A 56,228-nucleotide genomic window follows, 5' to 3' on the forward strand; every position below is an offset into this window, starting at 1 on the left:
GCTGCAGGAAACTGGAATAGATTGCGACCACCGGATGATAGCCGCCAATGGCCAGCCCTGCGCCAAAGGTAACGGCGTGCTGTTCGGCGATCGCAACGTCGAAGAACTGCTGCGGGTATTCGCGGGAGAAGCGCACCATCCCGGAGCCCTCGCGCATCGCCGGGGTGATCCCCATCAGCTTTTCATCATTGAGCGCTGTTTCACACAGCCAATCGCCGAAAATCTTGGAGTAGGTCGGCAGGGTTCCGCTGCTTTTGGGCAGGGTTCCAGAGGCCGGGTCGAACTTGGGTACCGCGTGCCAGCTGATGGGATCCTTTTCCGCCGGGGCGTAGCCCTTGCCCTTTTTGGTCATGATATGCAGCAGCTGCGGGCCCTTCAGGCCGCGCATGTTCTTCAGGGTGGCGACCAGCGCCTGCACATCATGGCCATCCACCGGGCCGATATAGTTAAAGCCCAGCTCCTCGAACAGGGTGCCCGGCACAACCATGCCTTTGAGATGCTCTTCGGTACGCTTGACCAGTTCTTTGATCGGCGGTAGCCCGGAAAGGACTTTCTTGCCGCCTTCGCGCAGGCTGGCGTACAGCTTGCCGGAGAGCAGCTGGGCCAGGTGGTTGTTCAGGGCGCCGACGTTTTCGGAGATCGACATTTCATTGTCGTTCAGCACCACCAGCATATCGGCCTTGATATCGCCGGCGTGATTCATGGCCTCAAAGGCCATCCCCGCGGTCATGGCGCCATCGCCGATGACGCAGACGGTACGGCGGCCCAGCCCTTCGCGCTCGGCGGCGACGGCCATGCCCAGCCCGGCGCTGATGGAGGTCGACGAGTGGCCGACGCTCAGCACGTCATATTCGCTCTCGTCCCGCCAGGGGAACGGATGCAGCCCGCCCTTCTGGCGGATGGTGGCGATGCGGTCGCGCCGCCCGGTCAGGATCTTGTGCGGGTAGGCCTGATGACCGACGTCCCAGATCAGCGAGTCGAACGGCGTGTTATAGACATAGTGCAGTGCCACGGTCAGCTCGACGGCCCCCAGGCCGGAGGCGAAGTGCCCGCTGGAGCGGCTGACGCTGTTCAGCAGATACTGGCGCAGCTCATCGCACAGCGTCGGCAAACTCTCTTTGGGCAACAGGCGCAGATCGTCGGGATCCTGCACCAGCGCCAGCGTTGGGTATTTGGCAATATCAAAACTCATTAGCGGCTCATGTCTGCGTATTCGTGTGACAACGCCCGTCGTGCGCACAGGCCGACGGAAATTGTTATTATGGCGTTAATTATCGCGCTCAACGATAAAACTGGCTAAGGATTTTAGCGCCTGCGTATCCAGGTTGTGGCATTGTTCAAGCTCTGCCAGCGCCTGCAGCGCCTCGTCCAGCAGCATCGCAGCCTTCTGCCGCGCCTGATCCAGGCCGAGCAGGGCTGGATAGGTGCTCTTGTCCAGCTGCTGATCCGCCCCCTGGCGCTTGCCGGTTTTGCTGCTGTCGCCCACCACATCCAAAATGTCATCCTGTACCTGGAACGCCAGACCGATGGCGGCGGCGTAGCGGTCAAGGGCCGGCAGGGCGCTCCGTCCGGCATCACCGCCGGCCAGGGCTCCCATGCGCACCGCACAGCGGATCAGCGCCCCGGTTTTATGGCGATGGATCTGTTCCAGCGCCGCCAGCGCCACGTGTCGCCCTTCTGCCTCCAGATCGAGCGCCTGACCACCGCACATGCCGGCGACGCCGCTGGCGTGGGCCAGCTCGCTCAGCATCTGTAGCCGGTCGCGATCGGCTACGCCGGGCATCGGGCCATCGGCCAGAATGGAAAAGGCCAGGGTCTGCAGCGCGTCGCCGGCCAGTATGGCATGGGCCTCGCCAAACTTGATATGGCAGGTCGGCTGGCCGCGGCGCAGATCGTCATCGTCCATCGCGGGTAGATCGTCGTGCAGCAGCGAGTAGGCGTGAATGCACTCAACGGCGGCGGCCGGTGCGTCCAGCGCCGTCGGCGAGCAGCCAAACAGGCCTCCGGTGGCGTACACCAGATAGGGGCGCAGGCGCTTGCCGCCCAGCAGGGTGCCGTAGCGCATGGCGCCCACCAGCGGTCCGTCGGCAAAGGGCAGGGTATCCAGCGCCTGGATCAGCGCCGCATCCGCCCGCTGGCGGCAGGTTTTCATCTGTTGTTCAAAAGACGCCATGGCTTACTCTTGTTCCGCATTGAAAGGCGATAGCGGGGCATCCTGATCGTCGCTGAGCAGGATTTTAACGCGCTGTTCTGCCTGCTGCAGGGTCTGCTGTCCCTGGCGGGCCAGGCGGACGCCGCGCTCGAACTCGCTGAGCGCCTCCTCCAGCGGCAGATCGCCGGACTCGAGGCGTACCACTATCTGTTCCAGTTCGCTAAGTGCCTGTTCAAATGCCGGTGCGGCGGGTGCTTTCTTGGCCATATTCTCTTTACTTGGTTGCTGGCAAAACGGCGGACGGGTCCGTGGCTCGGCAAGATTCTGCATCTGCCGGCGTACATGTTCGCACCGTTTTGGCTAACTTAGTGGTATACTGCGCGCCCTGTGCTCGGCACGGCGCTGCATTCTACAGAAAGCGCGCCCGTGCAGTGTAAGCCCTTTTAACGCATATCTCGACGACTATTAGCCACGACCGCCATGAAGTTTATCATTAAATTATTCCCGGAAATCACCATCAAAAGCCAGTCCGTACGCCTGCGCTTTATTAAAATCCTGACCGGGAATATCCGCAACGTGTTGAAACCGTTGGTTGAAGATGTGGCGGTAACGCGCCATTGGGATCATATCGAAGTTCGGGCCAAAGAGGAAAGCCGCCGCGACCTGGTTCGCGATGCCTTAACCCGGATCCCGGGTATTCATCACATTTTAGAGGTGGAGGATCATCCCTACACCGACATGCACGACATCTTTGAGCAGACGCTGGCGATGTACCGCGAACAGCTAGAAGAGAAAACCTTCTGCGTACGCGTGAAGCGGCGTGGTAAGCACGAATTCACCTCGATTGAGGTGGAGCGCTATGTCGGCGGCGGCCTGAATCAGAATATCCCCAGCGCCCGGGTTCGTCTGAATCACCCCGAGGTGACGGTTAACCTGGAGATTGAAGACGATCGCCTGCTACTGGTGCGCGGTCGCTTTGAGGGCCAAGGGGGCTACCCCATCGGTACCCAGGAGGATGTTCTGTCGCTGATCTCCGGCGGCTTTGACTCCGGGGTTTCCAGCTACATGCTGATGCGCCGCGGCTGCCGGGTGCACTACTGCTTCTTCAACCTGGGCGGCTCGGCGCATGAAATCGGCGTAAAACAGGTGGCGCACTACCTATGGAACCGGTTCGGCAGCTCACACCGGGTGCGCTTTGTCGCCATCGACTTTGCACCGGTGGTCGGCGAGATCCTGGAGAAGGTGGACGACGGCCAGATGGGCGTGGTGCTGAAGCGCATGATGGTGCGCGCCGCGTCTCGGGTCGCCGAGCGCTACGGCATTCAGGCGCTGGTGACCGGGGAGGCGCTGGGACAAGTCTCCAGCCAGACCCTGACCAACCTGCGTCTGATCGACGGCGTGAGCGATACGCTGGTACTGCGCCCGCTGATCGCCCACGACAAAGAGCATATCATCCGCTTGGCGCGCCAGATCGGTACCGAGGACTTCGCCAAGACCATGCCGGAGTTCTGCGGGGTGATCTCCAAGAGCCCGACCGTGAAGGCGGTGAAGGCGAAGATCGAGGCGGAGGAGACCCACTTCGATTTCGCGATCCTGGAGCGGGTGGTCGATGAGGCGCAGACGCTGGATATCCGCGATATCGCGCGTCAGACCGAGGCCGAGGTGGTGGAGGTCGAGACCATCGCGTCGCTGGAGCAGGGCGATGTGGTGCTGGATATCCGCGCGCCGGATGAGCAGGAGGCGAAGCCGTTGCAGCTGGCGGACAGCGAGGTGGTATGCCTGCCGTTTTATAAGCTGGCCAACGCCTTCGGCGATCTGGATCAGCGCCGCCGCTATGTGCTGTACTGCGATCGCGGGGTGATGAGCCGTCTGCAGGCGCTGTATCTGAAAGAGCAGGGCTACGACAACGTACGCGTTTACCGGCCTTAAGCGCTTCTCTCCTCTATGTTGCCGTCCAGCCTCGCTTGCAGGCTGAGCGGCAACGTCAACCCATACGCCTCCAGCAGCGTCTCATCACGCAGGATCTGCGCCGTCGCGCCTTGGGCTGCAATACGTCCACTGCAGAGCACCAGCGTTCGTTGGGTCGTCTGTAGGGCCAAATCGAGATCGTGGGTGGCGAGCAGCAGGGCGCTATTCAGGCTATTCAAATGATGGATCAAGGTACGACGTGCCTGCGGATCGAGCGCCGCGCTGGGCTCATCCAACAGGAGTAGAGCTGGATCCGCGATCAATAATGTGGCTAGCGCCGCGCGTTGCTGTTCGCCGCCCGACAGGTGATGGGGCGGCCGATCGAGTAGCGGCAGAAGGCCGAAGGTGGTGGCGATCTGTTGGATCCGCTGTTGATGTGCCACCTCACTCAGCGGACTGTCACCGATCGACAGCGCTAATTCCTCACGCAGCGATGGCAGAATCAACTGACACTCTTGGCGCTGGAACAACAGGCCTAGGCGTTGCCCCGCGCGCCGGGGCTGGCCGATGCAGGAGATCCCCTCCACCTTGATACTTCCTGCTCTAGGGGTCAAGCAGCCGCACAGGTGTAGCAACAGTGACGACTTGCCGCTGCCGTTGGCACCAATCAGGGCGACCTTTTCTCCATGGTGAATAGTCAGGTTGACATTACGTAGCACCGGTAATGCTTGATAGGCGACGGTGAGGTGTTCAACCTGGAGCAAGATAGACACGTTCTCCTCCTATGAATAACAGCAGTGTCAAGAGGATCAGGGCGAGCGTCATGCTGTCGCGCCGGCGCCAATGCAGATGTCGGCGGATGTCGTAGCGCGGCATTGCGGGTTTGCAGCACAGGGCGAGGCGAACATCCTCTGCATGGCGAGTGGCGTAGACCAGTACGGAGCCGAGCATACAGGCGTAGATCCACATCCTGGTGCGTAACGTTAGACGCTGACGCGCCGGCGCGCGCAGCTGCAAGGCTTGCAGGCTGGCACGTAGATAGCGCGCTAAGGTGCTGAGGTGGCGGAAGGTGAGTAGCAGCAGCGAGACGGTGTTGGCCGGTACGCGCATCCCCTGCAATGCGGCACCTAATGTTGTGGTATCGAGCCCGGCACAAAAGAAGAGTAGGAATGCCAGTGATACGTTGGATTTGAGGGTCAACAGCCATGCGAGTGTGATGCCTGGATGTAATGGTACCGCTAGTCCTGGGGGCCAGCTAGCGCCTGCGACGCTAAAGGGTAGGGTGAGCCAGAGAAATAGCATCAAGATATTTAAAGGAATAAAGGCACGATAGGCGCCCCGCGGCAGTGGGGTGAGCAGCAGAGCGAGTGCGGCCAGGGCACCCCAAACGGCGACGAATTGTGGGGTGAGGCTCTGTACTACGCCAGCGCTGACTAACAGCGCGCCACCGAGCCGGCAACGTGGATCCCAGCCATAGCGTGGCTTGGCCGAGAGCGTGGATCGAGGGGCGTTAAAAGAGAACATTAGCGGAGGCTACCGGTGAGCAGTTCGGGAGCGACCCGCTTCAGGAACAGAAAGGCAAACAGGGTGATCCCTCCCTCCAGCAGCGCCAGCGGTAGATTGGCGATGAACAGTAGCGTGGCCGTTGAGGCAAGGGTGGCGTGGCTCCAGGTGAGTGCCAGATAGATGAGTACGGCAGCGATGACGATGGGTAAGGCACCGCAGAGAAAGGCGATGCCAGACGCCAGCCGGCCGGGGCGTCGCAACCCAGGAGTCAGTGGCAGGCAGCCCAGTAGCGCTGCGCCGCCCATGACGCTGGCATTGACCCCGAGCGACAAGAGGCCACCGAATTGAAAGAGTATCGCCTGTAGTGCCAGGGCGATGAAGATGGCGGGAAAAGCGCTCCAGCCGAGGATGATCCCCATAACGCCGAGCAGAGTGAAGTGTATCGAGCTGGCCCCCAGAGGGATGCGTACCAACGAGGCCAGAAAGAAAGCGCTGCTCAGGACGGCGATACGCGGTAGCTGTTGCGTAGAGGTGTGCCGCAGCGCCAGCATTGCCAGTAGCGCGCTACACCCCCAGCCGGAAAAGATCACCGGTAGCGTTAAGATCCCTTCACTGATGTGCATGTGTGTTTTTCCGCCCATGGTGACGCGTCATATAGCCGACGGCGGCGTAGATATTAATGAGTAAGCTAACGCCGAGTAGCGCGCGTAACGGCATGGAGAAGCGGGAGAAGAGGCCGCCATTTAGCGGTTGGGGCTCCGCTTTGACCGCCTGTTGTGTCACTTTAAGGGGGTGATTGAGCGCATGTCCCATACCGTCGCGCATCTCCAGACGCCATTCACCACTCTGGTTGGGGACGAAGGCGAAGCGCCCCAGGCGATCGGTACGTCCGTTCTGATATTCGGTGGTGGCATTATCGGGTGCATAGAGTTTGATCTGGGCGAAGGGGGCGGCGTCACCGGTGGAATAGCCGAACTGTACCACTTGCGCCTGATCGCTGCTCAGATCGCGCACTAGCACGCTATGTGCACCAACCGGCGCGACCAGCGCCCCCAATAGGGGGAGTAACATCCAGATTGCGATAGAACGCATGATAATTTACCTCCTCTGCCCTGTTGCCGGTCATAACTCCGCTGGAGAACGTCACGTCGTTAATTCAACTGATGGTAATTTTTATTCTGCGATAGGAAAGACCAGAGTTGCCCGTAAATCATGTTTATTAATATCTGATTGGGATTGTGACTGCGTTATCCCGGCATGTAACAACCATAGCCCGGGTTGTGTAATGGTAAATTCGGCGATCCCTTGTGAATCACTTTGTTGATTGGCTAGATATGTCTTATATTCTTGGGAATAACCATCGTAAGTAATGTTGATAGTGCTCTGTAGTGGTTGGCCATCTAATAATGATTGAACTTTTACTTTTCCGTTTCCTTTAATGTCGGCAGGATTGGTGAGTAGGATTAACTCCAGTTTCTGTCCTAATACCTGCTGGTAAGTGGTATCTCCAGGGGTGGGGTTGAGTAGGGTCTTGGCGAACTTTTCATAGCGGTTAACGCTGATGACTTTTTTCCCCTGTGCTTCTAGGGTGGCACGATCGCCGGGTAACATACCTTCGGTAGTTTCACACCAGATCTGCGGTAGGCGGTGGCCAACCAGCAGCGCACTTCCTGCTTGTGGCAAGATGACTTGGGCATCAAGGGTATTGTGCTGTGGCTGTTCATGCAGAGGAAGAGGAGTACTCACTCCACCTTGATACAAGGCGAGGGTGACATCGCTAAGATTCTCCATTTCTTCATTCACCATAAATATATGGGAGGAGATTGCCTCGATGCGGACAGACTCACCGGCGCTCAGTTGGCTCTTCTCTGGCTTAATCAGAAACTCGTGAGCGGAGGCTGTATTCAGAATCAATAGCAGTCCTAAGGGAATAAGTAAGTGCATGGGTTTAGCTAGCATAGTAACCTCCCTTACGTCTTGTTGAGTTTAATAAATCATAGAGATGAATTTACTGGAAATAAATTGTGAAGAATAACCCGAACCTTTTAATGTAATTTTTCAGTGCGCGCAAGTACCCCTATCGAGAGAAGTCAACATAGAGAGCGGAGTAAATATAAATGTGTGATCGGTCAGGGCGTATGATGAATTAACAAAAAACGCATACATAGACGGGGAGTATATTTTCCTCGCTTCTGTCCATTTTTCCTAGGGTATTGAGTGCAGCCTCTGCAGCTCCCCGAACTGGCGGGGAGCGTCTGTACGGTTAGCGTTGGTAGTCGTGGATGCCGGCGGCGGTGACCAGCTGCGCCGCGATGGCGGCCGCTTTCTCTCTGCCCAGCAGAATGTCGATGATCTTCAGCGCAAAATCGATACTGGTGCCCGGTCCCTGGCTGGTCAGCAGGCGTACCCGCTCGTCATAGTAGGCCCGCTTATCCATCCATTTCTCTGCGGGGATCTGGGACTTCATGCCCGGATAACCGGTCATATTGGCGATGGGAAACAGGTTGTGGTGCTGTAGGATCAGCGCTGGGGCAGCGCAGATGGCGGCGATAAGACGCCCCTCCAGGTGCATCTGGCGGATCTTCTCGATCACCAGATCGCTATCGCGCAGGCACTCGGCACCGGCCAGTCCACCGGGCAGAATCAGGGCATCGAAGGGTTCATCGGCCACCTGGACCAGCGTGGTATCCGCCAGCAGGCGTACGCCGCGCGAGCAGACGATCTCCCGGTTGCCGTCCGGCGCCGCGCTGGCGCTGACGACCCGGATACCGGCGCGCACCAGCAGATCGATGGTGGTGACCGCTTCGGTCTCTTCACTGCCAGGTGCCAGACACACCAAGGCCGATACGCTCATAGGTTTGTTCCTTCCGTTTAATTAAATCAAAAAGCTGACGGTTTTCCGGCAGTGCCAGACCGTGGCTGCGGCCACAGCGGATCAGGTAGCCGGTGATGTAGTCGATCTCGGTATGGCGTTGGGCCTGAACGTCCTGCAGCATCGAGGAGTGGTTGTCGTGGGTCAGGGACATGCCTTAATGTAAATGGCTGGGCTCGCAACCGTGCAGATGGGAGAATTTGCGCCGGAAGGGATCCGTTTGGGAAACGGAAAATATTGTACGTTAAGGTTGATTTTTAAACAGGAAAGTTTTTGAACACGGCACCTGTTACAGGTGCCGCAAGGCGGGTTATGTTGAAGGGGGAGAGCTAGCTTGTGTCTTGGACTGCGCGGAATCCAGTTGGCGATAAGCCAGAACTGCTGAATATAGTGCGAGTAGACAGCAACAGAAGGCAAACATGAATATTGCCGGGTAACCAAAGATCGAAACAATCATCCCGCCTATCAAACCTGATATGAGGATACCAATGTCGAAACAAGATTCATAAGTGCTGAGAGCGAGTCCAATATTTTCATCAGGCATACTCTTTATGGCTGGTAATGCTAACAGTGGGTATACCATGGATAATCCGAAGCCTGTTAAGAAAGAACCCAGCATTGCTACCCAGGGAGTAAATGCCATACTGATTAGAAACAACCCCGTAGCCTCGACACAAAGAGAAAAGATGGTCATTCCAAGCCCGGAACTATCAGCTTTCCATCCCAGCGTAAGTCTTGAAAGAACGTAGCCCACGCCAAAAAGTGAGATGGCAATTGCAGCTTGTTCTCCCCAGTTGTTTTGCATAAATAGCAGGACTAGGAAGCCAGTGATAGATGCATATCCGATGTTAGCCAGAGAGAAACCGGATCCTGCTTTCCATACACGTTTGATGGCGTAGCCAAGAGAGACATGATTTGCTGTCGGAGAGACGGCGACCGGCTTAACTAACATGACAACAATAAAACCAAGAAGAGGTAATAAAGTCATAATTAGCGCAGATATATTCAGACCTGAATGACTATAAGACCAAGTGCCTACGAAATTGCCTATGGCAAGTCCCAGGAACATGGCGATACCTACCCAGGACATGATCTTGCCTGCATGAGATTTTCCTACTAGTCCGATTGGCCAAGTTCCACTACAAGTAAAAATAAGACTTTCACCAATCCCCATAAAGACACGGGAAAGCAGAATTACGCTATACGCTGCTTGGGAAGGAGGAAGTAAAATGAATGTCAGCCAGCAAATCAGCCCCGCCGAAACCGTTAATGAGAGACCCAGCGTCATACCTTTTCTCGGGCCATGGTTATCGGAATAGCGTCCAGCAAAAGCGCGAGAAAAGAGAGTGGCGATAGATTCTGTAGCAATAACTAAACCAACATAGAATGCTGAATAACCAGCAATTTTGTTGACATATAGCGGAAGAATGGCCAGCGATAACCCTAGACTAATTATAGCAAGAAAAAGAATGCTGGCCACCAATGTTGCGGCAATTAAGTTATTCTGGATTTTGTACATTCATGTAATCCTTATATATTATCTTATTTCCGGATATCATTAAGTTTCCATCCAAAAAAGATAGAATTGCACGATAAATCATCTTTTGCTCAACCTCAATGATAGCCTGGCGTAGGTCATTTTCTGTCATACCATTGTAGATCCTGACGGGTTCTTGATCTATAATAGGTCCTGCATCCACTTCCTCATTAATAAAATGCAAAGTAGCCCCGGTAATGCGTAGTCCCATATCTAGAGATTTTTGTTGAGCCTTATCTCCTGGTAGCGCAGGAAGTAAAGAAGGGTGTGTATTCATGGTGATTGAACCAAATTCCATAGCAAATTCCCTCGTAAAAATTCGCCTAAAACCTCCAAGAATAACTAAATCTATCTGGTTAGCACGTAAGATGCCTGCAATATGCTCATCAAATGCACTGCGTGAACTGAAATCTTTATGATTTACCATATTCACCTTACGCCCCAAAAAAAGAGGGTTAGAAGATGAGGTAAACTCTATATTATTTGTTATAATAACACTCAGTTCCGCAGTTATTCGACTTTTGTCCACGGCATTGATAACAGACTGAATCAAACTACCTCGTCCTGAAAATAGAAATGCTACTTTTTTCATAATTTAACTCGCTCTCTTAGAGTTTTGAATCTCGCATCATTTTCTATAGTGCTGTTCTTGGCAAATTGTCCATCGATAATAATTTCATTACCATCGATTAACACGTAGGAAGGATTTTCATTGTTTAATAACTTGAGCAACGAAACAGGAGTGTTAATGTAGTCAGTATCAATTTTTGATTTTTCAAAAAAAATTAAATCAGCTTTGTAATTACTTTTTATTTTTCCAACATTATCCAGCCCCAGTGTTTTTGCTCCACCTTCGGTTAGAAAATGAAGCGCTTTTGTTGCTGTTATTTTTTTATTAAAATCAGCGTCTCCATGGTGATATAATGCAAACATCGCATCAAATGTAAGGTTGTTGCCTGGATTTACCATTGCAGCGTCGGTTCCTAATCCGATATTCAGGTTATTCATCAGTTCAGCAAGTGGTAGCGTACCTGCGCCAACAAAACTATTACTAACGGGACAATGAATTATATTGGACTGGGCTTCTTTAAGCAGACTGATATCTTTCTCTGAAAGATGGCAGCAATGTACAAGAGTTGTGCTTTGATCAAGTATATTCAAGTCAGCTAACCGTTGAATACCGCTCTTTCCATACTTATGAATATGAAGTTCGACCTGAATTTTCCCTTCATGAACATGTAGGATGAATCTAGTATTATTCTTTTTCGCTATTTGATGCAACTCTAGAAGAAGTTGATCATCTGCTGACAACTCGGATGCCGTGGCTGGAGTAATGGAAATTAATAAATCCTGATATAACGAGAGAGCTGAATCAAACTTATCAAGTGCAGTCTCTACAGAACTATTTTGAGGACTATGCCCTTTTCCAACCCAAGTATTACTCTGGCAAAAATTCACTACACAACGGCATCCTATAAATTTAGCAGCCTTAATATCATCATCTGCACGACTTGTGAACAAGCCGAAAGTTGTTACGCCCTTTTGGATCCCAGAAGTAAGAGCCTTTAGCGCAGCAATATATTGACCTTCTGGAGTTTCTATTTTGTTATTTCTGTGAACAGAATCCAGAACTATATCAATTGGTGATGCATCAAGAATGCTACCATAAATTTCTTTACTGGGGTGAATGTGGGCGTTAACAAGGCCTGGAAACGCAATAAGGTGCTCTGACTCAATGACAGTAACATCGTTACTTACTGAAATGTTTTTTCCTGTTTCGATGATTATCCCGTCCACAATATAGATATCACCACTTATGAGTAACATGGTGACAGAATCGAGATATTTTATTCCTTTGAAAAGAGTCTTCCGTTTCACAAATTAACTCCTGCTGATGGTATAGAATTGCACCCAATAGCTATATTAACTAAATTTGGCGCCTATATTTATAAATTCATTGAATTTTGTTTTGCAATCATAGAACCCAGCGCACATCGCAGTGCAGTATTAAATTCATCTGAGCGAGTATACATCCCGTCACTAAGGACTCCGTTGGTTCCCAGTCGCTCCAGATCTTCCCGTGATACTGATACAAACTTTTCCAGTACTAAATCAGAAAGTTTCATGTTGCGTGATAGGCCATTGGCAACGTCATCTGGCAGCATGATTTTTCCGCTGCAACCATAAAACATTTTTCCGCTTGCAACATGTTTCAACACGGCCCAACCATACAGAAATGTTCCAAATGGGGTCGTTTCCGTGAGTCCCTCAAGAGCGATGATTAAATCAACCTCACGACCAAATCCAGCTTGAAAATTTTCGATACGCCTATGGCAACCAACCAATGCTTCTTCGTCTGAATCTGGTGTTTCACTCACATCGGAGGATACGGTATAACATCCTAACGAGAAATTACTAAACGCCAAACTGCATATTTCTTTGGTTGCTTTTATTTTTGCACTGTTTTCAGAGCATAAAGCAATAACAGGGTATTTATTCTGCATGTGACCTCACCCATTTAATAACAGATGTATTATTCTTTTCATTTAAAATATCAGAAAGCGTATCTTTTGCTGAGTCAATCAATGGCATTCTTTCCTGGTATTTATCTACTATCTTATTTTCGATTACCTCATGAGCTTTTTGCAGGGTTTTGTTGTATATCTGAGTGAAGGTTGTTTTCATTACAGTTGTACCTAAGTCTAGATCCGTCATTCCACTCTGACATAAATCTTTCCACATCAACTCATGTATAAAGGAAAAAAATCCCATGTCATAAGGTAGCCCAGTAATAACATCGGTGCTTCGGGATGTGGTTTCACAGTGAAGGGTATTGTTTTTTATATAGAACTGTATGCCAATGGTACAGGGGAAATCTTTTGTATCAGATTTATGGTAGCTCTGATTTATATTTATAATGGCTCGGCGGGTATCTCTGTTGGCCATGAGAACATGTTTAACCCAGTTATATTGGTTTCCATGATCTTGCACCGGCTCATAAAATAAATAATATCCATAGTTTGAATTTACATTACCATTCTCATCGGTCAGGCTCATCCAGAATTTTGATGCTTTCGCCAGCCCATCTTCAGCTTTCAAACTTCCCTGAAAGTACGCGACAAACTCTCTAGCCAGATACCTGATAGCCCCAAGTCTGGCGGTATGAAGTCTATTCATTGGTTGCTTTAATAAATAGTTTACACCGTATGCCTGCTGCGCATCACCAGCACGTGAAGAAATTAATTCTCCTTTTGAAAGAATATGATATATGCCACTTTTGACAAGTTCATCTACGGAATCTGCTGCAATTGTATGGAATTGATTACCAGAGATTATAGAATTACTTTTCATGATGCATCCTTTACCAAGAAAACACATGTTACTCGTTCAGAATAACGTCTATCTTTTTGTTGTCCATATCTTTTTAATTAAAATTTTAAGTATTGAAGTCTCTTTACTTAATTAATAACCTCATCAAATAGTAAAATAAAATATATTGACCTGAGATATATTTAGTATTGCCGGCTCCTTATTGTCTATACAGGGGTCAGTTTGGATATCGAAAATTATTGTACGCTAAGATTAATATTTTATATTTTCTTTGCCAACAAGAATAATGACCTGGAATTACTCATGGACGCAGCCTAATGGTGGACCATGGAAATGAAACTGGAGCACTTTAAGAAAGCCAGAAAAATCATAGCTCTTGTATAGATCAGTCACTCCGCTTCTGATTGATTTTCTCGATATAGTGCCTGAATTCGATATATCTGTGAGAGGCTGTAGTCCGTGGCATCTGCTGTTTCACTGATACTCAGGTTCTTCATCTGTGGTAGTACAGGATCTTTCTGATGTCGCTTCTGATCGGCCTGTTTACCCCGATATTTTCCCAATGTATGCGCCCGTTCAATTCCCTGTTTCTGCGGCTGGCGGTGGCTCAGCCAGTTTTTATGTGGCATTGCGGCCATCAGGTCGATAAGCATGTTATTGATGGCGGTTATCAACGGCATGGGTGATCGGGTCGGCCTGCGAAGGGGTTTTATCTGAAAGTGCCTGCCATGAGGTGGGGAAATCCAAGCTGACAATCCGCAGTTCATGTTGTTCTATCCGCTTTTTCAGCGTCATCCAGTCGCTGTTGCTGAGACGGATCAGGCGGTCTATCTGCTTGACCAGCAAAATATCATTGTGGTGACTGTCTATCAGTAAGGACTTCATTTGGTAAACGGAGCCCTTACTGATGGGGGAAGTAAATATTTGTGATCGCCTAGAGAGTATGATGAATTTATAAAAACTGCATACATGGTTAAGGCTTATATTTTTGCCAGATGGATTCTATTTTAGGTGGGGTATTGCCCCGCGACGCAGCGGCTCCCCGTGTGGTGGAGAGCCTGGAGGGCGGGTTAGTGGTAGTCGTGGATGCCGGCGGCGGTGACCAGCTGCGCCGCCACCGCGGCCGCTTTCTCTCTGCCCAGCAGAATATCGATGATCTTCAGCGCAAAATCGATACTGGTGCCCGGTCCCTGGCTGGTCAGCAGGCGTACCCGCTCGTCATAGTAGGCCCGCTTATCCATCCATTTCTCTGCGGGGATCTGGGATTTCATGCCCGGATAACCGGTCATATTGGCGATGGGAAACAGGTTGTGGTGCTGTAGGATCAGCGCTGGGGCAGCGCAGATGGCGGCGATAAGACGCCCCTCCAGGTGCATCTGGCGGATCTTCTCGATCACCAGATCGCTATCGCGCAGGCACTCGGCACCGGCCAGTCCACCGGGCAGGATCAGGGCATCGAAGGGCTCATCGGCCACCTGGACCATCGTGGTATCCGCCAGCAGGCGTACGCCGCGCGAGCAGACGATCTCCCGGTTGCCGTCCGGCGCCGCGCTGGCGCTGACGACCCGGATACCGGCGCGCACCAGCAGATCGATGGTGGTGACCGCTTCGGTCTCTTCACTGCCAGGTGCCAGACACACCAAGGCCGATACGCTCATAGGTTTGTTCCTTCCGTTTAATTAAATCAAAAAGCTGACGGTTTTCCGGCAGCGCCAGACCGTGGCTGCGGCCACAGCGGATCAGGTAGCCGGTGATGTAGTCGATCTCGGTATGGCGTTGGGCCTGAACGTCCTGCAGCATCGAGGAGTGGTTATCGGCGGTCAGGTTAATCACCTGCATCACATAGCTGTGCAGGGTCTCCTGGGTGGTGCGATAGCCCTCGGCCTCCATCACCTCGGCGATCTCAGCGATCAGGGCGTGAATGTGATCCTGATGGTGGGCCAGCGCGCCGTTATGGCAGCCATAGAGCACGCTGAGCGGATTAATCACGCAGTTTATCGCCAGCTTATTCCACAGCGCGGGCTGAATATTGTCGTGCCAGGCCACGTCGGGTAGGGCCCGGTGCAGAGTGTCGGCCAGCGCGCTGCAGGATTGCCCCGCCTCATTGAGCGGGCCGATATGGGTGATTCCCCCGGCGACGTGCCAGACGGTATGTCCATCGCGGCGTGCGGCGTGCGTCGTGCTTCCCTGCAGCAGGGGCTGGCGGGGGGGCGCCCGCAGTTCACCGAGCGCCCCCATGCCGTTGTGCAGCAGCAGCAGGGTACAGTGCGGGGAGAGTCGGGGCAGCAGCGGCGGTAGGGCGTTGGCGATTTGCCAGGCTTTCAGGGTCACCAGTAGCAGATCGCTGTGCGCCAGCAGCTCGGGGTCATTGGCCGGAAGCTGGCGCTGGTAGGTTAGCCCCTGCGGCGTGATCAGGTGGACGCTGCAGTCCGGCTGGGGAAGCCGTAGCCAGCCCTGAACCTGGTGTCCGCGCCGCGCCAGTGCTGACAGCCACAGTTTGCCCAGAGCGCCACAGCCCAGAACGGTTATCTTCATTACACCTCCACGGCATTTCCGTGCGCGCCGAAAACGCATGTTACCCCGTACAGTATAAACTTTTATGCCGGCCGGTGTCCCGTCGCCGTGAGCGGCGGCGGCCCGGCGATCTTGCATCATGGCGCTGAGCCGTTATCATGCACGGCATTATAGCGAGAGGAGAAGTAGCATGCCGTCATTCGATATCGTATCCGAAGTGGATCTGCAGGAAGTCCGCAACGCCGTAGAAAACGCCACGCGTGAGCTGGCGTCACGCTGGGATTTTCGTAATGTGGAGGCCAGCATTGAGCTGAATGAAAAGAATGAAACCATCAAGCTCACCACCATCTCTGACTTTCAGGTGAAGCAGCTGATCGATATTCTACGCGAGAAGCTGGTCAAGCGCGGCATTGAGGCCGGTGCGCTGGAGATCCCGGAGGAGTGTGAGCACAGCGGTAAGCTTTACAGCGTAGAGGCGAAGCTGCAGAAGGGCATCGACAGCGCCATGGCGAAGAAGCTGGTGAAGCTGATTAAAGACAGCAAGCTGAAGGTGCAGACGCAGATTCAGGGCGAACAGCTGCGCGTCACCGGTAAGTCACGCGACGATCTACAGGGGGCGATGGCGCTGGTGCGCGGCGCCGATCTGGGCCAGCCGTTCCAGTTTAACAACTTCCGCGACTGATCCCGGCGGGGCAGGCTCTGGCCTGCCCCCGGGGGTTACTCTCCCGGTTCTGCGGCGCGCTGCAGGAACGTTTCCAGCGCCTCGCGGCTGGTCACCTGGCTGTCGATCTTGATGTAGGCGGTATGCTCATCGGCGATCAGCATGACGTCGTTCACCCCCGGCTGCTGGCGCAGCTGGCTGGCCAGCGCGGCCCCGGCCGTCAGCGCCGGCGGCAGCACGATACGCAGGCTGCTGACGTAGGGCGGCTCCTTCATGGTCAGACTGATCACAAACCATATCACCGCCAGCACCGCACAGCCGGTAAAGATGGCTTCGGCCCCGCCGCGGGCGTAGACGATCCCGCCGAGAATACCGCCGATGGCGACGCCGATAAACTGGCAGGTGGAGTAGATCCCCATCGCCGTTCCCTTGTAGCCCGGCGGCGACTCCTTGCTGATCAGCGAAGGCAGCAGCGCTTCCATCATGTTAAAGGCGAAGAAAAATAGCTGAATACCCAGAATAATGCCCCACAGATGTAGCCCGGCGTACCACAGCACCACCTCGGCGGCGATCATCAGCACGATGCACAGCTGAAAAACCTGCTTCATCCGCCGCTGTTTTTCCGCGTAGACGATAAAAGGCACCATGGTGATAAAGGCGATCAGCATGGTGCACAGATAGACTTTCCACTGCTCATCGCGCGCCAGCCCCGCCTGCTCCATCAGCGGCGGCAGCGCGATAAAGCTGGACATCAGCACAATGTGTACGCACATGATGCCGGCGTTGAGGCGCAGCAGGGCCGGACGTATCAGCACGCTGCCGAAGGCGCCGCGGACCATGCTGGCGTCGCGGTTGAGCAGGTGGCTGGTCGGCGTGGGGATCAGGTACAGGGTAATGGCGATGCCGAGCAGCGCCAGCAGGGTGATCAGGCCGAACAGCCCAGAAAGGCCCAGCGCGTGGGTAATCAGCGGCCCGGCGACCATTGCGATGGCAAAGGTGACGCCAAAGCTGACCCCGATGAAGGCCATGGCCTTGGTTCTGTTTTGCTCGCGGGTCAGATCGGAGAGCAGCGCCATCAGCGCCGCGGCGATGGCGCCGGCGCCCTGCAGCGCGCGCCCGAGGATGACGCCCCAGATGGAATCGGTCATAGCGGCGACGGCGCTGCCGCAGGCAAAGATCAGCAGCCCGGCGACGATCAGCGGCTTACGGCCTATCCGATCGGAAATGATGCCAAAGGGGATCTGGAATAGCGCCTGGGTGATACCATAGATCCCGATGGCCAGGCCTATCAGGGTCTCGCTGGCGCCGCTGAGGGACATACCATAGGTTGTGAGCACCGGCAGCACCATAAACATACCCAGCATACGCAGGGAGAAGACGGTGCCCAATCCCCAGGTGGCCTTACGCTCGTCTGACGTCATGCGAAAGTCATTCATTACAACCTCAAGTCGGTATGGGGATTTTCCCGTGGTTTAGCACCGCGGTGCGGGCAGGGATTGGGCGCGGTAGTCGAGCCAGGCTCCCCACAGGATGCCTGAGACGCACAGGGTGAGCCCCAGCGTAAACAGCGGTTCAGACGGGATGCGCAGCGCGGGATCGTACAGGTATTGCGCCAGCAGGAGCAGCAGCCAGACGCCGATCAGCAGGACGCCGGAGAGCAGCAGGCGCAGCGCACGACGGTAGGCCAGTGGAGAGGCGTGGCGCGGACGAAAGCGCCCGGTCTCCTGGGCGTACTCCAGGGTGCGGCGGCACAGCAGCAGCAGCGCCAGCCCCGGCAGGGCGGCGATGACGGAGAACAGGTAGAACAGCGGCCAGCCGTGCAGCTCAACGAACCAGCCGGCGATGGGGCCGACGTAGACCCGCCCGACGGCGGAGAGCGCGGAGAGCAGGGCGAACTGGGTCGCGGAGAAGGCCCGGTTGCACAGGGTCATCAGCAGGGCGACAAACGCCGCGGTGCCCATGCCGCCGCACAGATTCTCCAGGAAGATGGCGCCGCCCATGGTCAGCAGGCTCTTATCCGTGACGGCCAGCAGCCAGTAGCCGAAGTTGGAGACCCCCTGCAGAATACCGAACAGCATCAGGGCGCGGAACAGCGACAGGCGCTGCATCAACATCCCACCCCACAGGGCGCCGACGATGGTGGCCAAGAGTCCCAGGGTCTTGTTGACCAATCCGACCTCGCCGGCGTCGAAGCCGACGCCGCGGATCAGAAAGGTGGTGCTCAGGCTGCCAGCGAAGGCGTCGCCCATTTTGTACATCACGATCAGCAGCAGGATCAGCCAGGCGTTGTCGCGCAGGAAAAAGTCGCGCAGCGGCGCCAGCACCGCCTGCTCCAGCGTGCGCGGCGGCGGGACATCGGCCTGCGGCTCCGGCGCCATCAGGGTGGCGGCGATGCCGATCAGCATCAGGGCCGCCATCAGCCAGTAGGTGGCCTGCCAGCCCAGATAGCGATCGGCCAGCCACAGCGCTAGCCCCCCGGATACCAGCATCGCCAGACGGTAGCCGAACACGGAGATGGCCGCCCCCGCGCCGCGCTCCTCCGCGCTGAGCAGATCGGTTTTGTAGGCGTCGAAGACAATATCCTGTGACGCGGAGCAGAATGCGACCGTGACCGCCAGCGCGGCCAGCCACCACAGGTGCCGCTCCGGATTGAGCAGGCCCATGCTGAAGATGGCGATCAGCAGCAGTACCTGGCTCAGCAACAGCCAGCCCCGGCGTCGCCCAAGCAGCGGCGGCGTGTAGCGATCCATCAACGGCGACCAGAGAAATTTAAAGACGTAGGCCTGGCCGACCAGAGAGAAGAAACCGATGGTTTTCAGGTCGACGCCGGCGACGGTCATCCACGCCTGCAGGGTGCCGGAGGTCAAGGCCAGCGGCAGTCCCGATGCGAAGCCGAGCAGCAATAAAACGGCGCTGCGGCGTTGGGTGAAAATGGCTAAATAGGCTGTTGGCATAGTCGGTATTTGCCGGTGCGCCACGGCGCACCGGTGTCAGGGGTTAACGGGCGTTGGCTTTGATAAAGTCGCTGATGCTGCTGTCCTGGGCCATATTGCTGACAATGTCGCTCAACGCATTGTTGACGGCGTTGGCGATCTTGCCATTGCTGGCGGTAAAGGCGCCCTGTTCGTTATAGCTGGCGCGGTAGGTCTTCACCAGTTTACTGCCGTTGCGCGCGGTGGCGATGATGGAGACATCGGCGTGGGTGGTGATGCTGTAGCGCAGGTTGCCTTCGCTGACGTCGGCATACAGACGGTTAACCACGATCTGCAGATCCACGGCGCCGTTCGCCCCGATCATATAGCCGCGGGCGGTCATCTGCTTCTCCAGGATCTCCTGCAGCAGGAAGCGCAGATCGCGCTGTGCCGTCAGGGTGACCAGCTGGCCGTCGCGGTTTACCTTGGCTAGCGCTTTGTCCTGACGCATGTCGGCGCCATTGATGCTGATAGTGATCCCCTGCAGCGTCGGATCCTGCTGCGGCAGCGCCATCTGCGGATTGATATTCAGGGTGGTGCTGTGGCTGGCACAGCCGGCCAGGGCGATGAGCGCCAGCAGAGGAATAAAGAATTTTTTTAGCATCGTCATTGTGATAGCCATTGTCTGGTGTTGAGTGATAACAGGCATAGTGTCCACTGTGCCGGGCACAGATTTTCATATCATATCATTGCCCCTGCAGAGGCGGGAGGCCTGCGACGGGGGATTTTCGCGGCGCGGCGTGGCGAGCGCCGGTCGTAGCGAAGATATCGTTTTTACCGCATTGATTATAAGGATTTATTTAGGGTTGAAAGCAGATTATACGTAACGTTAAATTACAGGCGGGAGTGCATAGAATGGTAAAAAGCGGCTACGCTTTAGGGTAGGAGGCGGGAAAGGTATACCGTTTAGCCCCGCGAAGGGCGGGTATATCGGATGCAGGTACTGCGCCTGTCGCCGCGATGTGCTCCCGACGCGTTAGCGTGTCATGTACCACTGCCGTTGCCGGATAAGGGGATGTCGTATGATGAGAGAGCAGATAGAAGCCAAACTGCGGGCGGCCTTTGAGCCGGTCTATCTGGATGTTGTGGACGAGAGCTACCGGCATAATGTTCCGGCCGGCTCGGAGACCCACTTTAAGGTGGTGATGGTCAGCGATCGCTTCCAGGGCGAGCGTTTCCTGTCGCGCCACCGTGCGATTTATGGCGCGCTGGCGGACGAGATGGCCGATGGGGTACACGCCCTGGCGCTGCATACCTATACCCGTAAAGAGTGGGCGGGGTTACAGGATACGGTGCTGGCCTCCCCGGTGTGCCGCGGCGTGGGCAGCGGCAGCGCACGTCTGGCCTGAGGGACGCACTCTCTGCCGGGCGGGGGGATGGCATCGGCGAGCGCACGAAGAAGAAGATGGCCTGCGGGCCATCTTTTTTATACCCTGTGTCGAGTCGGACGGGATAGCCCGGTGCGAAAATGTGAGGCGCCGCGTGACTTAATCCCGGCGGTTCTCGACTCCCAGTGCGCGCATCGCTATAATGTCGCGTCTATTTTTCCGGAATGGTATTCGGGACGCTTCTGAAAACAGGGAATGCGGTATACACCCGATGCGCTTCGGGTTGCATTGGCGCGGCGACGCAGTGGACTCTCTGAAACCTACTGAGGTAGGTGGCCGGGAGGGCGCGGGGAAGCCAGCGGCGATACGGCTTGAAAAGCGACGGGGTTACGTCTTGCGTCATCCCGCTTCAGAGTAAGTTGCGGCTCTCAGGCATGATGCAGAGAACGGCTTCTGGCGTTGACCGAGCACTGTGATTTTTTGAGGTATAAGATGCAAGTTTCTGTTGAAACCACCGAAGGCCTGGGTCGTCGCGTAAATATTACTGTTACTGCTGATAGCATCGAAAAAGCAGTAGAGAGCGAACTGCGTAATGTTGCCAAGAAGGCACGCATTGACGGTTTCCGTAAGGGTAAAGTGCCGATGAACATCGTCGCTCAGCGTTATGGCGCATCTGTACGTCAGGACGTGCTGGGCGATCTGATGCAGCGTAATTTCGTCGACGCGATCATCAAAGAAAAACTGAACCCGGTCGGTGCGCCGAAGTATGTACCGGGCGAATACAAACTGGGTGACGACTTTGCCTATGCGGTAGAGTTCGAGGTTTACCCGGAGATCGAACTGAAGGGTCTGGACACCATCGTGGTTGAGAAACCGCAGGTTGATGTCAACGACGCTGACGTAGATGCGATGATCGAAACCCTGCGTAAGCAGCAGGCTTCCTGGGTCGCCAAAGAGGGCGAAGTGGGCGCGGAAGATCGTGCGACCATCGACTTCACCGGTTCTATCGACGGCGAAGCCTTCGAAGGCGGCAAGGCGACTGACTTTGTCCTGGCCATGGGCCAGGGCCGCATGATCCCGGGCTTCGAAGACGGTATTCTGGGTCACAAAGCCGGCGAAGAATTCGCTATCGATGTTACCTTCCCGGAAGACTATCACGCTGAAAACCTGAAGGGTAAAGCGGCTAAGTTCGACATCGTGCTGAAGAAAGTCGAAGAGCGCGAGCTGCCGGAGATGACCGCTGAGTTCATCAAGCGCTTTGGCGTTGCCGATGGTTCTCTGGATGGCCTGAAGGCCGAAGTGCGCAAGAACATGACCCGTGAGCTGAAAAACGCCGTGCGTAACCGCATCAAGGCGCAGGTTCTGGACGGTCTGGTTCAGGCGAACGAAATCGACGTTCCGGCTGCGCTGGTCGACGGCGAAATCGACGTGCTGCGCCGCCAGGCTGCACAGCGCTTCGGCGGTAACGAGCAGCAGGCGATGGAGCTGCCGCGCGAACTGTTCGAAGAGCAGGCGAAGCGTCGCGTTATCGTGGGTCTGCTGCTGGGCGAAGTGATCAGCAAGAACGAGCTGAAAGCCGATGATGCCCGCGTTAATGCGCTGATCGAAGAGATGGCTTCCGCCTATGAAGATCCGCAGGAAGTGATCGAGTTCTACAGCAAGAACAAAGAGCTGATGAACAACATGCGCAACATGGCGCTGGAAGAGCAGGCGGTTGAAGCCCTGCTGTCCCAGGCTAAAGTCAGCGAAAAAGCGACCACCTTCAACGAACTGATGAACCAGCCGCAGGCGTAAGCCCCAGGCCATTAGGTTCGTGAGTATGAAAACCTTCGTCCCCGGGCGAAGGTTTTTTTTTATGCGGCGGCTTTATTTTATCTCATCCGCCCCCAGATCGTTTACATACTGTCTGCCTGATGTGCAGGGACGGCAGGGGAGAGCTGGATTGCGCATAGTCAATCCGGCCTATCTCAAGTAGAATCAAAACGTACCACTGCTGAAGAGATTTCTATAGGAGACGGTTAATGTCATACAGTGACCAGCGTGAGTTAGCACCGCACATGGCGTTGGTGCCCATGGTTGTTGAGCAGACTTCGCGCGGCGAGCGTTCATACGATATTTTTTCCCGTCTGCTCAAAGAACGCATTATCTTTCTGACAGGGCAGGTCGAGGACCATATGGCCAACCTGATCGTGGCCCAGATGCTGTTCCTGGAAGCAGAAAACCCGGAAAAAGACATCCACTTATATATCAACTCACCGGGTGGGGTGATCACCGCCGGGATGTCCATCTATGACACCATGCAGTTTATTAAACCGGATGTCAGCACCATCTGTATGGGACAGGCCTGTTCAATGGGCTCATTCCTGTTGGCGGCCGGCGCGCAGGGCAAACGTTTCTGCCTGCCCAACTCTCGGGTGATGATCCATCAGCCGCTGGGCGGCTTCCAGGGGCAGGCGACCGATATTGAGATCCATGCTAAAGAGATCCTCAGCATCAAGGCGCGCATGAATACCCTGATGGCCAAGCACTCCGGACAGCCGATTGAGGTTATTGAGCGCGACACCGAGCGCGATCGTTTCATGTCTGCACAGGACGCGGTGGAGTACGGTCTGGTTGACGCCGTACTGACCCAGCGCGTCTGATTTGTGCGGCGAACCGACCCTCATGCTGCCTGTCTGGCCATTCGCCGATATACTATAGTGATGCAAAGCGCCCACGGGCGCTTTCGTTCGGATATCGCTGTGAACCGCGCGGACCCTACATGCATTGATGGGACGTACGCCCGCCGTTGGCGGGACAGCTATTAAATGAAAGAGGTTTACTGATGACAGATAAGCGCAAAGACAGTTCAGGCAAGCTGCTGTACTGCTCTTTTTGCGGCAAAAGCCAGCATGAAGTTCGTAAGCTGATCGCCGGGCCGTCAGTGTATATCTGCGACGAATGTGTCGATTTGTGCAATGACATTATTCGCGAAGAGATTAAAGACGTAACGCCGCACCGTGAGCGCAGCGCGCTGCCGACGCCCCATGAGATCCGTCATCATCTGGATGACTATGTCATCGGTCAGGAGCAGGCGAAGAAGGTGTTGGCGGTGGCGGTATACAACCACTACAAGCGCCTGCGCAACGGCGACTCCAGCAACGGCGTCGAGCTGGGCAAGAGCAACATCCTGCTGATTGGCCCGACGGGCAGCGGCAAGACCCTGCTGGCGGAAACGCTGGCACGTCTGCTGGATGTGCCGTTCACGATGGCCGATGCCACGACGCTGACGGAAGCCGGCTATGTCGGTGAAGACGTTGAGAACATCATTCAGAAGCTGCTGCAGAAGTGTGATTACGATGTACAGAAGGCCCAGCGTGGCATCGTGTATATCGATGAGATCGATAAGATCTCCCGTAAGTCAGACAACCCGTCGATCACCCGCGACGTGTCCGGCGAAGGGGTACAGCAGGCGCTGCTGAAGCTGATCGAAGGTACGGTCGCCGCGGTACCGCCCCAGGGCGGGCGCAAGCACCCGCAGCAGGAGTTCCTGCAGGTAGATACCTCCAAGATTCTGTTTATCTGCGGCGGTGCCTTTGCCGGCCTGGATAAAGTGATCGGTCAGCGCGTGAATACCGGCACCGGCATCGGCTTTGGTGCCAAGGTAAAAGGGAAGGCGGACAAGGCCAGCGAAAGCGAGCTGCTGGGACAGGTAGAGCCAGAGGACCTGATCAAGTTTGGCCTGATCCCGGAGTTTATCGGCCGTCTGCCGGTGGTCGCCACTCTGAAAGAGCTGGATGAAGCGGCGCTGATCCAGATCCTGAAAGAGCCGAAAAACGCTCTGACCAAGCAGTATCAGGCGCTGTTCGGTCTGGAGGGGGTCGAGCTGGAGTTCCGTGACGAGGCCCTGACCGCTATCGCCAAGAAGGCCATGGCGCGTAAGACCGGTGCGCGCGGGCTGCGCTCTATCGTTGAGGGGACGCTGCTCGACACGATGTACGATCTGCCCTCCATGGAGAACGTGGAGAAAGTGGTAGTTGATGAGAACGTTATCGATGGCCAGAGCAAGCCGATGCTGATCTATGGTCAGCCAGAGGCGCAGGCCTCCGGCGAGTAACTCACCGTTGCCGCCGTCGCGCCTAGGCCGCCGACGGCGCGACGGGAGACGGGGTAAAATGGGGGATAGCATCCCCCATTTTTTTTCCGCGGGCCACAGCGTTGAATCCCGCAAATGTATCCCCATATACTCAGATAATCCTCTGGCGAAGCAGCCATTGTCCGTTGTGCGGCGCTGTTTCTCCATAACCTGGCGGAAGCTAAACAAAGAGAGAGCTCTATGAATCCTGAGCGTTCCGAACGCATAGAAATCCCCGTATTGCCGCTGCGCGATGTGGTGGTTTATCCGCACATGGTGATTCCGTTGTTTGTAGGCCGGGAAAAATCGATCCGGTGCCTGGAAGCCGCAATGGATCACGACAAGAAGATCCTGCTGGTGGCGCAGAAAGAGGCCTCGACCGATGAGCCGGGGATCAACGATCTGTTTACGGTCGGTACGGTCGCCTCCATCCTGCAGATGCTGAAGCTGCCCGATGGCACGGTAAAAGTGCTGGTGGAAGGGATCCAGCGCGCGCGCATTACCACGCTGTCTGACGGCGGCGAACACTTTGCAGCCCAGGCCGAGTACCTGGATACGCCGGAGATGGATGAGCGCGAACAGGAGATTCTGGTCCGCACCGCCATCAATCAGTTTGAAGGCTATATCAAGCTGAACAAAAAAATTCCGCCGGAGGTGCTGACGTCGCTGAACAGCATCGACGACGCCGCCCGTCTGGCCGATACCATTGCCGCCCATATGCCGCTGAAGCTGAACGATAAGCAGACGGTGCTGGAGATGTCCGACGTGGCGGAGCGTCTGGAATACCTGATGGCGATGATGGAGTCCGAGATCGATCTGCTGCAGGTGGAGAAACGCATCCGTAACCGGGTGAAGAAGCAGATGGAGAAGAGCCAGCGCGAGTACTATCTGAACGAGCAGATGAAGGCGATTCAGAAAGAGCTCGGCGAAATGGATGACGCGCCGGATGAGTTTGAGGCCCTGAAGCGCAAGATCGAAGCCGCCAAGATGCCGAAAGAGGCGCGCGAGAAGGCGGAGTCCGAGCTGCAGAAGCTGAAGATGATGTCACCGATGTCGGCGGAAGCGACCGTGGTGCGCAGCTATATCGACTGGATTGTGCAGGTTCCGTGGCACGCTCGCAGCAAAGTGAAAAAAGATCTGCGCAAAGCGCAGGAGACGCTCGACGCCGACCACTATGGTCTGGAGCGGGTCAAGGATCGCATCCTGGAATACCTGGCGGTACAGAGCCGGGTCAGCAAAATTAAAGGGCCGATCCTGTGCCTGGTGGGACCGCCGGGGGTGGGTAAAACCTCGCTGGGGCAGTCTATCGCCCGGGCGACCGGACGCCAGTATGTGCGCATGGCGCTGGGTGGGGTGCGCGACGAGGCGGAGATCCGCGGTCACCGTCGGACCTACATCGGCTCCATGCCGGGTAAACTGATCCAGAAGATGGCCAAGGTGGGGGTTCGTAACCCGCTGTTCCTGTTAGATGAAATCGATAAGATGTCCTCTGACATGCGCGGCGATCCGGCCTCGGCGCTGCTGGAGGTCCTGGATCCGGAGCAGAACGTCGCCTTTAACGATCACTATCTGGAAGTGGACTACGATCTGTCCGATGTGATGTTCGTCGCCACCTCTAACTCCATGAATATTCCGGCGCCGCTGCTGGATCGCATGGAGGTGATTCGCCTGTCCGGCTATACCGAGGACGAGAAGCTTAACATTGCCCGTCAGCACCTGCTGCCGAAGCAGATTGAGCGTAATGCGCTGAAGAAAGGCGAGCTAACGGTGGACGATAGCGCCATCGTCGGGATCATTCGCTATTACACCCGCGAAGCCGGGGTGCGTGCGCTGGAGCGTGAAATCTCCAAGCTGTGCCGTAAGGCAGTGAAGCAGCTGCTGCTGGATAAGTCGCTGCGCCATATTGAGATCAACGGCGATAACCTGAAGGATTATCTGGGCGTTCAGCGCTTCGACTATGGCCGCGCCGACAGCGAAAACCGCGTGGGCCAGGTCACCGGCCTGGCCTGGACCGAGGTCGGCGGCGATCTGCTGACCATTGAAACCGCCTGTGTCCCGGGTAAGGGGAAACTGACCTATACCGGTTCGCTGGGTGAGGTAATGCAGGAGTCGATTCAGGCAGCGCTGACCGTGGTGCGCGCGCGCGCCGACAAGCTGGGGATCAACCCGGACTTCTACGAGAAGCGCGATATCCACGTGCACGTACCGGAGGGGGCGACCCCGAAAGATGGCCCGAGCGCCGGTATTGCCATGTGTACGGCGCTGGTCTCCTGTCTGACCGGTAATCCGGTGCGCGCCGACGTGGCGATGACCGGGGAGATCACGCTGCGTGGCCAGGTGCTGCCGATCGGTGGGCTGAAGGAGAAGCTGCTGGCGGCCCACCGCGGTGGGATCAAGACCGTGCTGATCCCGGACGACAACAAGCGCGATCTGGAGGAGATGCCGGAGAACGTTTTACGCGATCTCGACATTCATCCGGTGAAGTGGATCGACGAGGTTTTGGCTCTGGCGCTGCAGAATTCCCCGTTTGGGATGGACGTGGTGACGGCGAAATAGTGATATATCGCAAAATACGTTGATAAAACATCGGCTGGCAGCGCACTTCGGGCTTGCCAGCCTTTTTTTGTCCGGCTAACGTAGAGCCCTGTCGGCCGTAGCAAGCGCCCGTGAAGCGCCTTGCCGGACAGCGACAGGCCTGATATAACAGCTGCGCAGCCGTACGGTAGGGAGAACGGTTTCCTGTACGGCGAGATTTCTAAAGGGGATGATAGAGTGAATAAGTCACAACTGATCGACAAGATTGCTGAGGGTGCAGATATTTCCAAAGCGGCAGCCGGTCGCGCGCTGGATGCGTTCATTGCATCCGTGACCGAAAGCCTGCAGGAAGGTGACGCCGTCGCGCTGGTCGGTTTTGGTACTTTTGACGTCCGCGAACGTGCTGCCCGTACTGGCCGTAATCCGCAGACGGGCAAGGAGATTGATATTCCTGCCGCGAAAGTTCCGGGTTTCCGCGCGGGCAAAGCGCTGAAAGACGCCGTCAACTAAGCCTATGGCGCGCTGCGCCGGGCGTCGGTGGGCGATGATTTCCATAAATCGCAAACAATCGACTGACGCCATGGCATAGCTAAGGTAAAATACAAGGCGCATCATGCTGATGCGCTTTTTTTATGGCGGGCAACTGCCTTCCCTGGACGCGGCGGTGCGATCGTCCGCCGGGGCAGCCTGAAGCCGTTAATCTATATCGTGTGCTGTGCGTATACGGGCTATGGCCTGGAACAAAGCGGAGTCACAACGTATTACCAACAATCACAGCGGAGTGTTGCCACACTATGATGGACAATTTACGCGCGGCCGCCAATCACGTCGTGCTCAAGGTTATCCTGGCTCTGATCATCATCTCGTTTGTGCTGACCGGGGTAGGTAATTATCTGATCGGCGGCTCCGGCGACTACGCGGCCAAGGTGGATGGCCAAGAGATCGGTCGGGCCCAGCTCGAACAGGCGGTGCAGAATGAGCGTAGCCGCCTGCAGCAGCAGCTGGGCGATCAGTTCTCCGTGCTGGCAGGAAACGAAGGGTATATGAAAGAGCTGCGTAAGCAGGTGCTTTCTCGCATGATCGATGATGTGCTGCTCGATCAGTATGCCAAAAAGCTTAATCTGGCGATCAGCGATGCGCAGGTAAAAGAAGCGATCCGCGCGATGCCCTATTTCCAGACTGACAATCACTTTGATAACGCTAAGTATCTGGATATGGTGGCGCGTCTGGGCCTGAGCCCGGACACCTACGCGCAGCTGATGCGTCAGCAGCTGGTGACCCAGCAGCTGATCCAGGGTTTCACCGCCACCGGCTTTACCCTGCCGGTGGAGGTCGACGCCCTGGCGGCGCTAACCATGCAGCAGCGTCAGGTCAGCCTGGCAACCATCGATATCAGCAAGCTGATGCCGCAGCAGCAGGTCAGCGACGCGGAGCTGCAGGGCTATTATCAGCAGCATCAGAGCAGCTTTATCGCCCCAGAGGCGGTCAAGGTTCGCTATATCGAAATGGATGCCGCGGCCATCAACGACAAGATGACGGTCAGCGATGCGGAGATTGGCGCCTATTACGATCAGCATAAAGGCAGCTTTAGCCAGCCGGCGCGCAGTGACTACAGCGTTATCCAGGTGAAGACCGAGGCGGAGGCGAAGGCCATCGCCGCTCAACTGGCCAACGGCGCTGACTTCGCGACCCTGGCCAAGGAGAAGTCTACCGATATTATCTCCCGTAAAAACGGCGGTGAGCTGGGTTGGCTGGATCCGGAAACCACGCCAGATGAGATCCGCGCGGCTAAGCTGAGCCATAAAGGCGATGTCTCTGCGCCGATCGCCTCCAGCGTGGGCTACCTGATCGTGCGTCTCAACGATATGCAGCCCGCGGTGGTGAAGCCGCTGTCTGAGGTGCGTGCAGAGATCGCCGACAAAGTGAAGCAGCAGAAGGCGCTGGATGCCTTCTATGCGCTGCAGCAGAAGGTGAGCGATGCGGCGAGCAACGACAATGATTCGCTGGCCGGGGCCGAAGACGCCGCCGGGGTGAAAGCGACGGAGACCGGCTGGTTTGCCCGCGATAGCGTACCGCAGGCGCTTGATTTTAAACCGGTGGTTCAGGCTATCTTCGACGGCTCCCTGTTTGGGGAAAACGGCACGCCGGGCAGTAACTCTGACGTGATCAGCGTCGAGGGCGATCGCGCCTTTGTACTGCGCGTCAGCGAGCACAAGCCGGAGGCGGTTAAACCGTTTGCAGAGGTACGCGATCAGGTGACGGAGCTGCTGAAGCGTCAGAAGGCGATTGCCCAGGCGCGCAGCGAGGGTGAGAAGCTGCTGGCCGCGCTGCAGGCAGGCAAGGGCGAGGCAGCGCTGAAGGCTGCCGGCCTGAACTTTGGCGCCGAGCAGACGCTGACCCGCGCTTCTGAGGATCGTCAGCTGACGGATACAGTCTTCGCCATGCCGCATCCGCAGACCGATAAGCCGGTGTACGGGCTGTCGACGGACCGTCATGACAACATTGAGCTGATTCGTCTGAACGCCGTGACGGCGGGCCATCTGTCGGCGGAGCAAATGAAGGCATTCGCCTCTCAGATGCTCACCGGTGAGACAGGGATCACCTTCGATGCCCTGATGGATAACCTGCGCGCCAACGCCAAGATCAAGCTGGGCGCGGCGGCAGATGTGCAGTAATTCCCATCGACGTAGGTAAGATGATGTAACAACAAAAGGCCGCATTCGCGGCCTTTTGCATATTGCACGCTCCGCCTTTGCCGGATCCCTCGCCGAGGGGCATCGTAAGGGTCGATATCCTCATCCCTAAGGAGCCCTGCCATGAATCCGTTAACTTTGCTGTTATCCTCCCCGCTCTGGATCGCGTTACTCTTTTTCCCCGCGGCGCCGCAGGCGGCCACGGCGCCGGCCGCTGCACCGCCCGCGGGCCCCGTCACGCACAGCGGCGGGGGCGCAGCGCGCGCCGAGCGTGGACAGGTGAATATCAATCAGGCGTCGGCGCAGGCGCTGTCTGAGGGGCTCAGCGGCATCGGCCTGGAGAAGGCCCGGGCGATCGTCGCCTTTCGTGAACAGCACGGCGCGTTTTCCCGTCTGGAGCAGCTGCTGCAGGTGAAGGGGATCGGCGCAGCGCTGCTGGAGAAGAACCGAGCGCGTCTGGCACTCTAGCGATAGTGCGGCACCGCGCCGGCGTTCGGCGGTGCCGCGTAGCCCCTGCGTTTGGCGCAGGACAGAGCAAGGGGGCGTTACTGCAGCCCGCTCTTGTGCTTCAGCGCGGCCATCACTGCCGCTGGATCGGCAAGATACTGCTGCAGGCCGTGGGCGCGCAGGTGGCAGGCGGCGCAGTGGCCGCAGCCATCGCCCTGAATGCCGTTGTAGCAGGTCAGGGTGTCGTGGCGCACCCGCGCCAGCTGACCATAGTAGTCGGCCAGCGCCCAGGTCTCGGCTTTGTTGAGCCACATCAGCGGCGTTTCGAAGCGAATATCGCGCGCCATACCCAGGCAGACGGCGTGATTCAGCGCCTGTACAAACTGATCCCGACAGTCCGGATAACCGGAGAAGTCCGTTTCACAGACGCCGGTGATCACGGCCTCCGCCTCAACCTGATAGGCATAGATCGCCGCCAGGGTCAGAAACAGCACGTTGCGGCCGGGGACGAAGGTATTGGGAATGCCGCCCTCGCTTTGGGTTGGCACGGGGATGTTGTCCCGCGTCAGGCTGCTGATGGCCAGCTCGTTGAGCAGGCCGACGTTCAACACCTTGTGGGCGCTGGCGCCCAGCTGCTCGGCCAGCCGGCGAGCCACGTCGATCTCGGCGCGGTGGCGCTGCCCGTAGTCAAAGGTGATGCAGTGGACATCATCATAGCGGTGCAAGGCCTGGATCAGGCAGGTGGTCGAGTCCTGACCGCCACTGAAAACTACTACGGCGCGTTTCATGCAATAACCTCAATTGTGCGCTAAAAGAAAATATCGTCCGTATGGTAGCCGCTCAGTCCGGCGATGAACAGCCTGCTTCCGGCGCCGGCACCCAGGCCTGAGAAAAGTCGAACCAGCCGTGTGCGGTCAATACGATGCCGTTGACCCGGGGCGGAACGCTGACCTGATAGCGATAGTTGAACAGCGGCGCCATATATCCCTGCGCCATCAGCGCGCCGTACAGCTGACGCAGCGCAGCCAACCGCTGTGCCTCAGCGCTGGCCTGCCGCTGGAGATTGAGGCGCGCCAGCGTATCCGTATAGGCGTTGGGCGGGAGGATCGCCTGCCACAGTCGGTCGGTGCGCGGCCAGTTATCCAGGGTGGCGCCGGGCGATTCGCCGATGCGCTTGTCCCCCAGGATAATGTCTGCCTGAGCCAGCTGAGCATCATCACTCCAGCGTTTTCCGCTGACGAGCTGCAGCGTGAGGTCGCAGCCGCAGGCGGCCAGGCGGATCTGTAGCCGGCGCGCCAGCTGATGTAAGGCTGACGCCGGGTAGCTGAGAAGCGTCAGGCGGGGCGGCAGCGGGCCGGGCGGCTCGGTAAACGCCGGGATCGTCCAGCCGGGCAGCAGCTCCTCGCAGCGCAAGGTGATCCCCTCCTCCTGCGACAGGGCGCTGAAGGTCTGCTCCTCGCGCATCAGGCCGAGCAGGCCGCGCGCCTGGCGCGGAGAGATGCGCCCCTGACGCAGGTTGATGGCCATGTAGCCAAAGCCCAGGCTGGTGCTGCTTTTTAGACGTCGGGTGTCCTGGGTTCCCTCATCTTGCCCTATCTGTATTCTGACCGCCCTCTGGCAGGAGGGGGGCGCCGTATCGGCCCCGGCGGTGATCCAGTATTCGATGGCGTGCAGATAGGGCCGCCGTAGATGGTAGCTCTCATACTGCTCTAGGCGCAGCAGGGTTGGACTGGCGCTGACCAGACGGAATGGCCCCGCGCCGATATCGGGCTGTTGCGGATGGGGCAGCAGGCACAGCAGGTTGGCCAGCCGGTGCGCGAGCCAGTAGTCGGGATGATGCAGGGTAAAGCGTAGGCACAGCGGATGGGGGCGGTCGATGGCGGCGACGCTGGCCAGCAGGGCGCCGGCCAGGGGATGGGCACAGAGGGCGCGCAGCGTCTCCAGAAGCTGCCCGGCGCCAATCGGTTGGCCGTGGTGCCAGCGCAGATCGCTGTGCAGTAAAAATTGCCAGCACAGGCCGTCGTCGCTGATCTGCCAGTGGTGGGCCAGATCTGGCTGCGGCGCGGCGTTGCCGGGAACGAATCGCGTCAGGCCGGCGTGCAGGGTGTGTGCCAGGTGCTGCTCGGCGCGTCCGCTCAGCCGCAGGGGCTGGATGGGCTCCAGCGGGCGGTAGTAAGGAATGCGCAGGGTGGGCAGCTCGGCCTGCCACTGGCCGCCGAGATGAGGCTGCAGATAGGGGGTCAGCTGGGCAGGATCGCGGGCCGCCAGCCGCAGGGCGCCCTGATGGTTGCCCTCGCGCAGCAGGTGCTCCATCAGCTGGCGGCGCAGCTGCGATACCGGAAGCAGGCAGCGCAGGCTGCCGCGCCGCCCGCGCCCGGCGCTGGCCTGCCAGCGGATCCATCCGGCCTCCTGCAGCTGGCCTAGCAGGGTCCGCACGTGGCGATCGCTGCAGCAAATAATGGCGGCCAGCTCGGCGACGGTGGCCGACACCGGCGCATCGCCGGAAAACTGGTACAGGCGTTGATATTGATTAAGGCGTTGCAGCAGGCGCATTAAGAAATCCTGAACTCTTTTTTCTAATTGTTCACTATTAGTTCCGTAAATGCCACGCGATACTGTCGCTCATGCAGTAGCGGTCACAAACGGAGGCGATATGCGTTTGGCAGCGTTTGATATGGATGGCACCCTGCTGATGCCGGATCACTGCATCGGTGCGGAGACGTTGGATACCCTGCAGCGCCTGGCGCAGCAGCGAGTCGTGCTCACCTTTGCTACCGGGCGTCATTTTTTAGAGGTCAGCCGCATGACTCGCCGCCTGGGGCTGCGGGGACACCTGATCACCGGCAACGGCACCCGGGTGCATGACCACGACGGCCAGCTGCTGTTCAGCCAGGATCTGGCGCCGGAGGTGGCCTATGAACTGATGCACGCCGACTGGAGCGATACCGCCTCGCTGCATCTGTTTCGCGACGATGGCTGGCTGACGGCCAGCGACTGCCCCGAACTGCTGGCGCCCCACCGGGCCGATGGCTTTGCCTACCGCCTGACGGATCTGCGTCGTCTGCCGGCCTACGGCGTCAGCAAGGTGTGCTTTATCGATCGTCATGAACGTCTACTGTCGCTGCAGCAGCGTCTGCGCGCCCACTTCGGCCGCGCCGTCGATCTCTGCTTCTCGGGTCATGACTCGCTGGAGGTGATCCCGCCGGGCAGCAACAAGGGCAGCGCGCTGGCGGCCCTGTGCGAGCGTCTGAATATTGGTCTGGATGAATGTATGGCGTTCGGCGACGCGATGAACGATCGGGAGATGCTTGGTATGGTCGGTCAGGGGTTCATCATGGGTAACGCGCTGACGCAGCTTCGGCAGGCCTTGCCGCACCTGCGGGTGATCGGCGACTGTCGCCAGCAGGCGGTGGCGCAACAGCTTTCTCTTTGGCTAACGCAATCTCACCTCACTATTCCCCCGAATCACTGAGGCTATTCAGCCAGCCGGGCTGCGTGTTTGACTGCGCGCGCCCGGTTTTCTTTTTATCTTTGCCTGCGCTACGGATTCGACGACGCGGGAAAAAGATTGATTATTGTTGCGTGCATTGGCCTAATTGGAGGAAATCTTTCTCCCGGAGCTCCCTATGCTGGATAAAATTGACCGTAGTCTGCTGAACATGCTGCAGCGGGACTGCACCCTCTCCCTGCAGGTGCTGTCAGAGGCGGTTAACCTGACGTCGACCCCCTGCTGGAAGCGGCTAAAGCGTCTGGAGGAGGAGGGCTATATTACCCAGCGGGTCGCGTTGCTGGATAAAGATAAGCTGGGCCTGGGGCTGACGGCGTTTGTGGCGATCAAGACCCAGCATCACAGCGCGGAGTGGTATCGCAACTTTGTGCAGCAGGTGGAGCATATGCCGGAGATCCTGGCGTTCTACCGCATGGCCGGAGAGTATGATTATCTAATGCAGGTGCAGGTGGCCGATATGAAAAGCTTCGATGATTTTTATAAGCGTCTGGTCAATGCGGTAAAGGGGCTGAGCGACGTCACGTCGAGCTTTGCCATGGAGCAGATTAAGTTTACCACGGCGCTGCCGCTGCGCGAGTAAGACGCCTTTTCCGCTAGCCCGTCCTCTGTGCTCGCCTTTTCTGTCTTCTGCCGATATAGCGCCCCCGACGCCGTCGCCGCCGTCGCCGGGGCGATCGCCTCCTTCCCCGGTGCCTGACCTGCACCACAGCCGACGCATCGCACCGTTTTGGTGCCGCCGCCGCTCCGCCGCCCACGCTATCCCGCGTGGGCGGCGGGATCTGTCGCCTGCTTTCTGGATTGGCATGACCTTTGCTCATAACTTTTGTGAATGAGTCCGGCGACAGAGGAGGGGCGTCATGAAGCTGGTGAGCGCGGTGATCAGGCCATTTAAGGTGGAGGCGGTGCGCGAGGCGCTGTCGGCCATCGGTATTCAGGGGCTGACCCTGACGGAGGTGAAGGGATTCGGCCGGCAGAAAGGGCACACAGAGCTTTACCGCGGCGCCGAGTACAGCGTCAATTTTTTACCCAAGGTCAAAATTGAGGTGGCGCTGGAGGATGAGCGACTGGCGGCGGCGATAGAGGCCATCTGCCAGGCGGCCTACAGTGGAAACACGGGGGACGGTAAGATTTTTGTCGCCGAGCTGACGTGCGTGGTGCGTATTCGCACCGGCGAGTGCGATGACGCGGCGCTGTAATGGCCTGCATGGGGGATGAGATGATGCGATTGTGCAGGGGGATGGTGGGCGTGGCGCTGCTGCCGGGAGTTGCGCTAGCCGGCGCGCCGCAGGTGGATCGGGCGGATAACGGCTTTATGATGCTAGCGACGGCGCTGGTGCTGCTGATGACCCTGCCGGGGATCGCGCTGTTTTACGGCGGCCTACTGCGCGCTAAAAACGTGCTGTCGCTGATGACGCAGGTGATGGTGACCTTCGCCGCCGTGAGCGTGCTGTGGGTGATCTATGGCTATACGCTGGCGTTTGGCCGTGGGAACGCCGTCGTCGGCAATCTGCACGCGCTGTTGCTCAGGGGGATCGGACCGCACGAGGTGACTGGCTCAATATCGACGCTGGTACACGTGGCCTTTCAGGGATCGTTTGCCTGTATTACGGTGGCGCTGGTGACCGGCGCACTGGCGGAGCGGGTCCGTTTTTCGGCGGTGCTGATCTTCGCCGTGCTGTGGTTTTCGCTCTCCTATGTGCCGCTGGCCCATATGGTCTGGGGCGGTGGCTGGTTGGCCGCCGATGGGGCGCTGGACTTTGCCGGCGGGACGGTGGTGCATATTAACGCCGCCGTAGCAGGACTGCTGGGCGCTCGCCTGCTGGGACGGCGCAGCGGCTATGGGCGGGAGTCGTTTAAGCCGCACAGTTTGCCCATGGTCTTTCTGGGCACCTCAATTCTGTATATCGGCTGGTTTGGCTTTAACGCGGGCTCCGCCGGTGCCGCCAACGATATTGCTGCGCTGGCATTTATCAACACGATGATCGCCACCGCCGCCGCCATCCTTTCTTGGGTCTTGGCGGAGTGGGGGCTGCGCGGGAATCCCTCCCTGCTGGGGGCCTGCTCCGGCTGTATTGCCGGGCTGGTGGCGGTGACGCCGGCGGCGGGCAGCGTGGGCGTCGGCGGTGCGCTGCTGCTTGGCCTGATCGCGGGCGCGGCAGGGCTGTGGGGCGTGGTGGCGCTGAAGCGCTGGCTGCGGATAGATGACGCCTGCGATGTCTTCGGCGTGCACGGCGTCTGCGGCATCGTCGGCTGCCTGGCGACCGGGGTACTGAGCGCCGCCCCGCTGGGCGGTACGGGCTATGCCAGCGGTGTCACCATGGGTCACCAGCTGTGGGTTCAGACGCTGAGCGTGCTGGTTTGCGTGATCTGGTCCGCGGCGGCGGCGCTGATTGCCTATAAGGCGGCGGATCTCTGCGTAGGGCTGCGGGTCAGTGAGGATCAGGAGCGCGAGGGGCTGGATGTGACTAGCCACGGGGAGAATGCCTATAACCGCTAGACGCGCGGCGCCGTGCTGCGGCGCCGCAGGGCGCTTAGTGCGCCGGATGCTGCCGAATAACCCCCTCCTGGGCGGCGGAGGCGACCAGATGCCCCTGGCGGTCGAAGAACTGTCCGCGAACTAAGCCGCGAGCGCCGGAGGCGGAGGGGCTGTCCACCGCGTACAGCAGCCAGTCGTCGAGGCGAAAGGCGCGGTGGAACCACATGCTGTGATCGAGGGTTGCCACCTGCATGCCGGGCTCAAGAAAGCCCTTGCCGTGGGGCTGAAGCGCCGTCGGCAGGAAGTTGAAGTCTGAGGCATAGCCCAGCAGGTATTGATGTACCCGCGGATCGTCGGGAAGGACGCCGTTGGCGCGCAGCCAGACGTAGCGCTGCGGCGGGCATACCTCGCCTTTGAGCGGGTTATGGAAGGTGACCGGGCGCATTTCAATGGCCTGCTCGCGGGTAAATGTATCGCGGACAGCCTCGGGGATCAGGTGCCGCAGCGAGCGGGCGATATCGGTCTCGCTGGGCAGCCCCTCGGGACCGGCGACCTGAGGCATGCTGCTCTGGTGTTCAAAGCCCGCCTCCTGGGACTGGAAAGAGGCCGTCATATAAAAGATGGGCTTACCATGCTGGATGGCGTTGATCCGACGGGCGCTAAAGCTGTTGCCGTCGCGCAGGACCTCGACATCATAGACGATCGGCATACGGCTATCGCCGGGACGCAGAAAATAGCTGTGGAATGAGTGTAGCTGGCGCTGGGCATCAACGGTCTGTTTGGCGGCATACAGCGCCTGACCGACAACCTGACCGCCGAAGACCTGGCGCAGTCCCAAATCCTCGCTCTGCCCTCGGTAGATACCCTGCTCAATTTTCTCTAGATTCAATAGATTTAACAGTTTCTGTAACGCCTGACTCATTGGTAATACCTTATTTTGTAACGGTGGGAGACCTCGGTAGCGCGCTGGCGCTGGGGCCCGGGGCGCCGATACGATGCTCCGCACGCAAGGGGAACGCCGGCGACGGGGCTATGGCTGCCAGCGCAGGCGCGCCAGGTCGAGCCGCCCAGCGGCATCGACGCCGATCCCTTCGGCCTGCAGCGCGCTGCGCTGGCGGGTAAAGCCCTCGCCGACCAGAGAGAGGGTGCCAAGGCGATTGACCACCCGGTGCCAGGGTAGGGCGCTACCCGCCGGCAGGGCGCGCAGGATGGCACCCACCCGACGCGCGGCGCGCGGGTGACCGGCCATCGCGGCTATCTGGCCATAGGTTGCGACTCGGCCTGCGGGAATGGCGGCGATACACAGCAGTACGCGCTGGCGGAAGTCATCCTGTACGGGGAGCGGGGTCGTCGTGGTCATGGCGCGATTATCGCTGTCCTATGGCGTTAGCTCAAGAGGCCTGTTTAAGAAAACAACGGTTGACGGGGGGCGCCTTGCAATTGGGCGTGGCATCGCTGATAATGCCTGGGCGCTGAGGTTATAGCGCTCGTTATGGGGGCCCTGTTGGTTCTCCCGCAACGCTAACCCGTGAATTCGGTCAGGTCCGGAAGGAAGCAGCCGCAGCGGGTGACGCGTGTGCCGGGATGTAGCTGGCAGGGCCCCCACCCAATTAAGCCGTGCTACTCCTCGCCGCTTCTTGCTTCTTGCTTCTTGCTTCTTGCTTGCCGTTGGCTGCCCGTGACTACACGGAGTTTATCGCTGAGATTTGCGACGGGCGATTGCTGGGCGGTGGGTTACGGGCGAAAACATACCTACCCGTGTAACGGTGGGGTATCAATAAAGAATAAATATATTAATAGTAATATAACTAATGTTGCCAGGGCGCCGTTGAAACGCCCGGAGCACTTAGCGGACGTATTGCCAGACTTCTGCCGGAATTTTGTCGTATAGCTTATTCATAGTTAATTCGGCTAGTCGATGATCTGCAGCAGAATAAAAAATTTCTAGTTCATCATCTGAAAGTTCGTATTTATTCTTTTCGATCACGCGTTCCAGAGTATCCAGCGTCGTGCATTTACGCAGCTTCATTAGATAATCGATCTTGGTCATCACAACATCCTATTATTGGACTAAACATGTAAGGCCGCATTGCGCTTTTCATGCGCCAGGCAGTATGCCACACGGCGTTTGGTACGCAGCCAGTGTCTGAGCGCCGTTTCACTGACGCTATAGGCACCAAACAGGGCGTAGGTTTCATCCAGATAATCATCCAGTATTTCGGCTAAATCCGAATGACGCGGATATTTGATCTTAAATGATTGTGCGACGCTGGCAATATGCTCAATCAGCTCGTTAAGCTGTAGGTTTACCTTTGCCGTCGGGTCGCTGACCCAGCCGTGATGGCTCTCTCCCAGGACATCTATTCCCTGATGATACAGAGAATCACACAGGTATTTTAACTCTGCGATGTCATGCTGATAAGAAGTATACTCATCCATAGTCAACCCCCTGCCGGAGCCGAGCCTGCTTTCCTGTAGCAAGGAATATAACAAATCGATGCAATAATCAAGCGGTTACGTAATGGCTATGACGAGTAACCCCAGTATCATAGCAAAGGCGCAGGGCAATGGGAAAAGTTTTGTGTTAGTAAGTATTTAAACTATACCCATCCTGATTAAGGATAACCCTCATTTAATGAATACGAAGAATGAAGAATAAATATTTTTAATGAGTTATCCCAGCGGGGCATATCATCCCACGGAATTAAGCATATTAATGTTTGTCCGGCGAGAGCTCCGGATACGGCGTGGGCAGGCGATGGATAAAAAAAGACCGCCCGCGGGCGGTCTTTTCATTTCTTATAACTATTTATTGTGCGGTTCAACCGGATGGTTGTGCTCAATATCCTCGCCGCGGCGGCCAAAGCGGCGGCGCACTACCACAAAGAACACCGGCACGAAGAAGATGGCCAGGATGGTGGCGGAGACCATCCCGCCCATGACCCCGGTACCGACGGCGTTCTGGGCTCCAGAGCCGGCACCGTTGCTGATGACCAGCGGCATAACCCCGAGGATAAAGGCCAGCGAGGTCATCAGGATCGGGCGCAGACGCATACGCACCGCCTCCAGCGTCGCTTCGACCAGTCCCTTACCCTCTTTGTGCATCAGGTCGACGGCGAATTCGACGATCAGGATGGCGTTCTTCGCCGATAGCCCGATCGTCGTCAACAGGCCGACCTGGAAGTACACATCGTTGGTCAGACCGCGCAGAGAGGTCGCCAGCAGGGCGCCGACGACGCCGAGCGGTACCACCAGCATGACGGAGAACGGGATAGACCAGCTCTCATACAGGGCGGCCAGGCACAGGAAGACCACGATCAGCGAGATGGCATACAGGGCCGGAGCCTGGTTGCCGGACAGACGCTCCTGATAGGACATTCCGGTCCAGTCATAACCGACGCCCGCCGGCAGCTTGGCGACCAGGGTTTCCATCAGCGCCATGGCCTCACCGGTACTCTTACCGGGGGCGGCCTCGCCCAGAATCTCCATGGAGGGCAGACCATTGTAGCGCTCCAGACGCGGTGAGCCGTACTCCCAGCGTGAGCTGGAGAAGGCGGACAGCGGCACCATCTGACCATTGCTGCTGCGCACGTACCAGTTATCGATATCGCTTGGCAGCATACGGAACGGGGCATCGGCCTGTACATAAACGCGTTTCACGCGTCCGCGGTCGATAAAGTCGTTGACGTAGGCCCCGCCCAGCGCGGCAGAGATCGTCTGGTTAATGTCGGCGAGAGAAACCCCCAGCGACTGCGCTTTTTCTTGGTCGATATCCAACTTGAACTGCGGCGTATCTTCCAGGCCGTTAGGGCGCACGCCGACCAGCAGGTCAGGGTGCTGCGCTGCCATGCCCAGCAGCTGGTTACGCGCTTCGGTCAGCTTTTCGTGGCCCAGGTTGGCCTGATCGATAAGCTCAAAGTCGAAGCCGGATGCCGTACCCAGCTCGACGATAGCCGGCAGGTTAAACGGATACACCATGGCGTCGTTGATCTTACTGAAGGCGCCCGCCGCCCGTTGAATGATCGCGGTAACCTTGTTCTGATCGCCCTTACGCTCGTCCCACGGTTTCAGACTGACGAAAGCCAGACCGTTGTTCTGCCCCTGACCGCTGAAGCCGAAGCCGCTGACGGTAAAGACTGATTCAACGTTATCTTTCTCTTTGGTCAGGTAGTACTGGGATACCTGCTTGAGCACGTTGTTGGTGCGCTCCTGAGTCGCGCCCGGCGGCAGCTGGGCCATGGTCAGCAGCACCCCCTGGTCCTCTTCCGGCAGGAAGGAGGTGGGCAGGCGGATAAACAGCACTCCCATGCCGACCACGATCAGCAGGTAGATCACCAGGTAGCGCCCGGTACCGCGCAGGATGCGGCCAACGCTGTCGGTATAGTGATGGGTGCTCTTTTCAAACAGACGGTTAAACCAGCCAAAGAAGCCGGTCTGTACGCCGTGATCGCCTTTGGCGATCGGTTTGAGCATGGTCGCACACAGCGCCGGCGTCAGGATCATCGCCACCAGCACCGACAGCACCATGGAGGAGACGATGGTGATGGAGAACTGGCGATAGATGGCCCCGGTCGAGCCGCCGAAGAAGGCCATCGGTACGAATACCGCGGAGAGCACCATGGCGATACCGACCAGCGCCCCCTGGATCTGCTCCATGGATTTCTTGGTCGCCTCTTTCGGTGGCAGCCCCTCTTCGGACATGACGCGCTCGACGTTCTCCACCACGACGATGGCGTCATCCACCAAGAGGCCTATCGCCAACACCATCCCGAACATGGTCAGGGTGTTGATGGAGAAGCCCACGATCTCCAGAATGGCGAAGGTTCCCAGCAGCACCACCGGTACGGCGATGGTGGGGATTAGGGTAGCGCGGATGTTCTGCAGGAACAGATACATCACCACGAATACCAGCACGATCGCTTCCAGCAGGGTCTTCACCACTTCGTCGATAGAGAGCTGAACGAATGGCGTGGTGTCATACGGGTAGACCGTTTTCAGGCTCGCTGGGAAGTAGGGGGCCAGCTTGGCCAGCTCCGTCTTGACGGCCTTGGCGGTATCCAGCGCGTTGGCGCCGGTCGCGAGCTTCACGGCGATACCGGCGGCCGGTTTACCGTTATAGCGGGCGATGGTGCCATAGTTTTCAGCCCCCAGCTCCACGCGCGCAACGTCGCGCAGCAGAACGCGGGAACCATCCTGTTGGACCTTAAGCAGGATCTTGCCGAACTCGGTCGGATCCTTCAGGCGGGTCTGCACAATGATAGAGGCGTTCAGCTGCTGGCCCGGTACCGGCGGGGTGCCCCCCAGCTGGCCACCGGCGATCTGGTTGTTCTGCACCTTAATCTGGGAGACAACGTCGACCGGCGTCAGGTGGTACTTATTCAGCTTGTTGGGGTCCAGCCAGATACGCATGGCGTACTGGGAGCCAAACAGCTGTACGCTGCCGACGCCCTGGGTACGGCTCAGGGGATCCTTAATGTTGGACGCCACATAGTCGGCGATATCATCCTGGCTCAGGCTGCCGTCTTCGGAGATAAAGCCCGCGACCAGCAGAATACTGCTGGAGGCCTTATCCACGCTGACGCCCTGCTGCTGAACTTCCTGCGGCAGGGAGGGCATGGCCAGCTGCAGCTTGTTCTGTACCTGGACCTGGGCGATATCCGGATCGGTACCGGCCTCGAAGGTCAGGGTGATGCTGGCGTTACCGGCCGAGTCACTGGTTGACGACATGTACATCAGGTTATCGATACCGTTCATGTTCTGTTCGATAACCTGCGTCACGGAGTTTTGCACCGTGGCCGCATCCGCCCCCGGATAGCTGGCGGAGATGGTGACTGCCGGCGGCGCAACGGTAGGGTACTGTGCGACCGGCAGGCTCATGATCGCCAATGCACCGGCCAACATCATGATGATGGCGAGAACCCAGGCAAAGATCGGACGATCGATAAAAAACTTAGCCATGTATTACTGGCTCCTTTTCCCAATATTATGCATTGCGATGCGTTTACTGCTGTGCGCCACTGGCCGCACCGTCGCTGACCGCTGCATTCAGTTTAGCTTCCTCTACTTTCACCTGCACACCCGGGCGAATACGCTGCAGACCGGATACGATCACCCGATCGCCGCTCTTCAGGCCGCCAGTGACCAGCCACTGATCGCCGATCGCCTGTGCGGCATCGATCGTACGCATTTCGACCTTGTTGTCGGCGCCGACCAGCATTACCGTCGCCTGGCCGCGGGGGTTACGCGTTACGCCCTGCTGCGGAACCAGCAGCGCATCGGGGCGGACGCCCTCGTCCAGGCGCGCACGCACGAACATTCCCGGCAGTAGGTCATTGTGCGGGTTGGGGAACACGGCGCGAATCGTGATCGAGCCGGTGCTCTCATCCACGGTCAGATCGGAGAACTCCAGCGTCCCTTTCAGCGGGTAGGGCTGGCCGTTTTCCATCACCAGCTCAACGCTGGCCTTACCGTTTTCCTGCTTGATCTGCCCGTTGGCCAGCTCCTGCTTCAGACGTAGAAAATCATTGCTGGACTGGGTCACGTCGACATAGATGGGGTCGAGCTGCTGTACGGTTACCAGGGCGTTGCTCTGGTTGGCGGTCACCAGGGCGCCCTCGGTGACGGAGGACTTGCCGCTCAGGCCGGTGATAGGCGAGGTGACTTTGGTATAGGCCAGATTGATGCGCGCGCTTTCAACGGCGGCTTTCGCGGCGACGACGGTCGCATCGGCCTGGCGTGCGTTGGCGACGGCGGTATCGTAGTCCTGCTGGCTGATATATTTGGTGCCCAGCAGCGGGGTGTAGCGTTTGACCGTCAGATGGGCGATGTTAGCGGCAGCCTCTGCCTTGGCCAGATCGCCGCGGGCGCTGTCATAGGCGGCCTGATAGGTCGCCGGGTCGATTTGATACAGTGATTCGCCGGCTTTTACCGTGCTGCCTTCGACAAAGTTACGCTTAAGGATAATACCGCTGACCTGCGGACGAACCTCTGCGATACGGTACGCAGAGGTTCGGCCCGGAAGCTCGGTTGAGACATTTAACGGCGCCGTTTTCAGTGTGACTACACCGACTTCGGGGGCAGGACGTTGCCCGGTTGCACCATTGTCATCATTACATCCTGTAAGAAGCAAACTGCCGGAAAACAGCAGTATCGCCGCCAGAGGCGTTAACCCTCTGTTTTTCTTCATATTATACCTCAAGAGTCCGAGTGCAAAATGGGTATGGAGCACACTGGTAAAAAACCCATTGCTGCGCTATAAAAAAACGCATGTTATGGTACATACATTCATCAATGCATGTAAGTCTTGATACTTTAAAAAACCAACGCCATGGCACGAAAAACCAAACAACAGGCCCAGGAGACCCGGCAGCAGATCCTTGACGCTGCCATACGAGAGTTTTCCGTACGCGGCGTTGCTGCCACCTCACTAAACGATATCGCCAACGCCGCAGGGGTTACCCGTGGGGCCATTTACTGGCATTTTAAGAACAAAACTGACATTTTCCACGCCGTCTGGGCGTTTATGGAGTCCAGGATCAGTGAGCTTGAGCTAGAGTATCAGACAAAGTTTCCGGATGATCCACTGCGTATATTACGTGAGCTCCTAATTTTTATTTTGGTCGCGACGGTGGTGGATCCGCAGCGGCGGGCGATGATGGAAATTCTGTACCATAAGTGCGAGTTCGTCGGCGAGATGCGGGCGCTGGGCGAACGGCGTAAAGTGATGTATCTGGAGAGCTACACGCGTATCGAACGGGTGCTGCAGCACTGTATCTTCCTGGAGCAGCTGCCGGCGAATCTGGATACGTTGCGCAGCGCCATCGCTCTGCGCAGTTATATGACCGGTATCATGGAGAGCTGGCTGTTTACCCCGGACCGCTTCGATCTGCAGCAGCAGGCGATACCGCTGGTGGATAACGTGATCGCCATGCTGCGCCACAGTCCGTTTTTGCGTCGCGACGCGGTGTGTGCGCCCAATGATACCTCTGTATGGGAAAGCGCTTTCCCAGCCACGCGAAACAGTGTTGATAAAGACGAGTAGATAACAATGCAAAAAATTGTCGTGATTGCCAATGGGGCCGGTTATGGCCATGAATCCCTGTTCAACGCGCTGCGCCTGGCGCTGGCGATGAAGGAGCAGGCGGCGGATATCGATCTGAAGCTGTTCCTGATGTCGGACGCCGTGACGGCGGCGCTGCCGGGGCAGAAGCCCCACGAAGGCTACAGCCTGCAGCAGATGCTGGAGATCCTGTGCGCGCAGCGCACGCCCATTCTGCTGTGTAAGACCTGCGCCGATGCCCGCGGCATTGCGTCGCTTCCGCTGATTGAGGGGGTAGCCATCGGTACGCTGACCGAACTGGCCGCCTGGACGCTGGCCGCCGATAAGGTATTGACATTCTAAGGCGTACGTCGTCGTTCATCTGGCGACGGCACACGCGTTACCGCCCGGCGTGGGGCTACGGCGCCGGGCAATTTTCTCCGATTATGCCTATTCTTGCTATTACAGCTTCATGTTACTCTAGGCCGCTTTTCGCGATGGGATGATGGCAAGCGCCACGCGGAATAGCGCCCAGGAAACCTATATCTTTCTTTATTGATAAAGTCTGCTTAATTTAACTATGACTCACGGCGTGTTATTACGGCCAGGCAAGGGCGTTGCCCTTTGGCGCGTTATTATTGTCACCCTGCTGCTTTCCCTGCTCTTTTGCAGCGCCTTTGCGCGGGCGCAGAGCGGCGATATCGATTCGCGCACCGAGGTGCAAAATCAGATCGATGCCCTGAACCGGCAGAAGAGCCTGTCGGCCAGCGATAAGCTGGTGCTGCAGGATCTCAACCAAACCCTTGAATATCTGGACGGCATTGAGCGCTACCGCAAAGAGAGCCAGCAGTTGAAGCAGCAGGTGCAGCAGGCACCGGGGAAACTGAATCAGGCGCTGGCCGGGCTGGAGGCGCTGCAGCGCAGCAGCGATGCGGCAGACGAGGCCAACTTTTCTGCTATGAGCACCCGCCAGCTGCAGAGCCAGTGGGATGATACCCTGGCCGAGCTGAAGCAGGCGCAGGACGATCTGGCCTCCTACAGCAGCCAGCTGATCGCCCTGCAGACCCAGCCGGAGCGTGCCCAGGCCTCTATGATGGCCAGCTCTCAGCAAATTCAACAGATCCGGAATACCCTGGCCGAAGGCACCCAGCTGCGCGCTAGCCAGCGTAACATGCTGAATACGGAGCTGGCGATGCTCAACCAGTCCCTGGATTATCAGCAGCAGAGCCTCGGGGACAACACTACCCTGCAGGATGTACTGCAAAAGCAGCGCGACTATGCTAGCGCCCGGATCACCAAGCTGGAGCGCAGCGTACAGCTGATTCGTCAGGCCGGCTATAGCAAGCAGCTGATTCAGTCTGAAAAAACGGCCAGAGAGGCGATCAATCCCGACGATGCAGCCCAGGACTTTAACCACAATCCCCTGATCGCCAAAGAGCTGGAGATAAACCGTGCGCTGAGCCAGCGGCTGATCGACGCCACGGAAAAGACCAATACGTTGGTGCAGGAGAATATCCGGGTTAAAAACTGGCTTGACCGTTCACTGCAGGCCGAGCGCAATCTGAAGGAGCAGATCTCGGTGCTGAAGGGCAGCCTGCTGCTGTCGCGTATTCTCTACCAGCAGCAGCAGAAGCTGCCGACGGAAAAGCTGAGCAACGATGTGGCGGCGCAGGTGGCCGATCTGCGCGTGGCCCAGTTTGATATCAACGCCCAGCGCGATGCCCTGAGCCAAAGCAGCGACTATGTGGCGGCGCTGCAGGCCGACAGTAAAGAAAAGCTGAGCGATGAGGCGATCGCGGCGCTGGAGGATTTGGTCGATACGCGCCGCGACCTGCTGGATAAGCTGAACAAACAGCTGGGCAGTGAGCTGACGCTGGCCATCAGCCTGCAGATCAATCAGCAGCAGCTGCGCAATGTGAACGATTATCTGCAGCATACCCTGACCCAGCAAATCTTCTGGGTCAGCAGCAATAAGCCGATGAACCTGGCCTGGTTTATCGGACTGCCCGCGGCGCTGCACACCCAAGCGGCGAACCTGCACATTGACTTCAAGCCGGCACAGCTGCTGGAGGGCTTTATCAGCTCGCTGTATCTGTTCATTCCCCTGCTGATCGGCACTGGGCTGCTGCTGTGGCGCCGTCGCGCCATCAACGCCCGCCTGGATAAGCTGGGCGATGAGGTGGGGCAGCTGAAGCGGGACGGACAGCTGCATACGCCGGAGGCCATCCTGCTGAATATTCTGCGCGGGCTGCCGGGGACGCTGCTGCTGCTGGCCGTCGGGGTGATGTTCTACCATACCGAAACCCAGATAGGTGGCCTGCTGTGGGTGATGTCTCTGCGCTTCGCGCTGTTTTGGCTGATCATCAGCACCACCTATCGCCTCATTTCGCCGGGGGGGATCTCCGAGCGCCACTTTAACGTGTCGCCGCTGGTCTGCGCCCATTACCGCCGCATGGTTCGGCGCCTGGGCTTCACCCTGATCCCGCTGATGGTATGGTGCGTGATCGGGGAGAAATCACCGCTGCAGCTGAACGAGGATGTGATAGGGCAGGTGGTGATACTGATCACCCTGGCGCTGCTGACGGTGTTTGTCTTTCCGCTGTGCCGCGATGCCTGGCGGGAGAAAAACTCCCACAGCGTGCGGCTGGTGCTGGTGACCCTGCTGGCGATCGCGCCGCTGATCCTGATGATCCTGACGGCCTGCGGCTACTTCTATACCGCCCTGCGTCTGGGGACCCGCTGGATCGAGAGCCTGTACCTGATGCTGCTGTGGGCCGTGGTCTACTCCACGGTGCTGCGCGGCCTGAGCGTGGCGGCCCGCCGTCTGGCCTATCGCCGCGCGCTGGCGCGCCGTCAGCAGAACGCCGCCGGCGCCTCGCGCGAGGGGGCGGAGGGGCTGGAGGCGATCGAAGAGCCGCCCCTGGCCATCGATCAGATCAATACCCAGTCCCTGCGTCTGACCACGATGGTGCTGTTTTTGATCTTTGGCTGCGTGCTGTACTGGATTTGGGCCGATCTGTTTACGGTGATCTCCTATCTCGACAGCATTACCCTGTGGCACTACAACAGCGGCAGCGGTGCCAGCCAGATAACCCAGGCGGTGACGCTGGGCAACCTGCTGTTTGCCATGATGACGGTGGTGGTGGCCTATATCATGATGCGCAACCTGCCCGGCCTGCTGGAGGTGCTGGTGCTGTCGCGTCTGCAGCTGCGTCAGGGGGCGTCCTATGCGATCACCACCATCCTGACCTATGCGATTATCAGCGTCGGGGTGATTATCTTCTTCGGCTCGCTGGGCATCTCCTGGGATAAGCTGCAGTGGATGGCCGCCGCGCTGTCGGTGGGCCTTGGCTTTGGTCTGAACGAGATCTTCGGGAACTTCATCGCCGGCCTGATCATTCTGTTTGAGCGACCGGTGCGTATCGGTGACACCATCACCATCGGCTCCTACTCCGGCTCGGTGAATAAGATCCGTATTCGCGCGACGACCATTACCGACTTCGATCGTAAAGAGGTGATCATTCCCAACAAGGCCTTTGTGACCGAGCGGCTGATTAACTGGTCGCTGACGGATACGGTGACCCGGGTGCTGATCAAGGTCGGCGTAGCCTATGGTTCGGATCTGGATAAGGTCCGGGAGATCCTGCTGCAGGCGGCGGGTGAGAACCCGCGGGTGATGGTGGAGCCGGAGCCACAGGTCTTCTTCCTGACCTTTGGCGCCAGCACGCTGGATCATGAGATGCGGCTGTACGTGCGCGAGCTGCGCGACCGCAGCTATGTGGTAGATGAGCTGAACCGCCGCATCGATCAGCTGTGCCGAGAGAACGATATCAACATCGCCTTTAACCAGCTGGAGGTGTACCTGCATAACCCGCAGGGTAATGAGGTGCAGGAGGTGAAGCGTACGCTGACGGATCCGCCGCCTGACTCACTGCGCATCTGATGGACGGCCGGGCGGCGGGCGTCCTGCGCCGCCGCTATCCGCTATCCGCTGTGGGCTGGGCTGCGCCAGCTTCTGCCGGTAGTCGCTCAGGACGATCTCCAGCGCCGCCAGGGCGGTATGCGCGGGGATCGCGTTACTCTCCAGCAGGTATATCAAATCGACGGCCAGCTTGACCTCGTCGCTCGCTTGCTCCAGTGACATGGGGCTCCCTATGATCGGATCTTACGGTAAATAAACAGCACCAGCATTGCACCGATCACCGACACAATTAGGCTTTTTAGATTGAAGCCCGCGGTGATATTCATATGGAACAGCAGGTTGCCGAGATAGCCGCCGAGCATGGCGCCGACGATGCCCAGCGCCACGGTCATGATAACTCCCCCGCCATCCCGGCCCGGCATCAGCCACTTCGCCAGTATCCCAACGATCAGCCCCAGTACAATCCACGCGATGATGCCCATGGCAAACGCTCCAGCATAGGTGATGGGCCGAACCCCTGTGCGGCCACCTTCCTCCAGTATAGATAAGGCGCCGGCGCTCAGCGAAATCCGTTTTCACGGCGTTCGATCTGTTTTTCGATCCGCCGCAGCGCCTGGCGGCAGCGCTGCAGCCGTCCCTCCATGGCGGCCAGCTCGCGCTGGATCTGCTGCTGCTGGGCCAGGGTCTGGCAGGCGGCTAAGCGCAGCTCACGCTCACGCACCATGGTTTGCAGACGCCGCTCATAGTCCTGGTGGCGCGCCAGCTCCTGGTACAGATCGCCCGCGCTCTCCGCCCGCTGCGGCTCTTGTCGCCGCAGCGTCTGGGTGGCTTGCTCGCGCTGTAGGGCGGCCATCTGCGCCAGCAGGCGCTCGGCGAGAAAGGCGACCTGCTGGCGCTGCCCGGCGCCGACGGCGCGCTGCAGGGCGGTGAAGTTATCCCGGGTCTCCTGCAGATAGTCTTTCAGCCGGGTGCCGTGGGTCAGGAATAGCGCCCGATCGAAGCGTGAGCGGGCGGCGGGCTGTTCGGCCAGCGGCGCCAGCGCCTGCGCCAGTCGCTGTAGGCGCTGCTCGAGCTGGTTGAGCATCTGTTGACTCGACATAACCTACCTTTAAATGATAGTAACCATAGCGCATGGTACTGGAGCGGCAGGGAGCGGAGCAAGCCAGAGAATGAAACGCATAATATTAATGGCGCTGGGGTGGATAGCTTTTGCCATGGGATGTCTGGGCGTCGTGCTGCCGCTGTTGCCGACGACCCCCTTTCTGCTGCTGGCGGCGGCCTGTTTTGCCCGTTCGTCGCCGCGTTTCCATCACTGGCTGCTATACCGCGCCTGGTGCGGCGCTTACTTACGTCACTGGCAACAGCACCGCGGCCTGCCGCCGGGCGCGCGCGGACGCGCGGCGCTCCTGCTGCTGGCGAGCTTTTCCTTCTCCCTGTGGCTGGTAGAGAGCGGCTGGCTGCGCCTGCTGCTGCTGACGCTGTTGGCCGCGCTGCTGCTGCTGCTGTGGCGCCTGCCGGTTATTGACGTACCGCAAGAAAAAATCCCTTAATCCGGCGATGTCGGTTGCAATTTTCCGGCAGTTTGCATAGATTTGAGCGTTTTCGTGCGCGGGTTACCTCCCTGTTCCGAGGGCGACGGCGATTTATGCCGGGCCATGTTTGGGGGGATTGTAGGTGGCTTGCGTTAGCCCGAACCCGGTGTTTATCAGGCAACAAGTTATGACCGCTACAGCACAACAACTCGAATTTCTTAAACAAAGCATCAAGACCATCCCTGACTACCCTAAGCCAGGTATCCTTTTCCGTGACGTGACCAGTCTGCTGGAAAAGCCCGACGCCTATGCTCTGAGTATCGAGCTGCTGGCGGCGCGCTACCGTACCGCCGGGATCACCAAGGTGGTGGGAACGGAGGCGCGCGGCTTCCTGTTTGGCGCACCGGTGGCGCTGGCGCTGGGCGTGGGCTTTGTGCCGGTGCGTAAGCCGGGCAAACTGCCGCGGGCGACGCTGGCGGAAAGCTATGCGTTGGAGTACGGCACCGATACGCTGGAGATCCATCAGGATGCCATCGATGCGGACGATCGCGTACTGATGGTGGACGATCTGCTGGCGACCGGCGGCACCATCGAGGCGACGACCCGCCTGATCCGCCGCCTGGGCGGCGTGGTGCACGACGCGGCGTTTATCATCGACCTGCCTGCGTTGGGCGGTGAGGCGCGTCTGAAAGCGATGAACATTAACTGCTACAGCCTGATCTCCTTCGACGGACATTAATCTGTAGCGCGCGTCATACGCTATCTCTCCGGGCCACCGCCAGTGCGGTGGCCCGGCTGTTTTTGCCGCCGCCGGGCGGCGGAATAAAGTGATGGGCATTGCGACAACTACTGTTACAATGATCAGATGATCGGGGCAGACGGGCGCCAGTGCTCGCCCTGCGCCATCAGTCCGACGCCGCTGGCCGTCTGTGGGACGGCCGGCGAATCTTCTTATTCTATCAGCGACGAATCATCAATGAGCTACCAGGTTCTCGCCCGCAAGTGGCGTCCACAAACCTTTGCTGACGTCGTGGGTCAGGAGCATGTCCTGACGGCACTGGCAAACGGGCTCTCTCTGGGCCGTATTCACCATGCCTATCTGTTTTCCGGTACCCGCGGGGTCGGCAAAACCAGTATCGCCCGTCTGTTGGCCAAGGGGCTGAACTGTGAAACCGGGATCACCGCCACGCCGTGCGGCGTCTGCGACAACTGTCGGGAGATCGAGCAGGGGCGCTTTGTCGACCTGCTGGAGATCGATGCCGCCTCGCGAACCAAGGTTGAAGACACGCGTGATCTGCTGGATAACGTGCAGTATGCCCCGGCGCGCGGTCGGTTCAAGGTCTATCTGATCGACGAAGTCCATATGCTGTCGCGCCACAGCTTCAACGCGCTGCTGAAAACGCTGGAGGAGCCGCCGCCGCACGTCAAGTTTCTGCTGGCCACCACCGATCCGCAGAAGCTACCGGTCACCATCCTGTCGCGCTGTCTGCAGTTTCATCTGCGTGCGCTGGATCATGAGCAGATCCGGGCGCAGCTGGAGAAAATCGCCCATGCCGAGGCCCTGACGGCGGAGCCGCGGGCGCTACAGCTGCTAGCGCGCGCCGCCGAAGGCAGCATGCGTGACGCTCTGAGCCTGACGGATCAGGCGATCGCCATGGGGCAGGGGCAGATTACCGCCGACGCCGTCAGCCAGATGCTGGGAACGCTGGACGATGAGCAGCCCCTGGCGCTGATCGAGGCACTGACTGCGGCGGATGGTGCGCTGGTGATGGCGCGGGTAGAGCAGGCCGCCGGGCGCGGCGTGGACTGGGAGAACCTGCTGGTAGAGATGCTGGCGCTGCTGCACCGGGTTGCGATGCTACAGCTGCTGCCCAGTGCGCTGGACAGCCAGTTTGCGGCGGTAGAGCCGCGTCTGCGCGAGCTGGCGCGGATGCTGCCGCCGGCGGATCTGCAGCTGTTTTACCAGATTATCCTCAACGGCCGTAAAGAGCTGGCCTTTGCGCCGGATCGGCGCATGGGGGCTGAAATGACCCTGCTGCGTGCGCTGGCCTTTCATCCTAAAGCAGTGATTGCCGAGCCGACTCCCGCGCCGGCGGCGGTGCAGGGCGGCGATATCCCCGTCGTCTCGGCCGCGACGGCACAGAGCGTCGCGCCGCTGGCGCCTGCACCGGCGGCGATGCCGCAGACGGTGAGCGCACCGCCGCCGGCGAACGCCGTGCCAGAGAGCACCGCGCAGCTATTACAGGCCCGCTCCCGCCTGCGGCAGAAGGCCGCCGGAGGGAGTGAGCCAAAAAAGAGTGAGCCGGCGGCGCCGCAGCGTGCGCAGCCGGCCTCTTCAGCGCTGGAGCGTCTGGCCAGCATAAGCGAGCGGGGCCAGCAGAAGATCGCGTCGGCGGAGCAAGCGCAGGCGTCGACGCGTAAAGAGGCCTATCGCTGGAAGGCGCAGAACCGTCCCGTAGAGGAGAAAGCGCCCAAGACGACGCCCAAGGCGCTGCGCAGCGCGCTGGAGCATGAGAAAACGCCGGAGCTGGCGGCGCATCTGGCGCAGGAGTCGCTGACGCGGGATACGTGGGCCCAGGAGCTGAGTCAGCTGCGGCTGCCCAAGCTGGTACAGCAGCTGGCGCTGAATGCGTTTCGTGAGTCTGCGCCGGAGGGAAGCGTGCTTCTGCATTTACGTTCGGCCCAGCGTCATTTAAACTCCGCCTCTGCGCGGCAAACGCTAGAGCAGGCCCTGAGCGACCACTATGGGCATCCGGTGGCGCTGAGCATTGTCGAGGATGATGATCCCCAACGGCGCACGCCGCTGGAGTGGCGTCAGGCTATCTATGAAGAGAGACTGGCGCAGGCCCGCGCATCGATTGCAGCGGATGGCAATATCCAGACCCTGCGGCGTCTGTTCGACGCCGAGCTGGATGAAGAGAGCATCCGCCCCGTTTAACCGCTGTGCCGCTGCGGCACGGCCCTACGAAAAAGAGAGAACGCTATGTTTGGTAAAGGCGGACTGGGCAACCTGATGAAGCAGGCCCAGCAGATGCAGGAAAAAATGCAGAAGATGCAGGAAGAGATCGCCCTGGTCGAGGTGACCGGTGAATCCGGCGCCGGCCTGGTGAAGGTCACCATCAACGGCGCGCATAACTGCCGTCGCGTGGAGATCGATCCCAGCCTGATGGAAGACGATAAAGAGATGCTGGAAGATCTGATCGCCGCCGCATTTAACGATGCCGCCCGTCGCATCGACAGCGAGCAGAAAGAGCGTATGGCCTCGGTTTCTTCCGGTATGCAGCTGCCGCCGGGCTTCAAGATGCCGTTCTGATGCAGACCAGCCCGCTTCTTGAATCCCTGATGGAGGCGCTGCGTTGTCTGCCCGGCGTCGGCCCCAAGTCGGCCCAGCGCATGGCGTTTCACCTGCTGCAGCGCGATCGCAGCGGGGGAATGCGCCTGGCGCAGGCGCTGACGCGCGCGATGTCGGAGATCGGTCACTGCCGAGACTGCCGTACTTTCACCGAGCAGGAGGTCTGTACTATCTGCACCAACGCGCGTCGGCGTGAGAATGGGCAGATCTGCGTGGTGGAGAGCCCGGCGGATATTCATGCCATTGAGCAGACTGGACAGTACTCCGGGCGCTATTTCGTGCTGATGGGACACCTCTCTCCGCTGGACGGCATCGGTCCACAGGATATTGGTCTGGACAGGCTGGAGGCGCGGCTGGGCCAGGAGGCGCTCAGCGAAGTGATCCTCGCCACCAACCCGACGGTCGAGGGCGAGGCGACCGCCAACTATATCGCGGAGATGTGTGCGGCGCACGGCGTACTGGCCAGCCGTATCGCCCACGGCGTGCCGGTGGGGGGAGAGCTGGAGATGGTCGACGGCACCACCCTGTCCCACTCTTTGGCCGGGCGTCACCCCGTGACGCGCTGATCCGCCAGGGGATACGCCGCCCGGCGTATCCCTGCCGCGATATCCACTCTCATTCACTCCGTCTCTACCGCCTGTCGCGGGTTATCTATTTTTTTACCCTTGAAAAGCGAATCCGCGGTCCCCATCTGTAACGCTATAACCCATTTTATCTGCGTGTTATCGATGAGAGGTAAAAGCGAATAATGAAAGGCCAAGAAACCCGTGGCTTCCAGTCAGAGGTGAAACAGCTTCTGCACCTGATGATCCACTCACTCTATTCCAATAAAGAGATCTTCCTGCGTGAGCTTATCTCCAACGCGTCCGATGCCGCTGACAAACTGCGCTTCCGTGCGCTGTCTAACCCGGATCTGTATCAGGGCGACGGCGAGCTGCGCGTGCGCATCAGCGTGGATCGCGACAACCGCACCCTGACGCTGAGCGATAACGGGATCGGTATGACGCGCGATGAGGTGATCGAGAACCTCGGCACCATCGCGAAGTCCGGCACCAAAGCGTTCCTGGAGTCCATGGGCTCCGATCAGGCGAAAGACAGCCAGCTTATCGGGCAGTTTGGCGTGGGCTTCTACTCCGCCTTTATCGTGGCGGATAAGGTCACGGTCCGTACCCGCGCCGCCGGCGCCAGCGCCGATCAGGGGGTATTCTGGGAGTCTACCGGTGAGGGCGACTACACCATCGCCGATATCGAGAAAGCCGAGCGCGGCACAGAGATCACCCTGCACCTGCGCGAGGGGGAAGATGACTTCCTGGATGACTGGCGCCTGCGTAACATCATCGGCAAGTACTCCGACCATATCGCCCTGCCTGTCGAGATCCTCAGCGGTGAGGGCGAAGAGGGCGAGAAGGCGTGGGAGAAGATCAATAAGGCTCAGGCGCTGTGGACCCGCAATAAAGCGGATATCAGCGACGAAGAGTATAACGAGTTCTATAAACACATCGCCCATGACTTCAGCGATCCGCTGGCCTGGAGCCATAATCGGGTCGAGGGCAAGCAGGAGTACACCAGCCTGCTTTACATCCCGTCCAAGGCGCCGTGGGATCTGTTTAACCGCGACCATCAGCACGGCCTGAAGCTGTATGTGCAGCGCGTGTTCATCATGGACGACGCCGAGCAGTTTATGCCGAACTACCTGCGCTTTGTGCGCGGTCTGGTGGACTCTAACGATCTGCCGCTCAACGTATCGCGTGAGCTGCTGCAGGATAGCCGCGTCACCCAGAACCTGCGTTCAGCGCTGACCAAGCGCGTACTGCAGATGCTGGAAAAACTGGCCAAGGATGATGCGGAAGCCTACCAGACCTTCTGGCAGCAGTTTGGCCTAGTGCTGAAGGAGGGGCCGGCGGAGGACGCCGCCAACCGTGAGGCGATCGCCAAACTGCTGCGCTTCGCCTCTACCCATAACGACAGCGCGCTGCAAAACGTGTCGCTGGACGACTACATTGGGCGGATGAAGGAAGGGCAGGAGAAGATTTACTACATCACCGCCGACAGCTATGCCGCCGCCGCCAGCAGCCCGCATCTGGAGCTGCTGCGTAAGAAGGGCATCGAGGTTCTGCTGCTCTCCGAGCGCATCGATGAGTGGATGATGAGCTACCTGACCGAGTACGATGCCAAGTTCTTCCAGTCCGTCAGCAAGAAGGATGAGACGCTGGAGAAGCTGGCCGACGAAGGGGACAGCGATGCGCAGAAAGAGGCGGATAAAGCGCTGGAGCCTTTCGTTGAGCGGGTGAAAACCCTGCTGGGCGAGCGAGTCAAGGAGGTGCGTCTGACGCATCGCCTGACCGATACGCCGGCGGTGGTCAGCACCGACGGCGATGAGATGACGACCCAGATGGCCAAGCTGTTTGCCGCCGCGGGACAGCAGGCACCGGAGGTGAAGTATATCTTCGAACTCAATCCGGAGCATGCGCTGGTGCAGCGCGCCGCGGAGCAGCAGGATGACGGGCGCTTTGCCCAGTGGATCGAACTGCTGCTGGATCAGGCCCTGCTCGCCGAGCGCGGCAGCCTAGAGGATCCTAACCAGTTCATCAAGCGTATCAACGCACTGCTGCTGGCCTGATAGCCAGACATCGCACGCAAGGGCGGCCCGTGGGCCGCCCTTTCTATTTGGCGCGCCGTCCTGCGGAGAGCGGGCTTTTTTACCGGCAATGGCGTCCGAACGACCAGTTTCACGTTTCAGCCGTATGCCGTCGCCTTGAGCCGGTGCCCGTTATAATGGTAAGGTTTAGCGTTTTTTAAATCTTAGGCAATAATTTGAGGGGAATTACGCG

At 58.2% G+C, this 56,228-nt stretch carries 53 protein-coding genes, 1 other RNA gene, 3 pseudogenes and 1 other annotated feature (1 of these 58 only partly in view); of the genes and pseudogenes, 25 read left to right on the forward strand and 32 right to left on the reverse strand.

Annotated elements, in window-relative coordinates:
* The 3 genes from dxs to xseB all read right to left on the reverse strand — a co-directional run.
* Positions 1 to 1,192, reverse strand: partial view of a 1-deoxy-D-xylulose-5-phosphate synthase gene (gene dxs, locus ETEE_RS13180; RefSeq protein ID WP_034163692.1) — the 5' portion only. 674 nt of this gene lie to the left of the window's left edge; 1,192 of the gene's 1,866 nt are visible here — the first part of the coding sequence; its start codon is at positions 1,190 to 1,192; its stop codon lies off the left edge, out of view.
* A 75-nt stretch (positions 1,193 to 1,267) separates the two neighbouring features.
* Positions 1,268 to 2,173: a (2E,6E)-farnesyl diphosphate synthase gene (ispA, locus tag ETEE_RS13185; RefSeq protein WP_034163690.1), complete on the reverse strand. Its 906-nt coding sequence runs from the start codon at positions 2,171 to 2,173 to the stop codon at positions 1,268 to 1,270.
* Positions 2,174 to 2,176: 3 nt separating this feature from the next.
* The gene (gene xseB / locus ETEE_RS13190; RefSeq protein WP_034163689.1) at positions 2,177 to 2,419 is read right to left on the reverse strand and encodes an exodeoxyribonuclease VII small subunit; all 243 of its coding nucleotides are present in this window, start codon (positions 2,417 to 2,419) and stop codon (positions 2,177 to 2,179) included.
* A 213-nt stretch (positions 2,420 to 2,632) separates the two neighbouring features.
* Here xseB and thiI point away from each other — a divergent pair, with 213 nt between their 5' ends.
* Positions 2,633 to 4,081: a tRNA uracil 4-sulfurtransferase ThiI gene (gene thiI, locus ETEE_RS13195; RefSeq protein ID WP_034163688.1), complete on the forward strand. Its 1,449-nt coding sequence runs from the start codon at positions 2,633 to 2,635 to the stop codon at positions 4,079 to 4,081.
* On the opposite strand, the gene ETEE_RS13200 is transcribed toward thiI, so the two are convergent.
* From ETEE_RS13200 to ETEE_RS13250, 12 genes and pseudogenes are all read right to left on the reverse strand, one after another.
* Positions 4,078 to 4,833 (reverse strand): energy-coupling factor ABC transporter ATP-binding protein, encoded by a 756-nt coding sequence (locus ETEE_RS13200; RefSeq protein WP_049703730.1) that lies wholly within the window; start codon positions 4,831 to 4,833, stop codon positions 4,078 to 4,080. The two genes, thiI and ETEE_RS13200, sit on opposite strands and share 4 nt — an antisense overlap.
* Positions 4,811 to 5,584: an energy-coupling factor transporter transmembrane component T gene (locus ETEE_RS13205; protein ID WP_034163687.1), complete on the reverse strand. Its 774-nt coding sequence runs from the start codon at positions 5,582 to 5,584 to the stop codon at positions 4,811 to 4,813. Before ETEE_RS13205 ends, ETEE_RS13200 begins: the two co-directional genes overlap by 23 nt.
* On the reverse strand, positions 5,584 to 6,189 hold the full coding sequence (gene cbiM / locus ETEE_RS13210; protein WP_034163686.1) for a cobalt transporter CbiM: 606 nt from the start codon (positions 6,187 to 6,189) through the stop codon (positions 5,584 to 5,586). The genes ETEE_RS13205 and cbiM overlap by 1 nt, the downstream gene beginning before the upstream one ends.
* On the reverse strand, positions 6,176 to 6,658 hold the full coding sequence (locus tag ETEE_RS13215; protein WP_034163685.1) for a hypothetical protein: 483 nt from the start codon (positions 6,656 to 6,658) through the stop codon (positions 6,176 to 6,178). The genes cbiM and ETEE_RS13215 overlap by 14 nt, the downstream gene beginning before the upstream one ends.
* Before the next feature lie 81 nt (positions 6,659 to 6,739).
* A complete protein-coding gene (locus ETEE_RS13220) occupies positions 6,740 to 7,525 on the reverse strand; it encodes a DUF4198 domain-containing protein (RefSeq protein WP_034163684.1) in 786 nt (261 codons plus the stop codon).
* Positions 7,526 to 7,829: 304 nt separating this feature from the next.
* On the reverse strand, positions 7,830 to 8,420 hold the full coding sequence (gene yajL, locus ETEE_RS13225) for a protein deglycase YajL (RefSeq protein ID WP_034163683.1): 591 nt from the start codon (positions 8,418 to 8,420) through the stop codon (positions 7,830 to 7,832).
* Positions 8,380 to 8,583: pseudogene (locus tag ETEE_RS13230) on the reverse strand (ketopantoate reductase C-terminal domain-containing protein); the annotation flags it as partial. The pseudogene ETEE_RS13230 and the gene yajL (ETEE_RS13225), both read right to left, overlap by 41 nt.
* 165 nt (positions 8,584 to 8,748) lie before the next feature.
* Positions 8,749 to 9,957, reverse strand: coding sequence for an MFS transporter (locus tag ETEE_RS13235; protein ID WP_034163680.1), 1,209 nt, complete (start codon positions 9,955 to 9,957; stop codon positions 8,749 to 8,751).
* On the reverse strand, positions 9,938 to 10,567 hold the full coding sequence (purN, locus tag ETEE_RS13240) for a phosphoribosylglycinamide formyltransferase (RefSeq protein WP_034163678.1): 630 nt from the start codon (positions 10,565 to 10,567) through the stop codon (positions 9,938 to 9,940). Before purN ends, ETEE_RS13235 begins: the two co-directional genes overlap by 20 nt.
* Positions 10,564 to 11,853 carry an amidohydrolase family protein gene (locus ETEE_RS13245; protein WP_034163676.1) on the reverse strand — a complete coding sequence of 430 codons (1,290 nt, stop codon included), beginning with the start codon at positions 11,851 to 11,853 and terminating at the stop codon, positions 10,564 to 10,566. The genes purN and ETEE_RS13245 overlap by 4 nt, the downstream gene beginning before the upstream one ends.
* A gap of 68 nt (positions 11,854 to 11,921) precedes the next feature.
* The gene (locus ETEE_RS20275; protein WP_071844196.1) at positions 11,922 to 12,479 is read right to left on the reverse strand and encodes a DUF84 family protein; all 558 of its coding nucleotides are present in this window, start codon (positions 12,477 to 12,479) and stop codon (positions 11,922 to 11,924) included.
* Positions 12,469 to 13,326, reverse strand: coding sequence for a thymidylate synthase (locus ETEE_RS13250; protein WP_049703731.1), 858 nt, complete (start codon positions 13,324 to 13,326; stop codon positions 12,469 to 12,471). The genes ETEE_RS20275 and ETEE_RS13250 overlap by 11 nt, the downstream gene beginning before the upstream one ends.
* Positions 13,327 to 13,557: 231 nt before the next feature.
* Here ETEE_RS13250 and ETEE_RS22255 point away from each other — a divergent pair.
* Positions 13,558 to 13,689: pseudogene (locus tag ETEE_RS22255) on the forward strand (DUF6500 family protein); the annotation flags it as partial.
* A 5-nt stretch (positions 13,690 to 13,694) separates the two neighbouring features.
* Here ETEE_RS22255 and ETEE_RS20280 read toward each other — a convergent pair.
* The 3 genes and pseudogenes from ETEE_RS20280 to panE form a co-directional block, all read right to left on the reverse strand.
* Positions 13,695 to 14,181: pseudogene (locus ETEE_RS20280) on the reverse strand (recombinase family protein); the annotation flags it as partial.
* Between the two features lie 194 nt (positions 14,182 to 14,375).
* The gene (yajL, locus tag ETEE_RS13260; protein ID WP_034163674.1) at positions 14,376 to 14,963 is read right to left on the reverse strand and encodes a protein deglycase YajL; all 588 of its coding nucleotides are present in this window, start codon (positions 14,961 to 14,963) and stop codon (positions 14,376 to 14,378) included.
* Positions 14,923 to 15,840: a 2-dehydropantoate 2-reductase gene (panE, locus tag ETEE_RS13265; protein ID WP_034163673.1), complete on the reverse strand. Its 918-nt coding sequence runs from the start codon at positions 15,838 to 15,840 to the stop codon at positions 14,923 to 14,925. Before panE ends, yajL (ETEE_RS13260) begins: the two co-directional genes overlap by 41 nt.
* A gap of 169 nt (positions 15,841 to 16,009) precedes the next feature.
* Between panE and ETEE_RS13270 the strand changes: the two genes are divergently transcribed.
* A complete protein-coding gene (locus ETEE_RS13270; RefSeq protein WP_034163671.1) occupies positions 16,010 to 16,501 on the forward strand; it encodes a YajQ family cyclic di-GMP-binding protein in 492 nt (163 codons plus the stop codon).
* A gap of 35 nt (positions 16,502 to 16,536) precedes the next feature.
* Here ETEE_RS13270 and ETEE_RS13275 read toward each other — a convergent pair whose 3' ends face one another.
* From ETEE_RS13275 to ETEE_RS13285, 3 genes are read right to left on the reverse strand one after another with little or no spacing between them, the layout of a single operon-like run.
* On the reverse strand, positions 16,537 to 17,916 hold the full coding sequence (locus ETEE_RS13275; RefSeq protein WP_034163669.1) for an MFS transporter: 1,380 nt from the start codon (positions 17,914 to 17,916) through the stop codon (positions 16,537 to 16,539).
* A gap of 36 nt (positions 17,917 to 17,952) precedes the next feature.
* Positions 17,953 to 19,434, reverse strand: coding sequence for a muropeptide MFS transporter AmpG (gene ampG / locus ETEE_RS13280; RefSeq protein ID WP_034163668.1), 1,482 nt, complete (start codon positions 19,432 to 19,434; stop codon positions 17,953 to 17,955).
* 43 nt (positions 19,435 to 19,477) lie between these two features.
* Positions 19,478 to 20,056 (reverse strand): lipoprotein, encoded by a 579-nt coding sequence (locus ETEE_RS13285; protein ID WP_034163815.1) that lies wholly within the window; start codon positions 20,054 to 20,056, stop codon positions 19,478 to 19,480.
* 418 nt (positions 20,057 to 20,474) lie between these two features.
* Between ETEE_RS13285 and bolA the strand changes: the two genes are divergently transcribed.
* The 8 genes from bolA to ETEE_RS13325 all read left to right on the forward strand — a co-directional run bounded on the left by bolA (position 20,475) and on the right by ETEE_RS13325 (position 30,590).
* A complete protein-coding gene (gene bolA / locus ETEE_RS13290; protein WP_012847853.1) occupies positions 20,475 to 20,801 on the forward strand; it encodes a transcriptional regulator BolA in 327 nt (108 codons plus the stop codon).
* A 471-nt stretch (positions 20,802 to 21,272) separates the two neighbouring features.
* Positions 21,273 to 22,574, forward strand: a complete 1,302-nt coding sequence (gene tig, locus ETEE_RS13295) for a trigger factor (protein ID WP_034163667.1) — start codon at positions 21,273 to 21,275, stop codon at positions 22,572 to 22,574.
* Positions 22,575 to 22,801: 227 nt separating this feature from the next.
* Positions 22,802 to 23,422, forward strand: a complete 621-nt coding sequence (gene clpP / locus ETEE_RS13300) for an ATP-dependent Clp endopeptidase proteolytic subunit ClpP (RefSeq protein WP_034163666.1) — start codon at positions 22,802 to 22,804, stop codon at positions 23,420 to 23,422.
* A 182-nt stretch (positions 23,423 to 23,604) separates the two neighbouring features.
* Entirely contained in the window at positions 23,605 to 24,876 is a 1,272-nt protein-coding gene (gene clpX, locus ETEE_RS13305) for an ATP-dependent protease ATP-binding subunit ClpX (protein WP_034163665.1), read from the forward strand.
* Between the two features lie 219 nt (positions 24,877 to 25,095).
* Positions 25,096 to 27,450, forward strand: coding sequence for an endopeptidase La (gene lon / locus ETEE_RS13310; protein ID WP_034163663.1), 2,355 nt, complete (start codon positions 25,096 to 25,098; stop codon positions 27,448 to 27,450).
* Positions 27,451 to 27,666: 216 nt separating this feature from the next.
* On the forward strand, positions 27,667 to 27,939 hold the full coding sequence (gene hupB, locus ETEE_RS20285) for a nucleoid-associated protein HU-beta (protein ID WP_071881920.1): 273 nt from the start codon (positions 27,667 to 27,669) through the stop codon (positions 27,937 to 27,939).
* A gap of 284 nt (positions 27,940 to 28,223) precedes the next feature.
* A complete protein-coding gene (gene ppiD, locus ETEE_RS13320) occupies positions 28,224 to 30,104 on the forward strand; it encodes a peptidylprolyl isomerase (RefSeq protein ID WP_034163660.1) in 1,881 nt (626 codons plus the stop codon).
* 141 nt (positions 30,105 to 30,245) lie between these two features.
* Positions 30,246 to 30,590, forward strand: coding sequence for a ComEA family DNA-binding protein (locus ETEE_RS13325; RefSeq protein WP_034163659.1), 345 nt, complete (start codon positions 30,246 to 30,248; stop codon positions 30,588 to 30,590).
* 77 nt (positions 30,591 to 30,667) lie between these two features.
* Here ETEE_RS13325 and queC read toward each other — a convergent pair whose 3' ends face one another.
* Both queC and ETEE_RS13335 read right to left on the reverse strand, forming a co-directional pair.
* Positions 30,668 to 31,357, reverse strand: a complete 690-nt coding sequence (gene queC / locus ETEE_RS13330) for a 7-cyano-7-deazaguanine synthase QueC (protein WP_034163658.1) — start codon at positions 31,355 to 31,357, stop codon at positions 30,668 to 30,670.
* Between the two features lie 52 nt (positions 31,358 to 31,409).
* The gene (locus tag ETEE_RS13335; protein WP_034163657.1) at positions 31,410 to 33,122 is read right to left on the reverse strand and encodes an SgrR family transcriptional regulator; all 1,713 of its coding nucleotides are present in this window, start codon (positions 33,120 to 33,122) and stop codon (positions 31,410 to 31,412) included.
* A 100-nt stretch (positions 33,123 to 33,222) separates the two neighbouring features.
* Between ETEE_RS13335 and cof the strand changes: the two genes are divergently transcribed.
* From cof to amtB, 4 genes are all read left to right on the forward strand, one after another.
* Positions 33,223 to 34,041: an HMP-PP phosphatase gene (gene cof, locus ETEE_RS13340; RefSeq protein WP_034163656.1), complete on the forward strand. Its 819-nt coding sequence runs from the start codon at positions 33,223 to 33,225 to the stop codon at positions 34,039 to 34,041.
* Positions 34,042 to 34,195: 154 nt separating this feature from the next.
* Positions 34,196 to 34,657: an Lrp/AsnC family transcriptional regulator gene (locus ETEE_RS13345; RefSeq protein ID WP_034163655.1), complete on the forward strand. Its 462-nt coding sequence runs from the start codon at positions 34,196 to 34,198 to the stop codon at positions 34,655 to 34,657.
* 277 nt (positions 34,658 to 34,934) lie between these two features.
* Positions 34,935 to 35,273 (forward strand): P-II family nitrogen regulator, encoded by a 339-nt coding sequence (gene glnK / locus ETEE_RS13350; protein ID WP_034163654.1) that lies wholly within the window; start codon positions 34,935 to 34,937, stop codon positions 35,271 to 35,273.
* 23 nt (positions 35,274 to 35,296) lie between these two features.
* Entirely contained in the window at positions 35,297 to 36,574 is a 1,278-nt protein-coding gene (gene amtB / locus ETEE_RS13355; protein WP_095666582.1) for an ammonium transporter AmtB, read from the forward strand.
* Positions 36,575 to 36,608: 34 nt separating this feature from the next.
* On the opposite strand, the gene tesB is transcribed toward amtB, so the two are convergent.
* Both tesB and ETEE_RS13365 read right to left on the reverse strand, forming a co-directional pair.
* A complete protein-coding gene (gene tesB / locus ETEE_RS13360; protein ID WP_034163652.1) occupies positions 36,609 to 37,475 on the reverse strand; it encodes an acyl-CoA thioesterase II in 867 nt (288 codons plus the stop codon).
* A gap of 108 nt (positions 37,476 to 37,583) precedes the next feature.
* Positions 37,584 to 37,913 carry an MGMT family protein gene (locus tag ETEE_RS13365; RefSeq protein WP_034163651.1) on the reverse strand — a complete coding sequence of 110 codons (330 nt, stop codon included), beginning with the start codon at positions 37,911 to 37,913 and terminating at the stop codon, positions 37,584 to 37,586.
* 142 nt (positions 37,914 to 38,055) lie between these two features.
* On the opposite strand from ETEE_RS13365, the gene ffs reads away from it, so the two are divergent.
* Positions 38,056 to 38,152, forward strand: an RNA gene (ffs, locus tag ETEE_RS20290) — signal recognition particle sRNA small type.
* A 247-nt stretch (positions 38,153 to 38,399) separates the two neighbouring features.
* Here the strand turns inward: ffs and ETEE_RS13370 are convergent.
* From ETEE_RS13370 to ETEE_RS13385, 4 genes are all read right to left on the reverse strand, one after another.
* Entirely contained in the window at positions 38,400 to 38,603 is a 204-nt protein-coding gene (locus ETEE_RS13370) for an HHA domain-containing protein (protein WP_012847872.1), read from the reverse strand.
* 20 nt (positions 38,604 to 38,623) lie between these two features.
* A complete protein-coding gene (gene tomB, locus ETEE_RS13375) occupies positions 38,624 to 38,992 on the reverse strand; it encodes an Hha toxicity modulator TomB (RefSeq protein ID WP_034163649.1) in 369 nt (122 codons plus the stop codon).
* Between the two features lie 366 nt (positions 38,993 to 39,358).
* Positions 39,359 to 42,511, reverse strand: a complete 3,153-nt coding sequence (locus tag ETEE_RS13380) for an efflux RND transporter permease subunit (protein WP_034163648.1) — start codon at positions 42,509 to 42,511, stop codon at positions 39,359 to 39,361.
* A 43-nt stretch (positions 42,512 to 42,554) separates the two neighbouring features.
* On the reverse strand, positions 42,555 to 43,739 hold the full coding sequence (locus ETEE_RS13385; RefSeq protein WP_034163646.1) for an efflux RND transporter periplasmic adaptor subunit: 1,185 nt from the start codon (positions 43,737 to 43,739) through the stop codon (positions 42,555 to 42,557).
* A 141-nt stretch (positions 43,740 to 43,880) separates the two neighbouring features.
* Between ETEE_RS13385 and acrR the strand changes: the two genes are divergently transcribed.
* From acrR to mscK, 3 genes are all read left to right on the forward strand, one after another.
* Entirely contained in the window at positions 43,881 to 44,594 is a 714-nt protein-coding gene (acrR, locus tag ETEE_RS13390; protein WP_034163643.1) for a multidrug efflux transporter transcriptional repressor AcrR, read from the forward strand.
* Positions 44,595 to 44,600: 6 nt separating this feature from the next.
* Positions 44,601 to 44,954, forward strand: coding sequence for a DsrE/DsrF/TusD sulfur relay family protein (locus tag ETEE_RS13395; protein WP_015870491.1), 354 nt, complete (start codon positions 44,601 to 44,603; stop codon positions 44,952 to 44,954).
* A 217-nt stretch (positions 44,955 to 45,171) separates the two neighbouring features.
* Positions 45,172 to 48,534, forward strand: a complete 3,363-nt coding sequence (mscK, locus tag ETEE_RS13400; protein ID WP_034163641.1) for a mechanosensitive channel MscK — start codon at positions 45,172 to 45,174, stop codon at positions 48,532 to 48,534.
* On the opposite strand, the gene rsmS is transcribed toward mscK, so the two are convergent.
* The 3 genes from rsmS to priC all read right to left on the reverse strand — a co-directional run bounded on the left by rsmS (position 48,520) and on the right by priC (position 49,612).
* The gene (gene rsmS, locus ETEE_RS21950; protein ID WP_034163640.1) at positions 48,520 to 48,735 is read right to left on the reverse strand and encodes a pleiotropic regulatory protein RsmS; all 216 of its coding nucleotides are present in this window, start codon (positions 48,733 to 48,735) and stop codon (positions 48,520 to 48,522) included. The genes mscK and rsmS overlap by 15 nt on opposite strands.
* A gap of 8 nt (positions 48,736 to 48,743) precedes the next feature.
* Positions 48,744 to 48,995 carry a GlsB/YeaQ/YmgE family stress response membrane protein gene (locus ETEE_RS13410; protein ID WP_034163639.1) on the reverse strand — a complete coding sequence of 84 codons (252 nt, stop codon included), beginning with the start codon at positions 48,993 to 48,995 and terminating at the stop codon, positions 48,744 to 48,746.
* A gap of 77 nt (positions 48,996 to 49,072) precedes the next feature.
* A complete protein-coding gene (gene priC / locus ETEE_RS13415; protein ID WP_034163638.1) occupies positions 49,073 to 49,612 on the reverse strand; it encodes a primosomal replication protein PriC in 540 nt (179 codons plus the stop codon).
* Positions 49,613 to 49,682: 70 nt separating this feature from the next.
* On the opposite strand from priC, the gene ETEE_RS13420 reads away from it, so the two are divergent.
* The 6 genes from ETEE_RS13420 to htpG all read left to right on the forward strand — a co-directional run bounded on the left by ETEE_RS13420 (position 49,683) and on the right by htpG (position 56,017).
* The gene (locus ETEE_RS13420) at positions 49,683 to 50,063 is read left to right on the forward strand and encodes a DUF454 family protein (RefSeq protein WP_034163636.1); all 381 of its coding nucleotides are present in this window, start codon (positions 49,683 to 49,685) and stop codon (positions 50,061 to 50,063) included.
* A gap of 169 nt (positions 50,064 to 50,232) precedes the next feature.
* Positions 50,233 to 50,784: an adenine phosphoribosyltransferase gene (gene apt, locus ETEE_RS13425; protein ID WP_034163634.1), complete on the forward strand. Its 552-nt coding sequence runs from the start codon at positions 50,233 to 50,235 to the stop codon at positions 50,782 to 50,784.
* A gap of 237 nt (positions 50,785 to 51,021) precedes the next feature.
* On the forward strand, positions 51,022 to 52,983 hold the full coding sequence (gene dnaX / locus ETEE_RS13430) for a DNA polymerase III subunit gamma/tau (protein WP_034163813.1): 1,962 nt from the start codon (positions 51,022 to 51,024) through the stop codon (positions 52,981 to 52,983).
* Positions 52,320 to 52,380: a sequence feature (DnaX frameshifting element), on the forward strand. Its footprint overlaps the gene before it by 61 nt.
* A 45-nt stretch (positions 52,984 to 53,028) precedes the next feature.
* Positions 53,029 to 53,358: a YbaB/EbfC family nucleoid-associated protein gene (locus tag ETEE_RS13435; RefSeq protein WP_034163632.1), complete on the forward strand. Its 330-nt coding sequence runs from the start codon at positions 53,029 to 53,031 to the stop codon at positions 53,356 to 53,358.
* Complete coding sequence (gene recR, locus ETEE_RS13440; RefSeq protein WP_034163631.1) at positions 53,358 to 53,963, forward strand: recombination mediator RecR; 606 nt, start codon at positions 53,358 to 53,360, stop codon at positions 53,961 to 53,963. Before ETEE_RS13435 ends, recR begins: the two co-directional genes overlap by 1 nt.
* A 182-nt stretch (positions 53,964 to 54,145) precedes the next feature.
* A complete protein-coding gene (gene htpG, locus ETEE_RS13445; RefSeq protein ID WP_034163630.1) occupies positions 54,146 to 56,017 on the forward strand; it encodes a molecular chaperone HtpG in 1,872 nt (623 codons plus the stop codon).
* Positions 56,018 to 56,228 lie beyond the last annotated feature (211 nt).

The sequence above is a fragment of the Edwardsiella anguillarum ET080813 genome, assembly GCF_000264765.2.
Taxonomy (GTDB): domain Bacteria; phylum Pseudomonadota; class Gammaproteobacteria; order Enterobacterales; family Enterobacteriaceae; genus Edwardsiella; species Edwardsiella anguillarum.

Bases quoted from the DNA above. Each gene is read 5' to 3' on its own strand.
- ampG (WP_034163668.1), bottom strand. From the start codon at position 19,434: ATGCCAACAGCCTATTTAGCCATTTTCACCCAACGCCGCAGCGCCGTT.
- ETEE_RS13235 (WP_034163680.1), bottom strand. From the start codon at position 9,957: ATGTACAAAATCCAGAATAACTTAATTGCCGCAACATTGGTGGCCAGC.
- ETEE_RS13410 (WP_034163639.1), bottom strand. From the start codon at position 48,995: ATGGGCATCATCGCGTGGATTGTACTGGGGCTGATCGTTGGGATACTG.
- ETEE_RS13370 (WP_012847872.1), bottom strand. From the start codon at position 38,603: ATGACCAAGATCGATTATCTAATGAAGCTGCGTAAATGCACGACGCTG.
- ETEE_RS13325 (WP_034163659.1), top strand. From the start codon at position 30,246: ATGAATCCGTTAACTTTGCTGTTATCCTCCCCGCTCTGGATCGCGTTA.
- lon (WP_034163663.1), top strand. From the start codon at position 25,096: ATGAATCCTGAGCGTTCCGAACGCATAGAAATCCCCGTATTGCCGCTG.
- htpG (WP_034163630.1), top strand. From the start codon at position 54,146: ATGAAAGGCCAAGAAACCCGTGGCTTCCAGTCAGAGGTGAAACAGCTT.
- recR (WP_034163631.1), top strand. From the start codon at position 53,358: ATGCAGACCAGCCCGCTTCTTGAATCCCTGATGGAGGCGCTGCGTTGT.
- ppiD (WP_034163660.1), top strand. From the start codon at position 28,224: ATGATGGACAATTTACGCGCGGCCGCCAATCACGTCGTGCTCAAGGTT.
- queC (WP_034163658.1), bottom strand. From the start codon at position 31,357: ATGAAACGCGCCGTAGTAGTTTTCAGTGGCGGTCAGGACTCGACCACC.
- ETEE_RS13220 (WP_034163684.1), bottom strand. From the start codon at position 7,525: ATGCTAGCTAAACCCATGCACTTACTTATTCCCTTAGGACTGCTATTG.
- amtB (WP_095666582.1), top strand. From the start codon at position 35,297: ATGCGATTGTGCAGGGGGATGGTGGGCGTGGCGCTGCTGCCGGGAGTT.
- thiI (WP_034163688.1), top strand. From the start codon at position 2,633: ATGAAGTTTATCATTAAATTATTCCCGGAAATCACCATCAAAAGCCAG.
- ETEE_RS13380 (WP_034163648.1), bottom strand. From the start codon at position 42,511: ATGGCTAAGTTTTTTATCGATCGTCCGATCTTTGCCTGGGTTCTCGCC.
- priC (WP_034163638.1), bottom strand. From the start codon at position 49,612: ATGTCGAGTCAACAGATGCTCAACCAGCTCGAGCAGCGCCTACAGCGA.
- mscK (WP_034163641.1), top strand. From the start codon at position 45,172: ATGACTCACGGCGTGTTATTACGGCCAGGCAAGGGCGTTGCCCTTTGG.
- tig (WP_034163667.1), top strand. From the start codon at position 21,273: ATGCAAGTTTCTGTTGAAACCACCGAAGGCCTGGGTCGTCGCGTAAAT.
- ETEE_RS13385 (WP_034163646.1), bottom strand. From the start codon at position 43,739: ATGAAGAAAAACAGAGGGTTAACGCCTCTGGCGGCGATACTGCTGTTT.
- rsmS (WP_034163640.1), bottom strand. From the start codon at position 48,735: ATGTCACTGGAGCAAGCGAGCGACGAGGTCAAGCTGGCCGTCGATTTG.
- bolA (WP_012847853.1), top strand. From the start codon at position 20,475: ATGATGAGAGAGCAGATAGAAGCCAAACTGCGGGCGGCCTTTGAGCCG.
- ETEE_RS13215 (WP_034163685.1), bottom strand. From the start codon at position 6,658: ATGCGTTCTATCGCAATCTGGATGTTACTCCCCCTATTGGGGGCGCTG.
- ETEE_RS13205 (WP_034163687.1), bottom strand. From the start codon at position 5,584: ATGTTCTCTTTTAACGCCCCTCGATCCACGCTCTCGGCCAAGCCACGC.
- ETEE_RS20275 (WP_071844196.1), bottom strand. From the start codon at position 12,479: ATGCAGAATAAATACCCTGTTATTGCTTTATGCTCTGAAAACAGTGCA.
- ETEE_RS13250 (WP_049703731.1), bottom strand. From the start codon at position 13,326: ATGAAAAGTAATTCTATAATCTCTGGTAATCAATTCCATACAATTGCA.
- tomB (WP_034163649.1), bottom strand. From the start codon at position 38,992: ATGGATGAGTATACTTCTTATCAGCATGACATCGCAGAGTTAAAATAC.
- xseB (WP_034163689.1), bottom strand. From the start codon at position 2,419: ATGGCCAAGAAAGCACCCGCCGCACCGGCATTTGAACAGGCACTTAGC.
- ETEE_RS13270 (WP_034163671.1), top strand. From the start codon at position 16,010: ATGCCGTCATTCGATATCGTATCCGAAGTGGATCTGCAGGAAGTCCGC.
- yajL (WP_034163674.1), bottom strand. From the start codon at position 14,963: ATGAGCGTATCGGCCTTGGTGTGTCTGGCACCTGGCAGTGAAGAGACC.
- ETEE_RS13335 (WP_034163657.1), bottom strand. From the start codon at position 33,122: ATGCGCCTGCTGCAACGCCTTAATCAATATCAACGCCTGTACCAGTTT.
- yajL (WP_034163683.1), bottom strand. From the start codon at position 8,420: ATGAGCGTATCGGCCTTGGTGTGTCTGGCACCTGGCAGTGAAGAGACC.
- ETEE_RS13365 (WP_034163651.1), bottom strand. From the start codon at position 37,913: ATGACCACGACGACCCCGCTCCCCGTACAGGATGACTTCCGCCAGCGC.
- ETEE_RS13275 (WP_034163669.1), bottom strand. From the start codon at position 17,916: ATGAATGACTTTCGCATGACGTCAGACGAGCGTAAGGCCACCTGGGGA.
- panE (WP_034163673.1), bottom strand. From the start codon at position 15,840: ATGAAGATAACCGTTCTGGGCTGTGGCGCTCTGGGCAAACTGTGGCTG.
- ETEE_RS13420 (WP_034163636.1), top strand. From the start codon at position 49,683: ATGAAACGCATAATATTAATGGCGCTGGGGTGGATAGCTTTTGCCATG.
- glnK (WP_034163654.1), top strand. From the start codon at position 34,935: ATGAAGCTGGTGAGCGCGGTGATCAGGCCATTTAAGGTGGAGGCGGTG.
- cbiM (WP_034163686.1), bottom strand. From the start codon at position 6,189: ATGCACATCAGTGAAGGGATCTTAACGCTACCGGTGATCTTTTCCGGC.
- cof (WP_034163656.1), top strand. From the start codon at position 33,223: ATGCGTTTGGCAGCGTTTGATATGGATGGCACCCTGCTGATGCCGGAT.
- clpX (WP_034163665.1), top strand. From the start codon at position 23,605: ATGACAGATAAGCGCAAAGACAGTTCAGGCAAGCTGCTGTACTGCTCT.
- ETEE_RS13345 (WP_034163655.1), top strand. From the start codon at position 34,196: ATGCTGGATAAAATTGACCGTAGTCTGCTGAACATGCTGCAGCGGGAC.
- ETEE_RS13435 (WP_034163632.1), top strand. From the start codon at position 53,029: ATGTTTGGTAAAGGCGGACTGGGCAACCTGATGAAGCAGGCCCAGCAG.
- acrR (WP_034163643.1), top strand. From the start codon at position 43,881: ATGGCACGAAAAACCAAACAACAGGCCCAGGAGACCCGGCAGCAGATC.
- apt (WP_034163634.1), top strand. From the start codon at position 50,233: ATGACCGCTACAGCACAACAACTCGAATTTCTTAAACAAAGCATCAAG.
- ETEE_RS13285 (WP_034163815.1), bottom strand. From the start codon at position 20,056: ATGCTAAAAAAATTCTTTATTCCTCTGCTGGCGCTCATCGCCCTGGCC.
- ETEE_RS13395 (WP_015870491.1), top strand. From the start codon at position 44,601: ATGCAAAAAATTGTCGTGATTGCCAATGGGGCCGGTTATGGCCATGAA.
- purN (WP_034163678.1), bottom strand. From the start codon at position 10,567: ATGAAAAAAGTAGCATTTCTATTTTCAGGACGAGGTAGTTTGATTCAG.
- tesB (WP_034163652.1), bottom strand. From the start codon at position 37,475: ATGAGTCAGGCGTTACAGAAACTGTTAAATCTATTGAATCTAGAGAAA.
- clpP (WP_034163666.1), top strand. From the start codon at position 22,802: ATGTCATACAGTGACCAGCGTGAGTTAGCACCGCACATGGCGTTGGTG.
- dnaX (WP_034163813.1), top strand. From the start codon at position 51,022: ATGAGCTACCAGGTTCTCGCCCGCAAGTGGCGTCCACAAACCTTTGCT.
- ispA (WP_034163690.1), bottom strand. From the start codon at position 2,173: ATGGCGTCTTTTGAACAACAGATGAAAACCTGCCGCCAGCGGGCGGAT.